General features: G+C 35.0%; 55 protein-coding genes and 1 tRNA gene. 19 read left to right on the top strand and 37 right to left on the bottom strand.

Annotated elements, in window-relative coordinates; all coding sequences use genetic code 11:
* Positions 1–42 precede the first annotated feature (42 nt).
* The 6 genes from ACLTBU_RS10180 to ACLTBU_RS10155 all read right to left on the bottom strand — a co-directional run bounded on the left by ACLTBU_RS10180 (position 43) and on the right by ACLTBU_RS10155 (position 6,858).
* The gene (locus ACLTBU_RS10180) at positions 43–1,614 is read right to left on the bottom strand and encodes an SPOCS domain-containing protein (protein ID WP_412218765.1); all 1,572 of its coding nucleotides are present in this window, start codon (positions 1,612–1,614) and stop codon (positions 43–45) included.
* 202 nt (positions 1,615–1,816) lie between these two features.
* Positions 1,817–2,659, bottom strand: a complete 843-nt coding sequence (gene yabG, locus ACLTBU_RS10175; RefSeq protein ID WP_177671844.1) for a sporulation peptidase YabG — start codon at positions 2,657–2,659, stop codon at positions 1,817–1,819.
* Positions 2,660–2,756: 97 nt separating this feature from the next.
* The gene (locus ACLTBU_RS10170) at positions 2,757–3,203 is read right to left on the bottom strand and encodes a hypothetical protein (RefSeq protein WP_412218764.1); all 447 of its coding nucleotides are present in this window, start codon (positions 3,201–3,203) and stop codon (positions 2,757–2,759) included.
* 159 nt (positions 3,204–3,362) lie between these two features.
* Positions 3,363–5,063 (bottom strand): phospho-sugar mutase, encoded by a 1,701-nt coding sequence (locus ACLTBU_RS10165; RefSeq protein ID WP_412218762.1) that lies wholly within the window; start codon positions 5,061–5,063, stop codon positions 3,363–3,365.
* 134 nt (positions 5,064–5,197) lie between these two features.
* On the bottom strand, positions 5,198–5,818 hold the full coding sequence (locus tag ACLTBU_RS10160; protein WP_412218761.1) for a hypothetical protein: 621 nt from the start codon (positions 5,816–5,818) through the stop codon (positions 5,198–5,200).
* A 41-nt stretch (positions 5,819–5,859) separates the two neighbouring features.
* Complete coding sequence (locus tag ACLTBU_RS10155) at positions 5,860–6,858, bottom strand: hypothetical protein (RefSeq protein ID WP_412218760.1); 999 nt, start codon at positions 6,856–6,858, stop codon at positions 5,860–5,862.
* A gap of 152 nt (positions 6,859–7,010) precedes the next feature.
* Here ACLTBU_RS10155 and ACLTBU_RS10150 point away from each other — a divergent pair, with 152 nt between their 5' ends.
* Positions 7,011–7,907, top strand: coding sequence for a DUF4340 domain-containing protein (locus ACLTBU_RS10150; RefSeq protein WP_412218759.1), 897 nt, complete (start codon positions 7,011–7,013; stop codon positions 7,905–7,907).
* Between the two features lie 52 nt (positions 7,908–7,959).
* Here ACLTBU_RS10150 and ACLTBU_RS10145 read toward each other — a convergent pair whose 3' ends face one another.
* Positions 7,960–9,294: a CCA tRNA nucleotidyltransferase gene (locus ACLTBU_RS10145; protein WP_337531933.1), complete on the bottom strand. Its 1,335-nt coding sequence runs from the start codon at positions 9,292–9,294 to the stop codon at positions 7,960–7,962.
* 184 nt (positions 9,295–9,478) lie between these two features.
* On the opposite strand from ACLTBU_RS10145, the gene ACLTBU_RS10140 reads away from it, so the two are divergent.
* Complete coding sequence (locus ACLTBU_RS10140; protein WP_412218758.1) at positions 9,479–10,345, top strand: SDR family oxidoreductase; 867 nt, start codon at positions 9,479–9,481, stop codon at positions 10,343–10,345.
* 140 nt (positions 10,346–10,485) lie between these two features.
* Here ACLTBU_RS10140 and ACLTBU_RS10135 read toward each other — a convergent pair whose 3' ends face one another.
* Together ACLTBU_RS10135 and ACLTBU_RS10130 are read right to left on the bottom strand one after the other, a co-directional pair.
* On the bottom strand, positions 10,486–10,629 hold the full coding sequence (locus ACLTBU_RS10135) for a hypothetical protein (RefSeq protein WP_177671836.1): 144 nt from the start codon (positions 10,627–10,629) through the stop codon (positions 10,486–10,488).
* Between the two features lie 54 nt (positions 10,630–10,683).
* Complete coding sequence (locus ACLTBU_RS10130) at positions 10,684–12,225, bottom strand: oligosaccharide flippase family protein (protein ID WP_320650605.1); 1,542 nt, start codon at positions 12,223–12,225, stop codon at positions 10,684–10,686.
* A gap of 162 nt (positions 12,226–12,387) precedes the next feature.
* Between ACLTBU_RS10130 and ACLTBU_RS10125 the strand changes: the two genes are divergently transcribed.
* A complete protein-coding gene (locus ACLTBU_RS10125; protein WP_412218757.1) occupies positions 12,388–12,936 on the top strand; it encodes a superoxide dismutase family protein in 549 nt (182 codons plus the stop codon).
* Positions 12,937–13,077: 141 nt separating this feature from the next.
* Here ACLTBU_RS10125 and ACLTBU_RS10120 read toward each other — a convergent pair whose 3' ends face one another.
* The 4 genes from ACLTBU_RS10120 to ACLTBU_RS10105 form a co-directional block, all read right to left on the bottom strand.
* Positions 13,078–13,632, bottom strand: coding sequence for a hemerythrin domain-containing protein (locus tag ACLTBU_RS10120; RefSeq protein WP_412218756.1), 555 nt, complete (start codon positions 13,630–13,632; stop codon positions 13,078–13,080).
* A gap of 86 nt (positions 13,633–13,718) precedes the next feature.
* On the bottom strand, positions 13,719–14,177 hold the full coding sequence (locus tag ACLTBU_RS10115) for a YaiI/YqxD family protein (RefSeq protein WP_177671832.1): 459 nt from the start codon (positions 14,175–14,177) through the stop codon (positions 13,719–13,721).
* Positions 14,178–14,247: 70 nt separating this feature from the next.
* Entirely contained in the window at positions 14,248–14,451 is a 204-nt protein-coding gene (locus tag ACLTBU_RS10110; RefSeq protein ID WP_320650601.1) for a capping complex subunit for YIEGIA, read from the bottom strand.
* A 3-nt stretch (positions 14,452–14,454) separates the two neighbouring features.
* A complete protein-coding gene (locus tag ACLTBU_RS10105; RefSeq protein ID WP_412218755.1) occupies positions 14,455–15,369 on the bottom strand; it encodes a YIEGIA domain-containing protein in 915 nt (304 codons plus the stop codon).
* Positions 15,370–15,482: 113 nt separating this feature from the next.
* Here ACLTBU_RS10105 and fsa point away from each other — a divergent pair, with 113 nt between their 5' ends.
* Positions 15,483–16,139, top strand: coding sequence for a fructose-6-phosphate aldolase (gene fsa / locus ACLTBU_RS10100; protein ID WP_177671829.1), 657 nt, complete (start codon positions 15,483–15,485; stop codon positions 16,137–16,139).
* A gap of 71 nt (positions 16,140–16,210) precedes the next feature.
* On the opposite strand, the gene ACLTBU_RS10095 is transcribed toward fsa, so the two are convergent.
* Positions 16,211–17,203 carry an asparaginase gene (locus tag ACLTBU_RS10095; protein ID WP_320650599.1) on the bottom strand — a complete coding sequence of 331 codons (993 nt, stop codon included), beginning with the start codon at positions 17,201–17,203 and terminating at the stop codon, positions 16,211–16,213.
* Between the two features lie 117 nt (positions 17,204–17,320).
* Here ACLTBU_RS10095 and ACLTBU_RS10090 point away from each other — a divergent pair, with 117 nt between their 5' ends.
* Entirely contained in the window at positions 17,321–18,253 is a 933-nt protein-coding gene (locus ACLTBU_RS10090) for an esterase/lipase family protein (protein ID WP_412218754.1), read from the top strand.
* On the opposite strand, the gene ACLTBU_RS10085 is transcribed toward ACLTBU_RS10090, so the two are convergent.
* Positions 18,248–20,602: an ATP-dependent DNA helicase gene (locus ACLTBU_RS10085; RefSeq protein ID WP_412218752.1), complete on the bottom strand. Its 2,355-nt coding sequence runs from the start codon at positions 20,600–20,602 to the stop codon at positions 18,248–18,250. The two genes, ACLTBU_RS10090 and ACLTBU_RS10085, sit on opposite strands and share 6 nt — an antisense overlap.
* A gap of 22 nt (positions 20,603–20,624) precedes the next feature.
* On the bottom strand, positions 20,625–22,790 hold the full coding sequence (locus ACLTBU_RS10080) for a DNA topoisomerase III (protein WP_412218751.1): 2,166 nt from the start codon (positions 22,788–22,790) through the stop codon (positions 20,625–20,627).
* Between the two features lie 102 nt (positions 22,791–22,892).
* Between ACLTBU_RS10080 and ACLTBU_RS10075 the strand changes: the two genes are divergently transcribed.
* Positions 22,893–23,219 carry a DUF1622 domain-containing protein gene (locus tag ACLTBU_RS10075; RefSeq protein WP_177671824.1) on the top strand — a complete coding sequence of 109 codons (327 nt, stop codon included), beginning with the start codon at positions 22,893–22,895 and terminating at the stop codon, positions 23,217–23,219.
* 15 nt (positions 23,220–23,234) lie between these two features.
* On the opposite strand, the gene ACLTBU_RS10070 is transcribed toward ACLTBU_RS10075, so the two are convergent.
* Genes ACLTBU_RS10070 through ACLTBU_RS10060 form a run of 3 tightly spaced genes read right to left on the bottom strand, consistent with a single transcriptional unit; the run spans position 23,235 to position 28,099 of the window.
* A complete protein-coding gene (locus ACLTBU_RS10070) occupies positions 23,235–23,960 on the bottom strand; it encodes a GntR family transcriptional regulator (RefSeq protein WP_177671823.1) in 726 nt (241 codons plus the stop codon).
* 24 nt (positions 23,961–23,984) lie between these two features.
* On the bottom strand, positions 23,985–25,715 hold the full coding sequence (locus ACLTBU_RS10065; protein WP_412218749.1) for a class I mannose-6-phosphate isomerase: 1,731 nt from the start codon (positions 25,713–25,715) through the stop codon (positions 23,985–23,987).
* Positions 25,716–25,729: 14 nt separating this feature from the next.
* The gene (locus ACLTBU_RS10060; protein WP_412218748.1) at positions 25,730–28,099 is read right to left on the bottom strand and encodes a hypothetical protein; all 2,370 of its coding nucleotides are present in this window, start codon (positions 28,097–28,099) and stop codon (positions 25,730–25,732) included.
* A 127-nt stretch (positions 28,100–28,226) separates the two neighbouring features.
* Here ACLTBU_RS10060 and ACLTBU_RS10055 point away from each other — a divergent pair, with 127 nt between their 5' ends.
* Positions 28,227–29,141, top strand: a complete 915-nt coding sequence (locus ACLTBU_RS10055) for an ROK family protein (protein ID WP_412218746.1) — start codon at positions 28,227–28,229, stop codon at positions 29,139–29,141.
* Positions 29,142–29,305: 164 nt separating this feature from the next.
* Here the strand turns inward: ACLTBU_RS10055 and ACLTBU_RS10050 are convergent, their stop codons facing one another.
* The 3 genes from ACLTBU_RS10050 to ACLTBU_RS10040 form a co-directional block, all read right to left on the bottom strand.
* Complete coding sequence (locus ACLTBU_RS10050) at positions 29,306–29,686, bottom strand: VOC family protein (RefSeq protein WP_320651248.1); 381 nt, start codon at positions 29,684–29,686, stop codon at positions 29,306–29,308.
* 184 nt (positions 29,687–29,870) lie between these two features.
* A complete protein-coding gene (locus ACLTBU_RS10045; RefSeq protein WP_177671818.1) occupies positions 29,871–30,176 on the bottom strand; it encodes a Dabb family protein in 306 nt (101 codons plus the stop codon).
* A gap of 91 nt (positions 30,177–30,267) precedes the next feature.
* Positions 30,268–30,999, bottom strand: a complete 732-nt coding sequence (locus tag ACLTBU_RS10040; RefSeq protein WP_177671817.1) for a ThiF family adenylyltransferase — start codon at positions 30,997–30,999, stop codon at positions 30,268–30,270.
* 289 nt (positions 31,000–31,288) lie between these two features.
* Between ACLTBU_RS10040 and ACLTBU_RS10035 the strand changes: the two genes are divergently transcribed.
* Positions 31,289–32,563, top strand: coding sequence for a YjiH family protein (locus ACLTBU_RS10035; protein WP_337531959.1), 1,275 nt, complete (start codon positions 31,289–31,291; stop codon positions 32,561–32,563).
* Positions 32,564–32,617: 54 nt separating this feature from the next.
* Here the strand turns inward: ACLTBU_RS10035 and ACLTBU_RS10030 are convergent, their stop codons facing one another.
* Complete coding sequence (locus ACLTBU_RS10030) at positions 32,618–33,766, bottom strand: DUF2812 domain-containing protein (RefSeq protein WP_412218745.1); 1,149 nt, start codon at positions 33,764–33,766, stop codon at positions 32,618–32,620.
* A gap of 243 nt (positions 33,767–34,009) precedes the next feature.
* Here ACLTBU_RS10030 and fba point away from each other — a divergent pair, with 243 nt between their 5' ends.
* Complete coding sequence (gene fba, locus ACLTBU_RS10025; RefSeq protein WP_337531963.1) at positions 34,010–34,873, top strand: class II fructose-1,6-bisphosphate aldolase; 864 nt, start codon at positions 34,010–34,012, stop codon at positions 34,871–34,873.
* 126 nt (positions 34,874–34,999) lie between these two features.
* Positions 35,000–35,527 carry a hypothetical protein gene (locus ACLTBU_RS10020; RefSeq protein WP_412218744.1) on the top strand — a complete coding sequence of 176 codons (528 nt, stop codon included), beginning with the start codon at positions 35,000–35,002 and terminating at the stop codon, positions 35,525–35,527.
* A 37-nt stretch (positions 35,528–35,564) separates the two neighbouring features.
* Here ACLTBU_RS10020 and ACLTBU_RS10015 read toward each other — a convergent pair whose 3' ends face one another.
* The 6 genes from ACLTBU_RS10015 to nadD form a co-directional block, all read right to left on the bottom strand.
* A complete protein-coding gene (locus tag ACLTBU_RS10015; RefSeq protein WP_412218743.1) occupies positions 35,565–36,467 on the bottom strand; it encodes a DUF4349 domain-containing protein in 903 nt (300 codons plus the stop codon).
* 76 nt (positions 36,468–36,543) lie between these two features.
* Complete coding sequence (gene buk, locus ACLTBU_RS10010) at positions 36,544–37,608, bottom strand: butyrate kinase (protein ID WP_177671811.1); 1,065 nt, start codon at positions 37,606–37,608, stop codon at positions 36,544–36,546.
* Between the two features lie 140 nt (positions 37,609–37,748).
* Positions 37,749–38,366: a uridine kinase gene (gene udk, locus ACLTBU_RS10005; RefSeq protein WP_337527335.1), complete on the bottom strand. Its 618-nt coding sequence runs from the start codon at positions 38,364–38,366 to the stop codon at positions 37,749–37,751.
* 65 nt (positions 38,367–38,431) lie between these two features.
* Positions 38,432–38,872, bottom strand: a complete 441-nt coding sequence (locus ACLTBU_RS10000) for a GNAT family N-acetyltransferase (RefSeq protein ID WP_337527337.1) — start codon at positions 38,870–38,872, stop codon at positions 38,432–38,434.
* Positions 38,856–39,599 carry an NAD(+) synthase gene (gene nadE / locus ACLTBU_RS09995; RefSeq protein WP_177671808.1) on the bottom strand — a complete coding sequence of 248 codons (744 nt, stop codon included), beginning with the start codon at positions 39,597–39,599 and terminating at the stop codon, positions 38,856–38,858. Before nadE ends, ACLTBU_RS10000 begins: the two co-directional genes overlap by 17 nt.
* An 88-nt stretch (positions 39,600–39,687) precedes the next feature.
* Positions 39,688–40,344: a nicotinate (nicotinamide) nucleotide adenylyltransferase gene (gene nadD / locus ACLTBU_RS09990; protein WP_177671807.1), complete on the bottom strand. Its 657-nt coding sequence runs from the start codon at positions 40,342–40,344 to the stop codon at positions 39,688–39,690.
* Positions 40,345–40,481: 137 nt separating this feature from the next.
* On the opposite strand from nadD, the gene ACLTBU_RS09985 reads away from it, so the two are divergent.
* Positions 40,482–40,634 carry a hypothetical protein gene (locus ACLTBU_RS09985; RefSeq protein ID WP_177671806.1) on the top strand — a complete coding sequence of 51 codons (153 nt, stop codon included), beginning with the start codon at positions 40,482–40,484 and terminating at the stop codon, positions 40,632–40,634.
* A 43-nt stretch (positions 40,635–40,677) separates the two neighbouring features.
* On the opposite strand, the gene ACLTBU_RS09980 is transcribed toward ACLTBU_RS09985, so the two are convergent.
* Complete coding sequence (locus ACLTBU_RS09980; RefSeq protein ID WP_412218741.1) at positions 40,678–41,706, bottom strand: C39 family peptidase; 1,029 nt, start codon at positions 41,704–41,706, stop codon at positions 40,678–40,680.
* Positions 41,707–42,133: 427 nt separating this feature from the next.
* Here ACLTBU_RS09980 and ACLTBU_RS09975 point away from each other — a divergent pair, with 427 nt between their 5' ends.
* Together ACLTBU_RS09975 and ACLTBU_RS09970 are read left to right on the top strand one after the other, a co-directional pair.
* On the top strand, positions 42,134–42,280 hold the full coding sequence (locus ACLTBU_RS09975) for a hypothetical protein (RefSeq protein ID WP_177671804.1): 147 nt from the start codon (positions 42,134–42,136) through the stop codon (positions 42,278–42,280).
* Positions 42,281–42,379: 99 nt separating this feature from the next.
* Positions 42,380–44,041, top strand: coding sequence for a glutamine--tRNA ligase/YqeY domain fusion protein (locus ACLTBU_RS09970; protein WP_337530711.1), 1,662 nt, complete (start codon positions 42,380–42,382; stop codon positions 44,039–44,041).
* A gap of 220 nt (positions 44,042–44,261) precedes the next feature.
* Here the strand turns inward: ACLTBU_RS09970 and ACLTBU_RS09965 are convergent, their stop codons facing one another.
* Positions 44,262–44,486 (bottom strand): hypothetical protein, encoded by a 225-nt coding sequence (locus ACLTBU_RS09965; RefSeq protein WP_412218740.1) that lies wholly within the window; start codon positions 44,484–44,486, stop codon positions 44,262–44,264.
* 122 nt (positions 44,487–44,608) lie between these two features.
* On the opposite strand from ACLTBU_RS09965, the gene ACLTBU_RS09960 reads away from it, so the two are divergent.
* A complete protein-coding gene (locus ACLTBU_RS09960) occupies positions 44,609–45,535 on the top strand; it encodes a helix-turn-helix transcriptional regulator (RefSeq protein WP_320650012.1) in 927 nt (308 codons plus the stop codon).
* Between the two features lie 78 nt (positions 45,536–45,613).
* Here ACLTBU_RS09960 and ACLTBU_RS09955 read toward each other — a convergent pair whose 3' ends face one another.
* Both ACLTBU_RS09955 and ACLTBU_RS09950 read right to left on the bottom strand, forming a co-directional pair.
* Entirely contained in the window at positions 45,614–47,680 is a 2,067-nt protein-coding gene (locus tag ACLTBU_RS09955) for a serine hydrolase domain-containing protein (RefSeq protein ID WP_412218739.1), read from the bottom strand.
* Positions 47,681–47,930: 250 nt separating this feature from the next.
* Positions 47,931–48,986, bottom strand: a complete 1,056-nt coding sequence (locus tag ACLTBU_RS09950; protein ID WP_249334167.1) for a peptidyl-prolyl cis-trans isomerase — start codon at positions 48,984–48,986, stop codon at positions 47,931–47,933.
* A 243-nt stretch (positions 48,987–49,229) separates the two neighbouring features.
* Between ACLTBU_RS09950 and ACLTBU_RS09945 the strand changes: the two genes are divergently transcribed.
* The 4 genes from ACLTBU_RS09945 to ACLTBU_RS09930 all read left to right on the top strand — a co-directional run bounded on the left by ACLTBU_RS09945 (position 49,230) and on the right by ACLTBU_RS09930 (position 52,452).
* The gene (locus ACLTBU_RS09945) at positions 49,230–49,805 is read left to right on the top strand and encodes a TetR/AcrR family transcriptional regulator (RefSeq protein WP_177671798.1); all 576 of its coding nucleotides are present in this window, start codon (positions 49,230–49,232) and stop codon (positions 49,803–49,805) included.
* 60 nt (positions 49,806–49,865) lie between these two features.
* Positions 49,866–50,531, top strand: a complete 666-nt coding sequence (locus ACLTBU_RS09940; protein ID WP_412218738.1) for a hypothetical protein — start codon at positions 49,866–49,868, stop codon at positions 50,529–50,531.
* A 78-nt stretch (positions 50,532–50,609) separates the two neighbouring features.
* Positions 50,610–51,185, top strand: coding sequence for a TetR/AcrR family transcriptional regulator (locus ACLTBU_RS09935; RefSeq protein WP_412218737.1), 576 nt, complete (start codon positions 50,610–50,612; stop codon positions 51,183–51,185).
* Positions 51,186–51,273: 88 nt separating this feature from the next.
* Complete coding sequence (locus ACLTBU_RS09930; protein WP_412218736.1) at positions 51,274–52,452, top strand: NupC/NupG family nucleoside CNT transporter; 1,179 nt, start codon at positions 51,274–51,276, stop codon at positions 52,450–52,452.
* 67 nt (positions 52,453–52,519) lie between these two features.
* On the opposite strand, the gene ACLTBU_RS09925 is transcribed toward ACLTBU_RS09930, so the two are convergent.
* On the bottom strand, positions 52,520–52,927 hold the full coding sequence (locus ACLTBU_RS09925) for a DUF2871 domain-containing protein (RefSeq protein WP_412218735.1): 408 nt from the start codon (positions 52,925–52,927) through the stop codon (positions 52,520–52,522).
* Positions 52,928–53,092: 165 nt separating this feature from the next.
* On the opposite strand from ACLTBU_RS09925, the gene ACLTBU_RS09920 reads away from it, so the two are divergent.
* The gene (locus ACLTBU_RS09920) at positions 53,093–54,313 is read left to right on the top strand and encodes a L,D-transpeptidase (RefSeq protein WP_320650016.1); all 1,221 of its coding nucleotides are present in this window, start codon (positions 53,093–53,095) and stop codon (positions 54,311–54,313) included.
* A 56-nt stretch (positions 54,314–54,369) separates the two neighbouring features.
* On the opposite strand, the gene ACLTBU_RS09915 is transcribed toward ACLTBU_RS09920, so the two are convergent.
* The 3 genes from ACLTBU_RS09915 to ACLTBU_RS09905 all read right to left on the bottom strand — a co-directional run bounded on the left by ACLTBU_RS09915 (position 54,370) and on the right by ACLTBU_RS09905 (position 57,611).
* The gene (locus ACLTBU_RS09915; RefSeq protein ID WP_337530723.1) at positions 54,370–55,236 is read right to left on the bottom strand and encodes an NAD-dependent epimerase/dehydratase family protein; all 867 of its coding nucleotides are present in this window, start codon (positions 55,234–55,236) and stop codon (positions 54,370–54,372) included.
* Positions 55,237–55,266: 30 nt separating this feature from the next.
* Positions 55,267–57,315 carry a YgiQ family radical SAM protein gene (locus tag ACLTBU_RS09910; RefSeq protein ID WP_337530724.1) on the bottom strand — a complete coding sequence of 683 codons (2,049 nt, stop codon included), beginning with the start codon at positions 57,313–57,315 and terminating at the stop codon, positions 55,267–55,269.
* A gap of 223 nt (positions 57,316–57,538) precedes the next feature.
* Positions 57,539–57,611, bottom strand: a tRNA-Val gene (locus ACLTBU_RS09905).
* Between the last annotated feature and the right edge of the window lie 60 nt (positions 57,612–57,671).

The raw sequence follows: 57,671 nt of genomic DNA, 5'->3' as shown, positions 1-57,671 counted from the left end.
GAAAAAGAAGGAGCCACTTTGCAGCCGCCCCTTTAATTTCTATTAGAATTTTGTTTTCTTAAGGATAATGAGTTTCTGACCAATATTAATTGGTGCATTTTCATCTAAATCATTAATCTCTACAATGTCTTGTACTGTTGTATTAAAACGTTTTGCAAGATTCCATAAGGTATCACCTTTTTTAACGATATAAACAGTAATACTTGGATAGCTGTTAAGCTCTTCCTTATCCATATCTGCTACATCTACTTGATTAATCGTTTGAATGTTACCTTTATTATAAACGTTAGCCATATAATCAAGTCCATATTCAAGCATAATATCATTCTTATTGTATACGCCAGCTTCAACATCTTTAGGTTGTACTTTAACTTCTACATAAGAATCTTCATTAAGCCCTTCAAGTGTAAGATCTTGGCTGAATGGAATCATCTCCATAGCCGTTTGAATCATGTTTACACTTTCTGGATCAATATAAACAACTTTAGCTTCAAGCATGCCGTTAATTGTCAGCTTGTCACCTTCAACTTTCTTTTCATCAATAACAGGCTTTAAGTTTACACTGAAAATTTGGTCGATCATAGGTGCACCGTTTTCAAGTGTAATGACATCTTTCTTAGATGCCTTAGCTACGCCTTTTGAAGCAAGTGTCATATAGTCTTCAGATGTATTCGTCATCTTAACTTTTTTACCTGGGCAATAGACATCATCTATAATTGTCTCTGTATCTTCATCAAATGTGTTGTATTTGGCTTCTACAATACATTCTACTTCTATGACACGGTCTTCCCCATCAAAGTCAGGGCAAACCTGCATATAGATAGGTTTAACACTCAAGTCACAGTTCCAGTAAGCTTCTTCATTTGGTTTTGGAAGGTCTGTGCTTCCTGCAAAAGGAATACGATGTTTAACAATTTCAACTGGCATATCAGGCTCTTGAGTTTTATACATTGTACTGACTTCTACAATACCATTGTAAAGAATTTCGCTTTCTGTACGTTTCGTTTGTTCTTCTTTAATACAGGTATTCATTTTAAGAACTTCACCAATGCTACATTTGCCTTGTGGAATTGTAAGTTCGTCTTTTACTACAAGTTTTTCTGTCCCACTTTGAGAAGGCTTAATAACACTTAATGTACCTGTATTCGTTTGAACAGCAACATCGCCTCTAACCTCTGTCACAAGCTCCATTTCTTTTGGTTTTGTAGCTTCCACACAAACCCCTATAATAGACTTCACGTTAAGCTTACGTTCATTTAAAATATTCCAATGCATATGCTCAATATTATAGTTAAAAGCTACACGCTGATTATTGCTTACACCTTCTAAGATAACGAAATCTTCAAGTGGAATACTTCCCTTCATCGTATAAATTTCTTTTGAATTATTTTCAGGTACATATAAAATTGTTGTATCTAATTGCCCTTTATAAACTACTCGATCCTCTTGTACATCTATCTGGTCAATATTAATCTCTCCGTCTAAGTAAAGTACTCTTTGCATGTCAGGTTTTCCATCTGGAACAATAATGTCTCTTTCTTTGACAACTTGTACTGCTTCTTTTCTTGTCATTTCATTTAGTCCAATTTGTTTCTTTACCAGTTCTAATGCCATTTTTACGCTCCTCCTCTTCTAACCTTTACACTATACCTATGTATATGAGTATGAGTTATCCAACTTCTATTTCATGTATATTCATTCTGAAATAGAAATATGTATTTTTTCTAAGCATAAAATAAAAGAGACAGCTGGCGGATTGCTGCCTCCTTTCTCTATTTATAAACGAACACACTAAGTAAACACATTTCCTGCGCCGTTAGGATAATGAGTCTACTAAACCTACCACTGGTCCTCCTTTTCGTGCTACCCCTAGAATTTCATACCCTCCTATCCCTTTAAACTGGGTCAATGTATTTTTTATGGCATGTTCTATGGGGAGCACTTCATTAAATGGACAATAGGCAATACGCTCGACAATAAACACAGGATCTAATGCATGAATAAGCACTCTTGCAGGGGAGGCTGCATAATCTGCACCTGCCTCTAACAATGCCTCGAAGTAGGACTGACAGGCACCTGCAAATATAATGAGTTGCTTGTTATTTTGGCGGGCTTTTCGGGCTTCTTTAACAGCCTCAATAAAGTACTTTGAGTTTTTATACTCATTAATATCATAAAGGTTCTTGTAATTTTTATTTAAAGAGTCATGTCCAGTCAAAACAAGTATATCTGGGTTATGTTTTTGTAGTAAACCTCCTATTTTTTTAGGTTGCTCAAACTCAAGGACATTCTCACCAACCGCTGGCACCCCCAATGTCTCATAGTACTTCATACACAAATTAAGATAGAATGAGTCTCCATCTATATGCAGTACTTTCCCTGTTTTTTGGAGCACGGGTTTGTTTTGGTCCTTAAGTATTTTCTTCTCAGCCACTAACATTTTTACTCTTTCTTGGATCTGTTCCATCAAATAGCTTTCTTTGTTTGTAAATCGCATCCCTCCTGCTAGCTCCAAATCTTCCATTGGTGCATCTGCTATAATTCTATAGGATATCCCTTTTAATTTTACAATACCGTCAGATTTTATTTCCAATACTTTAAATAGCACATCACGATTGTAAGAGATACGCACGACATAATCTCCAACCTGAATCATCATAGATCTTCGCTCCTAGACTATCTATCTCTCTATATCTTATTACAAGACTAGGAAGTCCTATGACTACCTTATGTAGGTGCTATACAGCTGCTTTTACTTAAGGACTGTATATTTCTAATGTTGGCTCTCTAGAATGAACACTCATTAAATCTATGTAAACATCCTCATATGCTTTAAGCACTGGACGTGGTTTTTTAAAGGCACTTGTTAGGTAGATCACATTATTTTCTTTCTTGTATACACTAAGATGTCTTCTCATATCCGTTTTATGTTTAAGACGCTCCATAGCAAAGGTAGTTTGTTTTTTTCTAGTTCCTTTTTGTGATGCTTGCTCTGAAATACTCTTGGCAGTTCCCATGCTTGATTCTTCTATAGTGGTTTCTTCCGCTGATAATGCTTTTTTAGCCCTTTCTTCTTTAGCTTTTTGGTAACGGGCTTCGACCTGCTCAGTCACCTCATGAATCTTCTCTTTAACAGTATGTGCTACTTTACTGACCGTTGTAACCACTTGCATAACCTTTTCTAAAATTCGTAATTTAAACATTACTTATCCCCCTCAATTTCATCGTTTATTTTTTCAGCTGTCTTGCTTGGACTTATCCTATCACACACTTCCAATTAATGGGAATATTGAAGTAAAAAATAAGATGCTTCATCGGCTCTTAGCCATTGAAACATCTCAAAAATTTTTTTCAAATATTTTTTACTTTATCCAAGGTGCAATTAAAACATTAATAGCCTCTTTAATTGCTTGAACCTTACAAGTAGCATCTTCTTCACTACTTCCCTTTACACCAATATAGAACTTAATTTTGGGTTCCGTTCCTGAAGGGCGTACACATAACCATGCAGCATCTGTAAGCTCATAGTAAAGTACATTGGATTTTGGCAAATGACCTACTCCCTTTTCGTAATCCCTTGTACGAACGACTGTATACGTACCAATAGTACTTAAACCCTCCTCTCTCAGATTTTTCATAACATCTTTCATTTTACTGAGTCCTTCTATCCCTTTTAAGGTAATAGACTGTACTTCTTCTTTATAGAAGCCATATTTCTCATATAAAGAAATAAGTCCCTCATATAAAGTCATACCTTTTGTCTTATAGTAAGCAGCCATTTCTGCTGCAAGCATGCACGCTATTACTGCATCTTTATCTCTTGCATAAGTGCCTGCTAAGCAACCATAACTTTCTTCAAATCCAAAGAGATACGCTTTATCTCCATGACTTTCAAATAATCTAATCTGCTCTCCTATATATTTAAAGCCTGTTAATACTTCCATTACCTCTACATTGTAGGCCTTACAGATTGGCCTAATCATTTCTGTTGTAACAATGGTCTTAATAACTACACCTTTTGAAGATAGCATACCTTTAGTTGCCCTTTGGGACAGAATATATTCTGTCAGCATAGCGCCTAACATGTTGCCTGTTAATACCTCATAGTCTCCATCATAGTTACGAACAAGTACACCTACTCTATCAGCATCCGGATCCGTCCCCATAATAAGGTCTGCCTGTACGTCTTTTGCCAAGCCAATTGCTAACTTAAAGGCTTCTTTATTTTCAGGATTAGGGCTTGTAACAGTAGGAAAATTCCCATCTGGCGCTTCTTGCTCTTCTACAACATAAATATTTTTAAATCCCACTTCTTTAAGAATCGTCCTAACGGGTATATTGCCAGTTCCATGAATAGGTGTATAAACAATCTTAAAGTCCCCCGCTACTTGATCAATCACATTTTGGTTTAATACTTGTTCTTTTACACAAGCTATGTAGGCTTCATCTACTTCTTTACCTATAATAGTAAGAAATCCACTTTCTAAGGCCTTTTCCTTCGAGATAGTCTTAATTAAGTTAAAGTCTGTTAGAGCATTAACTTCTTCTATAATCATCTGATCATAAGGTGCTATAACCTGTGCCCCATCACTTCCATATACTTTATAACCATTATATTCTGGTGGATTATGACTTGCTGTCACTACAATACCTGCATCGCACTTTAAGTGACGTACTGTAAAAGATAACTCTGGTACGGGCCTTAAAGCCTCAAATAAATAAGCATGAACACCATTAGCCGCAAGTACAAGTGCTGCTTCTTTGGCAAAAACATCTGAGTAATTTCTTGAGTCATAAGCAATAGCTACTTTAGGATCTATTAAAGCTTGCCTATTAAGAAAATTAGCAAGTCCTTGCGTAGCTTTTCTAACGTTATAGATATTCATACGATTGGTTCCCGCTCCAATAATACCCCTTAACCCTGCTGTCCCAAATTCTAATTCTGTATAGAACCTGTCTTCAATTTCTTTAGGATCTTCTTTAATTCCCCTTAACTCTTCTTTAGTTGCTTCATCGAAGGCATCTCCTTCTAACCACTCTTGATACTTATGCATATAACTCATCTGTATTGCCCCCTTACATATATTCCATTTTTTTACACTTCCTAATTATATTATAATTTTCACAATATTTAAAGCAAAAAAGAGTAGACATATGATACTCATATCTCTACTCTTTTAGTCAGGCTGGTATACGTTCACTCGTCACCCTCAGCCCCTTGCTTTAGAACTCTGATGGTATAAAGATTATCCCCTAGTCCTACTAGTTCAAGTACATCTTGATCCTTTACATTATGCATATTGGTGAGTTCACCTTGCTCATTAAATATAAGTGTATGTCCTGTATAGTGATAAATCTGTCCCTCAAGCTCAATCTTTCTGTTGGAATGATCTATTTGAAGATTGGTCCTATTAGTCTTTTTAAAAGCCTTAGCTGTAGGCTTAATACCTATTAAACTTTCTTTTTCTGGTTGATAGATAATATCTACTATTTCCCCAACTTCAATCTCTGAGACAGATATTGCATTCTCTTCTTTATCGGTTATCTTGGTTGTAGGTTTAATTTTATGTGCCCTAATCTTTTTTCTCCCTATATCTAAAAAATGAATTTCTTCCTCATTAATTTCTCTTACCACACCTATACTTGTTATATAAGATTCCTCATCCTCTTCTTCTATAGTAATGTGCTCTTCTTCTATAGGTGGCATAGATGTCGCTAAAAAATACTCAATCCCCTTAAACATTAACATTAACAATCCAGTAAGTCCTATACATGAGATAATAATGACTGCTATTATAAACCTTTTATCCCCTCTCACCCTTTAACCTCCTTTGTAACTTGCGAACTTATTTCTTCTATTTAAAGTTCCTTTGCAAGTTCTTTAGCGGCCAAACATTGAGCCTCTTTATAGACGAGCATATTTTCCCACTTATGTTCAAACATACTATAATTATTACGGTGCTTGGAGTTTGTATACTTATAGCAAATGCCTGCATACTTCTCTGGAAAAATCAACATCGCTTTAAGTACGTTAATTTCATTATAACTTAAAGTATGAATCGCATTATAACTGGTAATAAGCTTATCAAGAAGTACTATATTCCAGTTATTTTTCTGCATGATTTTCGTCAGTACATTCGCAAGGTCTATAAGCTGAATATTATATGTGCATGTATCGAGGTTATTAATCATATAACAGTCACTGCCCTCAATCTGTCCTACTGCATGATAGGTATAGTCATTATGAATAAGAGTTTTTTCTAGGCGCACCTTATTAATAAGTTCAGCCGCAATTTGTGGTGTAATCAAATCTAGTGCCATATATTGAAGTGCTTCATATGCTTTATAATCATTTAGAAACATGATCTCAAACTTCGTTTTTTGTGAGAAGTTTGAAATTTTCTTTCTCATATGCTTTCCATCCACTACACGTTTTTGGAAATACTCATAAATATTTTTAATACTAGCATTCTCTACATCTCTCGTTTTAGACTCTATATTTTTAGCTGCTTTATGAAATTTTGCCAGTACTTCTATAACTGCCTTAAGGTCCTTCTCACTGGTAAAATCTATTTCAATTGTTTTATTATAAGACTGTAATATATAATACCGATCTTGATAAAGTCCATAAGGGTTTTGTTTTTTTGTTAAATAGATTTTTGCAATCTCTGTGAAACCTTTGTGGAGAAGTTGTTGTGTCACTTCATATTGAAAGCAGATTTGATCTTTTGGCACAATGGTTTTCCTAAGCATCAGGCTACCTTGCTTAGTGTCTAAATAATAATTACTACGATTATATTGAACTTTTTTTATACTCATATCATATTGTGCAAAGAGCTCATTCCCCATCGTTTTCATCTCTATCCCCCCTTCTAAACATTGATTTATCTCATCTCTCTTATGTATATGTTCAGTCCTAAAAAAAAATATCTATTTTTGTACGAATTCGTTCACAATTATGTGATACAATAAATGCCGTTAAGCATTACATATTTTTTTGAGGTGATTTTATGAAACGCAAAGGCTGGTTTATTCCTATCTTAGTATTCTTCGTTTGTACATGGCTTCTTATCGTTTATCAAAAAAGTACAAGTGAGCCCTATCTTGCACAAACTTCTAACTTAGCACAACTTCCTTGGGATAAAGAAAGTGCTGAAATTGAAAAAGTAGTTTTTTCCGCCCATTCTTCGGTCATTACGGCTAAAAGAACACAAAATGACTGGTTCCTTATAGAACCCTTAGAAGTTATGGCAGATCCTACATATGTTTATAATGTTATTTCACGCTTTGTCAGCCCAGGTCTAATTCACACGGTTGCATCTGAAGTTGAAGACCCAACAGCCTTTGGGATTTATGAGTATTCACCTTCTATTTCTTTATACGATTTAAATAATATGGAATATAAACTTATTGCAGGCAATGCTGCTGATGAAACAACTTATTATGCCTATAGTCCACTTACAAAATGTATTTATACCATAAAGAAAGAAATCTTTGATTATGTCTCCACAGACCTATCTCTATGGCGTACAAAAGATTACTTAGGCTTTTCTACAGATCATACTTCCAAAATAGCCTTATCCAAAAAAGGGGTCTTACATACGATTTTACCAAGTGGTGATAAAGAAACTTATACATCTAGTACACTCTCTATGGCGCAAATTACGAATATTATTTCTTTCTTATCCAGTTCTAAGGTCCTTAACTTTATTATGGATAATGCACCATCCCATATTGTTTCATCCTATGGTTTTAATACACCTGATTTTATTATCACCCTCTATCAATCTTCTGGAAATACACAAAGTTTTTCCTTTAAGCTTTCAGAAGATGGCCTTGCTTACTATGTTCTTGAGCAGTCTAATCATAACATTTATAAAGTACCATTTTTCCATATTTCAATTTAATAAAAGGGATGCTCTACCACTTATGAATAAGTGGTAGAGCATCCCTTTCCCTCTATTCTTTAATGTACTCTACAAGTACTTCTTTTATATTCTTCTCAGGATACTTTATTACATACTTTAAGGCCTTTTCTAAAGCTTCACCTACCGCCTTACCTGGTGCTATACCTTCTTTAATTAGGTCTCCCCCATTAATAGCAAGCATCTTTAAGTTATAGCATTCATGATTTACTACTATTTCTTCTTTTAACTTTCTTACATAAGCAATTTGCTCAAGTTTCATAGGTAATTTATCTAAACTTTGAGCCCTTGCATCTGCTTCATTCACTAAAAGTAATTGATCAAATAGCACTTCACCTGTTACTTTAAGGATCTCTTTAATATACACCTTAGTGATTTTCTGTCTAAGATGATAATCATGGTAACTTACAAGAAGTGTAACTTCTTTAATGGTCTGATTATCTAACCTTAAATCCTTAAGTACTTTTTTTGCAATCTCTGCGCTCACTTCAGGATGCCCATAAAAATGGTCTATTCCTTTTTTATCTGTCGATCTTACCTTAGCTTTTCCTATATCATGGAGTAACATAGAAAGTCTTAGTACTTCATCCTTTGGTGTATGTCTCATGGCCTCTATTGTATGATGTGCCACATCATATAAATGATGCGGATGATTTTGTGCAGTTGTATAAGTCGGAATGAATTCAGGTAATATATATTCTAACAATCCTAGTTCATAAAGTGTATGAATAGCCTCTGGCCTATCTGACATACAGATTTTAAGGAATTCATCACGAATACGCTCTTTGCTAATATTCTTTAGAAGGTGCTTGCACGCTTTAATGCCTTCTATTGTATTATCATCTATCTTAAAACCTAATTGAGCAGAAAATCTAACAGCTCTTAAAATACGTAAGGCGTCTTCTGTAAAACGTTCTTTAGCATCACGTACAGATTTAATAAGATTTTGTTCAATGTGTTTCTTCCCATTATAAGGGTCTACAAAACCTCTTACTGGATGGTAGGCAATAGCATTCATGGTAAAATCTCTACGAGATAAATCTAAAGTAATATCTGTTACAAAGCTTACATGCTCTGGTCTTCTAGAATCTTTATATTCTCCTTCTATACGATAGGTAGTTACTTCATAATGCTCTTTATCCACAATAACTGTTACTGTCCCATGCTGAATACCTGTATCATAAGTACGTTTAAAAGCAGCTTTCACTTCTTCTGGTTTGGCAGAGGTTGTAATATCCCAGTCATTTGGCTCACGTCCCATAATCATATCACGCACACATCCACCTACTACATAAGCTTCGTGACCATGCTTTTCAAGTGTATCTATTATAAATAAGGCATCCTTTGGAATTTGAGTATGTTCCTTCACTATTTGTTCCTCTTTCTCATCTTTGTTTAAATAGTATTGCCTTAATTATAGCACATTAGCCTTCTATTTATCCACAGCTTGGCTTTTCTAGCCTTTGTCTTATTCACAAATGCTCTAGTTATTAACATAAATCTTGTGTATATGTACATACTAATCTCTGAAATTTTAATTTTAGGAGGTTCTTATGTCATTCCCAACTTCTTTTCCCTCACAACATCAAAGTCAGCACCCTGGCTTAGAACATATGATGAATCCACTCCCTGTGTATGATGATGATCAATATGTAGGCAAGGGAACTATGCTTCAAGATAAGGTCGCTCTTATTACAGGTGGTGACAGTGGTATCGGGCGAGCTGTTGCTCTAGCCTTTGCGAAACAGGGTGCCAATGTATGTATTGTCTATCTTAACGAATCCGAAGATGCTAATACTATTAAAAACCAAATTGAAGCTCTAGGTAGACAATGCTTTCTTATTGAAACAGATATTACAGATAAGGCAAATTGTGAAATGGCTATTAGTAAGACTATCAATCACTTCAATAAACTTGATATTCTCGTTAATAATGCAGCCGTACAATACACTACTCAAAAGTTTGAACTTATTTCTGATGCACAATTTGATAAAACTTTTAAGACTAATGTATATGGTGCTTTTTATATGACTAAGGCAGCTCTTCCTCATTTAAAACAAGGTTCTAGTATTATTAACACCACCTCTGTTGTAGCCTTTCATGGTAATGAAACACTTATTGATTATTCTATGACTAAAGGAGCCTTAGTTGCCTTGACCCGTTCTCTTGCTATGTCTCTTGCTAAATCTAAATCAGGTATTAGGGTTAATGCTGTAGCACCAGGTCCTATATGGACACCATTTATTCCATCTTCTATGGATGCTACTCAAGTTACTAGCTTTGGTTCTAATACACCACTAGGCAGGGCTGGACAACCTATAGAATGCGCAGGTGCTTATGTCTTTCTAGCATCCGATGCTGCTTCCTATATTACTGGCCAAACCATCCACGTTAATGGCGGCGAAATTGTCAACGCCTAAATCCCTCTGACACAAAAAAAGATATTGAATACGTGGCGCTCATATGGCTCATATGGCTTAAGATTAGCATTTTTTATAATCAAATTTAATCCTTTAATAAGAGCAAATAAAAAGAGCCCTTAGGGCTCTTTCTATCTTCTTTATTTTTTGTTTCTATAGCTATCTCCAGCACCATGTACACCAGAACTCATTGCCGTTTTAAAACCATTACCTGCATTCATCGCATCTCTTGTATTATCTATTCTACTTTGTAATTTTGCTTCTTCAGTTTTCTGTTTTGCCATTATTATGCCTCCTACTTAAAGTATTTAATAAGATTTTGCCCTAGTCTAATGAATTTATACTTTTCTTCGAATGTCTAAACCTGCCAAGTCTTGCGCTGTTAGATTTTCTAACAAATGCAAAGCTATGTAATAAATATTAAGAGCAATGGCAACACCTAATGTAACTTGTGTCAAAAGGCTTGAATGCTGTGGCAACAAATAAATCACAATAACTTTTGCTGTCATACCCGCTGCTGTAGCCGCAAGTGCTGGATAGAAAAACCATTTTGAAACATTAATTTTAATAGTTGTTACTTTAATGAGTCGTCTCATTTTTAAAGTCGCCGTTAAAATATTAATTCCAATATTTAACCCAATAAATCCTATAACCCCTTTGATTGGTAATAAATAATAAATTAAAACTACACTTAAAATAGCTTCTATAATTCTATAAATTAAGCAACTGTTTTGCTCCCCTAACCCCTTTAAAATACCATCTATTACAATTTCTATATACATGAACGGTGTTATAAAGACAAAGAACTGTAAGAGATGCCCTACTTGCCTATTGTTATAAATCAGTAAGCCCAGCTCCTCTCCAAAATTCCCAAATACACTTACTACAATCATAGCTAGCACCATAATAAGATGTATAGTCCTTCCCGATAAACTTTCAATACGCTCTGACATATTCCTAGCTTTTGCCCTTGCTATTTCAGGTGTCAGTACTGTAGAAGATGCTGTAAGTAGTGCTACCGGAAAAAATAAAATGGGTAGTACCATTCCTTCTATCATACCGTACATACTCATAGACTCCATTTGGGTTAGACCTGATTTTCTAAAACCTAATGGTATTAGCACATTTTGCAACAAAGTAATAATTGAACTTAAATAAGCTGTTAAAGTAATAGGTAATAGGATCTTAATAATCTGAATGAAGATATCTATACCTCTACTTGTTGATATCCCTCTATTATGCCTTCTATCCGGATCTGTTGTATAAAGGAATACCATATAAGAGAAAGAAAATACTTCTCCTAATGTCATCGCAAGGCTGATAGCCCCACAAGCATGGGCAAGTGAACCATTCCCCCACCTTTGTAGAAAAACGATAACCATAAGTACCTTAACGATCTGCTCAAATACATCTGAACTTACTGGCTTAATCATCTTCTTCACAGCATAGAAGTATCCTTTTAAACAAGACGATACTGTCATAAAAGGTACACTTAATGATAATATTCTTAGTCCTAGTATGGTTCGGCTATCTTTTATCACATGGTTTGCAATAAAAGGTGCATTAATAAAGACTAACCCCGATATAGTCACACTGGCCGCTATACTAATAATGAAAAAGACTTTCATGATTTTTCTTACGCCTTTACGATTTCCTTTTCCAAGTTCCTCTGCTACTAATTTAGATACAGAGGTACTCATACCTGCTGATGCAATGGTATAGGCCATCATATAGATGGTCATAGCCAATTGATAAAGACCTACCCCTTCTGCCCCTATTCTATTCGATATATACACTGTTGAAATCATACCTAATGTTTTCGTTGCAACAGAACCTATCGTTGAAATATAGGCACTCATCGCTAATCCTTGTTTTTTCACAGTACCACCTACTTTGTCCTATTTCTACATGCTTATTATATGTGGACAACACCGTATACTATGACTTCAATAAATCCTTTTATTTTTATCACAGATTACATTTTTTTACATAATATGTTATTAACAGCTTTATTATTAATGAATAAAAAAGGAGTTTAATCTATGGATAATCACTCAATTCTTCCAACCAGTTACGAAATTTTTTCTGATTTTGATGAACTTCAACCTGATGCTTTCGCTAATTTAAAAGGTGGTCCACTGGCCCCTAGCCTTAGAGGACGTATCTTACTGTATCAATTATCTGATGGCGTTTATATTAGAACATATATTGTAGGTATCCCCGTTAACACTACTACAGGGCAAAAAGTAGACTTCCACGGTTTCCATATTCATGAGTTTGGTAACTGCACAGTTGGAAATCCTGCTGATCCTTTTACAGCAGCTGGTGGTCACTGGAATCCAACCAATCAACCTCATCCCTTCCATGCCGGAGACCTTCCACCTATCCTCTCTACTAATGGAACAGCGATGATGTCTGTCTATACAAGTGCATTTAATGTAAGAGACGTTATAGGAAAGTCCTTTATCCTGCACGAAAAAGCCGATGACTTTATGACTCAACCTGCTGGTAACTCCGGCCTCCGCCTAGCCTGTGGCGTCATCCAGTCCACTACCCCATCCCGCAGCACTGGCTTCTTTGGAAGACGCTAGTAGCCTACCTATCCCTTACTGAAAATACAAAAAGGGCTACCCTCAGGTAGCCCTCTTCTTCTATTTATTCCATCCTCTTCAAATGTATAACATGTCCTTTTAAAATGGCCATTTTATAAGAGGTCTGTTTTCTCTGTGATATTATTTATATTTTTCCTCTAATTTGCCAAGCACTTCTAAATAAGAATCTTGTACACTCTTTTGAGCTGCTTCCTGTTCAAAAGCTAAGCATGCTTTATTAACCTCTTCAACGATTTCTTGCGGAAGCCTATTTAGTGCAAATGGATAAATGAGCTCATCTTCCTTTGCTATATGCCTTGTAAGTAAATGTGTATAGCTAATAGCGTTAGCTATCACATCAAGTTTACTTTCCTCATCCCCAGCTTTGACACGTTCAAGTGCTTCTTCAAGGTCCTTCACGTACAGTCTACCTAAATCATGTTCGACCAACATGCCGCCTTTTATCAGCTTTTCACCTAAAGCACCTAAATGGATAAGCATTTGGTTAAAAAGGCACTTTTCTTCTTTCCCATGATGGTGTTCATCTGAGTAAACCCTTATAAAATCTATAATCTTTTCAAAGTCCTCATAGCAAATAGGTTCCCCATTCATAATGCCTTTGCAAATTTGACGTACTACTATAATAAGGCGTTCAATAGCTCTATGTTCATTCATCATAATTTCTATTGCTTTCATCTCTTTACCTGCTTTCTTAATATATAAGTTTCTTACACTTATTATAGCGTCCCCTTTTTTATTTTTCTGTAGCTATAGCTACCAATTTACAAGGTCGTTTTTTCTTGTGCGAGCTTTGCTTCACATAATTTTATAAGACCTTCTTTAAATTTAATATTATCCTCTTCTGTACGTTTTTTAGGCCCTTTAAGACGCGCACCTGATTTCCTCGCAACCTTTACTACATGCCTTCTAAAAAGAAGCTGATCAATATTTCCTTCTGTATAAATAAAACCATTTTGATTAATAGCTGCTGCTTTTTTAGATAAAATCATAGCTGCTAATCCATAATCTTGAGTAACGACAATATCCTCTTTATGAACATTGTTTGCGATCATAAAATCCACTGCATCCATGCCTTTTTGTATAATAATTGTTTTAACTCCAAGCCTGTCTATCATATGTGCTGTATCACAAAAAATAACTACTTCTATACCATATTTTCTAGCTACTTTAATGGTAAGGTCTATAACTGGGCATCCATCTCCATCAATAAGTATTTTCATAACTTCCCCCCTTGCGTTTCTTCTTAGTTTCATTATATAAAAATTTATGCTGCTTGTCCCATCTTTCCTACTACTTAGGGACACTTACGAGTAAATAATCCCCACATTTTAGCTGTACCACATCACACCTTATGGCTTTAGCAACGTCTAGACTAAGTTCACTGGCTTCTTCAGGCGTACTCGCATAAAGCATAAGCCCTGCACCATTAAGTACTCTATCTTTCTTTGTTGTAACATACCCAAGATATTCTAAATAATTCGTTCTCTCATGCATGATTTACTCTCCTCTACTGATATATTTATGCTTCATAATACCATGATACTTGGTTACATTTTCAAGTAAAGGCGTCTCTTTAATAACTTGCATCATAAACATTTCATCTCTTATAATCGGTACAATAGCTACTACAATTTTACCTTCCTTATATTCCTTACGCGTAAAATGATACCGCTTTACTCCTAGCGCTCTACATACCTCAAATAGAATGGCTTGCCTTTGCCCAAAATTATCTAATGTAATACGATAATGTTGTTCCTTGGGTGTAATTACTGCGGCCATTCCTTCTTCCGCCATCATCTTATGAGCATTTTCTGTTCCTAATGTATTACATACATAAATATCATCTACAAAAAGTTCTGCTCCCTTTACTTCTACCTTTCCAATAGCTACATCAGCTACTTGTCCTACGGTCTGACCTCTTGTAAAAATCCTAAGAAAAGTAAAAGTAATGCTTCCTGCTAATACTCCTGCTCCAACCTGCATAGGGATACTATGATCTTCTAATAATTGCATCACAATCCCTGTAACCAGTGATACCATAAGCACCATATAATTGCGTGATTCAAAAGTCTTAGAAATGCCATCTATATAAGCATCTCCCCTTACTGTAAACTCTGTATTTTCAAGGGATACTAAGCTTTCTCTTTCTGCACGCCTTACATCTCTAAATTGCTGAATAGCAATCGTTAGAAAAGTCATCGCTACAAAATTTTTGGTCTTTATAGCTGGCATAGCTACAGCACCTATGGCGGCTGCTATAAATCCCAGTACACAATGTGTAAAATAGCCATTAGGGTAACTTGGATATTGTCTATAATCTAGTTTAAGTGTAATAAGTCTCGTTAATGTGCCCATAATAATGGCTGTTGTAATAAGAATGAGTGTTTCATCTGAAATCGTTGCATTATTCATAAGCCCTACTCCCCACTTGTGTTATAATCTTCCACTTAATATACCCATTCCCTCATAATTTTACTCCATCATACACATGCTACTAATAACTATAAAGTATAAGGAGTAGAATTATGAAATTATTTATTGATACAGCCAATGTAACAGATATTCGTAAAGCCAACGAACTAGGGGTTATTTGTGGCGTTACCACTAACCCTTCTCTTATCGCCAAAGAAGGACTTGTTTTTGAAGAAGTTATTAAAGAAATTTCTTCTATAGTAGATGGACCTATCAGCGCAGAAGTCATTACCTTAGAAGCTTCTAAGATGGTAGAAGAAGGTACTACCCTTGCTCAAATTCACCCTAATATTGTCATCAAAATTCCAATGTGTGAAGAGGGTTTAAAGGCTACAAAGCAACTTACTGAAAAAGGCATCAAAACCAACGTTACACTTATCTTCTCCGCTCAACAGGCACTTCTTGCTGCACGTGCCGGTGCCACTTATGTCAGTCCTTTTATTGGTAGGTTAGATGACATTGGTTTTAATGGCATGTCACTTATTGAAGACACTGCTGAAATCTTTGAAATTCATGGTATCTCTACAGAGATTATTGCCGCTAGCGTGCGTCACCCTATTCATGTTCTTGAAGCTGCTAAAGCTGGTGCCCATATTGCTACTATTCCTTACAGTGTTATTACCCAAATGATTCATCACCCTCTTACTTCTAGTGGTATAGAGAAATTTTTAGCCGATTGGGAAGGACTACAATCTAAAATAAGTAAATAGATTGTATAATAAGACGGAAAAAGGACAGTTCCACAACTCACTCATGTGTTGTAGGACTGCCCTTCTTTCATTTATAATATATAGCTCTCTTCTGTAAAGAGTTTACGGATTTCGTCTATATTCGTTGTTTTACCAAGACCAAGCATAAGTTTTAATCTTGCTTTAGGCCCTCTCATCTCTCCGCCCATAATAGCACCTAAATCTGAAAGCTCTTTACCGCCGCCTTCATAGCCATAAGATTCAAATACGCGCCCTGAACTACATCTTGAAACAATGACTACAACGACATCCTTTGAAAGTGCATATTTAACCCCTTCAAGCATTTTAAGTGGTAAGTTACCTCTGCCCATTGCTTCTACTACAATGCCTTTTGCCCCTGCATCTACTGCAAGTCTAATAAACCTATCATCCATATCGAGTACAGCTTTAATTAGGTCTACTCTATGTTCTACTTTATCTGTATCAATATGTTGTCTATATGCAATATCACGGTAAACAATCAAATCATTTGTATCAATAATTCCTAATGGACCATAAGGTGATTGGAAAGTATTAAGTGATAAAGTATTCGTTTTTGTAACCTCTGCTGCAATGTTAACTTCATTATTAAGGACAACTAACACACCTTTACCAACTGCTTTTGGAGAAATAGCTGTACATACTGCTGCTGCTAAGTTACTTGAACCATCATAACCAAGTTCTGAACTGTTACGCATGGCACCTACTACTACTACCGGCTTTGTATGATTGATTGTTAGGTCTAAAAAGTAAGCTGTTTCTTCTAGAGTATCTGTACCATGTGTTACGATAACACCTGTTATATCCTCTCTATCTAAAGTTTTCTTAATAAGTGATTTAAGTTCTAATAGTTTACTAATGGTCATATGAGGACCAGGAATCTCACATAAATTCACAACTTCTATATCTGCTAATTTATCAATATTTGAAACCATTGATAAAATTTGTTCCCCTGATAAGGTTGGAATAGCTGCTCCGATATTCTCATCTACTGTCATTGAAATGGTTCCACCGGTAAAAATAATACATACTTTTGGCTTTTTCATGTTGTCACACCCCTTTTTATTAACTGTTTCAATCATATATTTTATTTATTTTCACTTCAAGGATTTTATCACACCCCGCTTGTCTATGCATACACTATATAAGAAGGAGGTGAGTGAATGCAAAGTAAAACACCTTTAATTTATATTCCTGGACTATTCGGCTCCTTAGGCACAGAAATTCTTCCTGGTATGGGATCTTGGCACTTCGGCCCATCTCATTATACAGGCAAACGCTTTGTAAAACAGCTACTAGATTATGGATATACTATGAACACTGACCTTTTTATTATGTTTTATGATTGGCGTCAAAAAGTCGATGACCTTGCTCTTTATACATTAGGTCCTCTTATTCATAAAGTCAAACAAGCTTCAGGCGTTCCTAAAGTCAATCTTATATGCCATGGTACAGGTGGCCTTATTGCCAGAACCTATGCACAATCAGACTCTTACGACTATAGTATTAATCACATGATTCTTATCGGAACCCCCAATGCTGGTTTGATCCCTGCTTTCAGCTACTTAAATAACGGTAGCATTCCGATCACTTGTATGTCTAACCCTGACTTTATTTCTTTAAACCTCAATTTGTACCTGCAAGTTTTTTCAAAATCTAATAGAATGCATACACCATTTCTACGCAATAGTTTCCCTTCACTTGCCCAATTTATACCTTCTGGTGACTATGGAGATTATCTCTTCTATACCTATAAAAATAGAACTTATTCCATCCCCCAGCATTATATGTCCCTCACAAATCCTTTTCTAGATGACCTTAATGCTAAGGCTCACCTTTTAAAGGACCACCATATAGAGGTTACTCTATTTGGAGGCACCGGAGAGAACACTACTGAATCACTCGAAGTTATTCCTGCCTGTAATGCGGAGAAATATCATGATGGCAAGATTATTAACTGTCATCAGGGTAAACAAGGTGATGGATGCAGTTTACTAAGAAGTGTATTTGCTATAGAAGGGCAGCAATATATTCTTAATAGTGATTATGGTGAATTACTCTTGCAGAGTGCTAATTTACTCCCTTCTATTTTATAGTAAGGGAGTTTTTTGTCTCCAAAACTTCTCTACTATTTCCTCCACCTGCCCTAAATGCACACACTTTCTATCACTTAACTCTGGTGGCATCAAGCTACTGTACAGTGGACTATTAAAACGGTCATCGATAAGCACAATAACCCCTTCATCCTTTTCCGTACGAATAAGCCTTCCTACTGCTTGAAGTACCTTATTCATACCTGGATAAGTATAGGCATAGTGATAACCATCTTTGCCTTGTTCTTCAAAGTGATACTTAATTAAATCTTTCTCTAACCCTATCTGTGGCAATCCTACGCTTACCACTAGAACACCTATAAGTCTATCTTCTGTTAAGTCAATGCCTTCAGAGAAAATTCCTCCAAGCACACAGAAACCTATCTTTGTCTTTACGGGATTTACCTCAAACTGTGATAAGAATGCTTCCCTTGACTCTTCATCCATACTTGTGTCCTGCATACAAATATCATATCCCTCATAATGGGTTATAAAGTAGGCATGTACATCTTTCATATATTTATAAGAAGGGAAAAAGACCATATAATTGCCTACTTTCCCCTCGCTTACTTTTCTAATATACTCACAGATTTTCTCATAGCTTCTTTCTCTATGCTGATACCGAGTGGATACATCTGTTGCAATAAGCTTTAGAGCCTTCTCCCTATCAAAAGGTGAAGGAAGGGCAATGGCACGCTCCCCCTCTCCACCCAACATATATTTATAATAATCGATAGGCATAAGGGTAGCAGAGAAGAAAATAACACTTTTGCAGGTACTAATCATATTACCAATTAAATAAGAGGGGTCCATACAGAATAGCTTAAGCACTAAGTCTCCCTCTACTTGGTCTGCATACATAATATATCTTTCATCAAAGAACTCGTAGATTTTATTAAAGTTATAAGCTCTAAAATACAGCTCTAGCAAATCTTGAGGTAACTTATGCATAGCACCTTTTTGTAGTTTCTTATCACATTCATTAATAAAAGTTCTAAGAAGTCTATACAGCTTAGTAGGCTCTTCCTTACTAATCATACTTCCAGTCAAATCAATATAATCCTTACGAACACTTAGCATATAATCATTTAGCTTACTTAAAGACTGAGCTATTGTGGGATACTGCTTGCTAATAGAACTTCTCACACTTAGAAACTGATTTTTAGACACACTCTCGGAGTACATCTCCCTTGCTCTTTCTACTAGGTTATGGGCTTCGTCTACTAAAATCACAAAGTCCCTCTGGTCTAAAAAGCGTTTAAGCGCAACTGTAGGGTCAAAAACATAATTGTAGTCACAAATAACCACATCTGCATATATGGCTAAGTCTAAAGCTAATTCAAAAGGACATACATGATACTTCTTTGCATACGCCTCTATCACTTCTCTTGTAAATAAGTCTGTATGCGTAATAGCATCATATACGGCTTCATCTACTCTATCAAAGTGACCATCTGCATATTTACAAAAGTCTGGGTGACAATTACGTTCATCTAAGAAGCATATTTTATCCTTAGCTGTCAGGGTGATGGCCTTTACACGTGTCCCTTTATCATAAATCATCTTGATACTTTTCTCTGCTACTGTTCTTGTAATGGTCTTAGCCGTTAAGTAAAAGATGTTACCTACGTGCCCTTCTCCCATAGCTTTTAGAGCTGGAAAGAGTGTAGAGATGGTCTTACCTATACCTGTAGGTGCATTAACGTATAACTTAGCCTCATTGGTAATACTTTTATATACATTAACCGCTAGCTCCCTTTGGCCTGCCCTATAATTTTCAAAAGGGAAAGATAATGCCTTTAAGTATTTTGTGCGCTCTGCTCCCCAATCCATATAGAAACGAATCCATAGAGCGTACTTCTCTATAACCCCCTTAAAGAAGTCCTCAAGTTCTTCATAGGTATAAACTTTTAGAAGATGCTTAGTCTCCTTGGTATCGAGGTTGTAATAAGTTAAGCGTACATTCATATCTTTTAAGTGATGCTCACTTGCATAGAAATAAGCATAACACTTAGCCTGCGCCCAGTGAAGGGGATTGTAGTCTTCATCTATTACATCAAGACTTGTACGGGTAGACTTAATCTCATCTATAGTCACTGCAATAAGGTCCATCATAATTCCATCCGCACGGCCTTCTACGATAAAGGTAATCCCAGAAGCTTCACATTCATGGACAAGTTTAACCTCTTTCTCATAGTTTGCATTCATAGATTCTTGAATTTTCTTATGTGCTTTGGTCCCCTCTACAGCTCTTGCCCTACTGACAAAGGCAGCAAAAATACTACCTGAGCGCATGACAAACTCTACAAGTTCTCTTACTGATATATTTACAATCCCTTCCGTTATACGCATAATCTCTCATTTTCCCTATTTCTTATTTTTTATTTAAATTAGCAAAGAGCTCTGCAAATGCAAAGTTACCTTCATCCTCTTTCTGCTGTTGTTTCATATATTTTTGTACGGATTTCTTATCTACTTTACCTGGTTTATCTTCAAAACGCTTTTTAAAGGCACTTGCTTTTTCTCTAAATGTACACGTTGTACATACATAGATTTGTCCATCACCTTGACCGCGTAGTTCAAGTCTTTTATGGCATTGTGGGCAGCGTGCATTCGTAAACTTACTAATATTTTCTCTATGACCACAGCTTCTATCCTGACATACATACATCATGCCATGTTTGCCTTTTACTTCAAGTAGATTTTTGCCACACTCTGGGCAACGTTTACCGACTATATTGTCATGTCTAAACTTATCTGTGCTGCCCTTTACAGCGTCTACTAGCTCACCACTATACTTACGCATACGCATAGTAAAGTCTTTTGGATTTTGTTTGCCTTTACTGATTAAGTCCAGTTCTCTTTCCCATTTAGCTGTAAGAAGTGGTGACTTTAAGTCTTCTGGCACAAGATCAATAAGTTGTTTCCCTTTTGAAGTTGGTATAATACTGTTGCCATTTTTCTCAATATAGAACATATTGTAGAGCTTCTCTATAATATCTGCTCTTGTAGCAACTGTACCAATACCACCTGTCTCTCCAAGTGTTTTAGCTGCTTCCTTACTTACCTTCACGTATTTATGTGGGCTTTCCATAGCTGAAAGAAGCGTAGCTTCTGTAAAGCGTGCTGGTGCTTTCGTCTGAAGTTTTAAGCATTCTACACCTAGTACTTTAAGTTCATCTCCTACTTTAACTTCTGGTAAGTTTTCTTTGAAACCTTCTTCGCTATCTTCGTCTTTATCAAATACCATCTTCCAACCTTGTTTAAGTATAACCTTCCCTTTTGCAATAAAAGTATGGTCGCCTGCGTTAGCCTCAATAGTTGTTTGTTTATACTCACATGGTGGTAAAAGAACACTTAAGAAACGTTTAATAACAAGCTCATAGATTTTACGCTCGTCATTACTTAAGTTTGATAGCATGACACTTTCCTCTGTTGGAATAATAGCATGGTGGTCAGATACTTTGCTATTATCTACGAAATGTTTGCTCGGTTTAATGCCATTTTGAAGAATGCTCTTTACTGCTGCTCTATAAGGTCCCACGCTAACAGCTTCTAAGCGATCTTTCAGTGTTGGCACAATGTCCTGGGAAATATAACGTGAATCTGTTCTTGGGTAAGTAAGGACTTTATAGTTTTCATAGAGTCTTTGCATAATAGAAAGGGTCTCTTTTGGGCTCATGCCATAAAGTCTATTGGCATCTCTTTGAAGCTCTGTTAAGTCATAAAGAGCAGGTGCATAAGCTTTTTTATTCGTCTCATCTACCTTTGTGACTTTAAGTGTCTTACCTTCTACTTCATCAGTAATTTTCTTAGCTACATCACTTTTATAAATATGAGGCCCTTTTGCACCTTGCCAATCTAGAGTGAAGCCTTTAACCTTTGCTTTAAGGTTAAAGTAGTCTTCTGGTTTGAAATTTTTAATTTCTTCTTCTCTTGCTACAATCATAGCAAGAGTTGCTGACTGTACACGTCCCGCTGAAAGCTGTGCATTATACTTACAAGTAAGAGCACGTGTTACGTTAAGCCCTACTACCCAGTCCCCCTCTGCACGGCATACTGCTGCTTCATAAAGGTGATCGTATTCTTTAGCAGGATGAAGATGTTTAAATCCATCTAAAATAGCCTTGTCCGTTACAGAAGAAATCCATAGGCGTTTCATGGGCTTATTCACCCTAGCTTTTTCAATAATCCACCTTGCTACAAGTTCGCCTTCACGTCCAGCATCTGTAGCAATAATGATTTCATCTACATCCTTACGATTCATCTGCTCTTTAACAGCATTAAACTGCTTACCGCCGCCTTTAAGTACGACTAATTTCATTTGCTTTGGAAGCATTGGAAGAGACTCCATTGTCCAAGTCTTATATTTATCATCATAAGCTTCTGGGTCTGCAAGTCCTACTAAGTGACCTAATGCCCAAGTTACAATATAATCATTACCTTCTATATATCCATTGCCTTTTTTGCTGCATTTTAGAACACGTGCAATATCACGTGCTACGCTTGGCTTTTCTGCTAATACTAATTTCTTTGCCATTTATATAAACTCCTTTAAAGTTTTAGTTCTATCTCTTCTTATCATAACATACTTTGTATAGACCTGAAACGTGGCCAAGCTACTTAGAAAGGAGGTCTTTAAATGCTTGAACACCTCATTAACCAATATCTTCCTACCCTTATTCATCTGCTTGAAACAATGGGTATCATTGTCCTTGCCGTAGGGGCTTTTGATGGCTTTTACTGCTACCTTAAAGGCCTCTTACATAACAATTTCACTATTACCAAAAGCCACTTTGCTAACTCGATGGCCATGTCTTTAGAGTTTAAGTTGGCTGCCGAAATTCTTAAAACTGTGCTCGTTCGTACTTTAGATGAGATTATCATCCTTGGTGCTATTATACTCTTACGTGCCCTTATGACGCTTATTATTCATTGGGAAATAAAACAAGATGCACATGCCGATTAGCATGTGCATCTTGTTTTATTTTGTAAGTTCCATATAGTATTCATAACGCGAAGCCACATACTGCCCTTCAGTATATTCAAAGACTTCATCATTTTGATCATAGCCTACTCTTTTTAAAATAAGCATAGGTCCTTTTTTATTACAGTTTAATTCTTTAGCAAGAACTTCATCTGCAAGACCTGCGGTAATGCGCTGTTTAATCTTAGAGATTTCTATTCCTTGTTCTCTTCTTAAATATTCATAAAGAGACTCATAGTATAAATTAGAATCTAAAGACATATCTATTGTACTTTTAATATAGGTTTTAAAGCGTACAATAGGAATACCATTAATACACCTCACCCTGATTAATTCATAAACAGGCATGCCTTTATCAATACCTAACGCTTCTGCGCAGTCCGCATCAGCCTTTACCAATTTAATTACAGCAGAGGCGGTGGTAGGGATAATCCCTTTTGCCTTCATTTCATCCGTGAAGCCTTCTATCTTTAATAATGGTTCGGATTTCCTATATTTTAGTACGATAGTGCCTTTACCTTTAATACGCTCAACATATCCCTTTTGTTCTAGTTCACCAATGGCTGCCCTTACCGTAATACGGCTTACACCATATTTTTCTTCATAATCAATCTCTCTAGGTAAGAGTTCACCCTCTTTATAGACACCAGTTTCAATATCTGACTTAATAATATTGATTAACTGCTCTTTTAGCGTAGGTGCGCCTTTACTTCTTACTAACATATAAGTCCTCCTACTTCTACTTTCTTATCTTACATAAGCCTTAATTGTAGCAAGTTTTTTCCCAACAGATGGTCCATGTGGTCTAATAGTATAAGCTTTAACACTTTCAGGAATGATAAATGTCTCTGCATAATGTACAACAAACGGTTCAAACTCACCTGTAGGACTTTCTACAACAGCTTCTTCACCTTCTACTAAATTTAACACATTTACACTGCCTTGTGTAGTGTGGTGTACAGTTTCTGTAAACCAATGTCTACGTGTTTCAATGAATTCACGCTCGTGTAGGCCTGTACGTTCTTCTATATAGCCTTCACCTTCTGCCACTTGCTCTATTGGGTTTACAAGTTCTCTTTCTACCCAAGCGGTTGTACGTGTCCAGTCGATTACTTTTTCACCATGCTCAATATGAATAGGGCGTGGCAGACCATCTAGACCAAGTCTATCCCAGTCCCAAAGCTTAAACGTAAAGATATAAGGTGTTGCACTAATTTCAAGTACCATCGTATCTTTACCAGAGCAGTGAATAGTTCCTGCTGGAATAAGGAAATGGTCATGCTTTTTCACATCAAAAGTATTAATATACTTCTCAGCATCAAAGCTCATTTCACCCCTTTGAGCCGATTTTAAGTCTTCTATCATCTCTTCGGGTTTAATACCTTCTTTAACACCTAGATAAACTTTCGCTTCTTCTTTACAATCTAGTATGTAATAACTCTCATCTTGGGTATAGTGCATACCAAAGGTTTGCTGGATGTACTCTGTAAGAGGATGCACTTGTAAAGATAGATTTTGTCCTCCCATTGTATCTAGGAAGTCAAAACGAATCGGGAACTCTGTACCAAATCTTGCATGAACTTTAGTCCCTAATAAAGCTTGTGGTCTATAGAACACAACATTAGTAGAAGGTACTTCAATTCTTACATCACCATATCGAAGGTATAAGCTATTCTCTTCTGGTACCCCATCAAAGCTCCACGCAAAGTTTTCAGCTTCTCTATCTAGGTCACATACTTCCTTCATCCATTGACCACCCCATACCCCTGCATCGAAGTATGGAACAACCCTAAATGGTCTATGTGCCGTCTCATGAAGTCCTGCAAAGAAGGCTTCACCACTTACAAGTTTAGGTTCATTTGCTACATTTGTATCAAGCACATAATCAAAGTTCTTGTAGTTAGCAACTTTGTGTCTATCTGCCATACGCCATTCTACAAAGAAACCTCTTTTGTACTTGGTTAAAATAGGTGCATCACTATTTTCTACATTCCAGTTAGACATTCCCTTACGGTAACGCATCTGGATTTCCCATCTTGCAAGGTCTGCAAAGATGTAGATATCTCCTGTTGTAATAAGCCCTGCTCCCGTTCCGCATACAAGTACATTCCCTTCGGCCTGTTCAAGTTGTACTTTAGCTTCTTCTATCTTTTCAGCTCTAAAAACATCTTGGAAATTCTTTGTTGTAAGAACACCAAATACACGGTCTTCTGTAAGATACGCATCAATGGCTGCTGTTAAAGCTTCCCCTTGAAGTGCACACTCATCTGAATAAATCACTTTATCAAACTTAAGTTCACTTAGTCCTTCTACAACCTCTTTTACATCTACACCTGGGTAGCAGTCTACTACCACTACATTTTTAGCACTTGGTTGTAATCTATCTTTTAATACTGCTGTAATCTGGTCATAACCTTGCCATGCGCAGTTATCATAACCTTTTACTTTAACCTCTGGATATTTATCATATCTCGTCATAATCTGTTCCTCTCCTAGTCAATCATAAATGTAACAACACCGTAATCTTCATCCTTCATAGCCTTAAAGCTTTCAGTAACATTTTCTGTTTCTATCATATTTAAGCTATAGCAGAATTCTGTAATACCTGATAAATCCATTTTGAAGTTTGTTTCCCAGATATTATTCATAATCCAAGAGTATACATCACGTTGGTTGTTTTCTTCTTTGTTATCACATAATAAAATTGGATGATGTTTAAGTTCTCCCATATAAATCATTGGGGCATCTTTTGTTTGGATTAAAATACTGCTCTTTTCTGTTTCATAGACTAGGCCATTGTCGATAAGGTAGTATTCCATACAAGTTCCTGGAAGCTGGTCTACCCCTGGTTTAAAGGTAACATCACTCTTATCCATATAAAGTGTTCTACCAGGTAGATCTAATGTCAGAGGAAGTAAGATATTTTCAATGTCTTCTGAAAGTGTTTTAGCAATTTTATACTTGAACTCAATCTTTGGCAGTTCATTGTACATTCTAATCACTACAGAGCTGAAATAGGTACCTTCTAATTTATAAATAAGCTCTATGGTTTTGAAAACTTTACCGTTATCGATAAGTTTAACTTCTGTTAATTCTCCTATATATTTCTTAGCATGAAGTCCTCTAATATTTCTACCTAGGAGACGTCTTTCTTCATAGATATCTGTACGAATTTCTGTATTTTCATAGATTGGTGTGAAGAATTTTGCATCTCCTTCTTTAAGCATCTCTCTTTCTTCTACTTTATTATAGAAGGAAGTAACCCCTTTACCCATTTCATAACCAATTCTAAAATAATCACTTTCAATTTGATATGGAAGTGTATAAGTTACTGGATCATAGCTATTAATGATATCTTTAACTCTTTCAGAGCCCATGTAAGCTACACGTGAATTATTTTTTAGGGCTACTTTAGGTACCTCTTTAAACGTATAAACTTTTTCTTCAAAAGCATTGAAGTCGTCAATAAAGCTAATCAGTACCCCTCTTGGATGGCTTGAAATTTGTATATCCATTACTTTACCTGTCGCCACCTCTACAACTTCTACATCATCATAGCCCCATACTTCAATGTAGAATTCTACTACTTTTTTACCTGCACGGTCTGAAGTATTGATCGCTTTAATCTTACCATCTCTATCATAGTATCTTAATTTATCCCCCCTGCTGTGTAGGATACGGTTAAGATTCTTAGCAGCCGCTTCATGTGCCTTAGAAGCATAACTATTTTTACGAATATCAAGGTTTTGTACCATCGTATCATAAGGATTTGTAATAGTTGAAGAATGCCCCCATGTATGCTCTGAATAAACCAGTAAGTTATCTTCTGCATCTCTTACAAACTGTTCTTTCATTACTTTATGTTCAGGGTCTAGCCTTTCACATAAGTGGTACATACGTTGTGCGTCTTTATAATGTTTAACAGGATATGGTGTACTCCCTACACCGTGTGCCCACCAATCTGTTAAATCACCTTCGTAAGTTGGAATCTCACCTAATCTATCCCTAATAGCCTCATAAAGCTCTGCTACTGTTACCATTTTAATTTCAACTTGGTCACCATAAGCCTTATTAAATTCTTGTATCATAGTAAGGATATCCATGTTTGGTGGTGCATTATCACTAAATACGCCTGATACACTTGTTGGGATAAAGTCATATGGGTAATCATTGTCTGCACATTCTTTAAGGTAATCATAAAGATTATCTTTTAAGCTCTCTACTGGCGTCTTTGGTTTTGCTCCCGCAAAATAATTTTGTGTCATAAAGTTAGCATGCTTATTAGGTACAAGTCCTAAAGCATTCCCTAAGTTATAATGCTCACCACTCCATACAAGTAATTTTTTACCTGCTTTATTTTGCCAATAATAAGGTTTTTGATTTTGATAAAGCGGGTACATTCCATGGTGACAGTGAATATTCATGTACAAGAACTCAATATCATTATCTAAAAGTGCATCTAATGCTCCAAGTGAAATCCCATTAATATCTGCATTCATAGCAACTTTAACAGGTACTTCATATTGCTTGAAGTAATCTACCATCTCTTTTGTACGTTTTGTCAATACTGCTTTATCTACTAAATCTGTAAAGTTTAAATAAGTTGCTGATAAACCAATACCATTTGCCTTGATACGTTCTATAAACGCTTTTCTTTCTTCTTCATCTACTTCTTCAAGGAATTTTTCTACGCAATAGTATGTTTCACAATTCCATCTAAATTCTGGAACTTCTTCAGTCATTTTAACTGCTGAGCGGATATAATCGATATGGTTGTACATAATTTTTTCTTGTAAATCTGTATAACCTATGTCTGTATGAGAATGATGAATAACATAAACCTGCCATTTACGATCAAGCATAATAGCCCTCCTAATAACCTCATGGGAATTTTTAAATCTATTTTGATGTTATCATATGTTATAACATATTTCAATATGTTATAATGTTTAATGTCATATTATAATATATTTTAGAAAGGATTACTTTATGAATACATTTATCGCCTTAGATGTAGGTGGAACTTCTATTAAAACAAGTGTTATTACGCCTAATGGTACACTCCTTACACCGGGTATTACCCACTCCCCTTCTCTTGCAAAAGAAGATAAGGAAACCTTATTAAATCATTTTACTCATATTATTTTAGATAAAATTAAAGAAGCACCTTATCCTATACATGTTACAGGTATAGGTATGGCTTTCCCTGGTCCTTTTGATTATGAAAAAGGTATTTCTCTTATGCAAAATATTAATAAATACGATAGTTTGTACGGCATCTGTCTGAGTAAAGAAATCTTATTACGACTTAGAAAAAATAAACTTTTTAATGAGGTTGCAAGTCATAGCTGTAAAATTAAATTTGAAAATGATGCTAGCTTATATGCTTTAGGAGAAACTGTATTAAACCAAGACCTTATACAAGGTAAGGTTCTTTGTCTTTGCATCGGTACAGGACTTGGCTCAGCCTTCTTAGAAGATGGCAAGCTTATTACAAATCATCCTAATGTCCCACTTAATGGCTGGGTTTATGATACTCCTTTTCTTGATAGTATTATTGATGATTATATTTCTGCTAGAGGTATTCTTAAACTACATGAAAGCCTCCATCATGTCCTTGTAAATGATGTTAAATCCATCTATGATTTAGCCTTAGAAGGTTGTGAATCTTCTCTTAAAACTTTCGATATCTTTGGCGCCCGCTTTGCTCAGGCTATTACATGTTTCTTACAAACCTTTCAACCAAACACCCTAGTCCTGGGCGGGCAAATTGCTAAAAGCTTCCCTCTTTTTAAAGATAGCTTCTTAGGGCAATTACAGAAAGTAGCACCCGATCTTACTGTTACATTAAGCCTAGATTCTTCTTTAAGTACTTTAGTAGGTGTTACAAGACTCTTTGAATAGTTCTCATTTTCATCTTTTAGAGATTATAGGGATTATTATAGTTATGATAGGACCTTTTAAATGATTTTATCACTCCCTTAAGAGCCTTATCGTTAAAAATCATTACATAAAGAAAAGCCTTTAAGTACTTTAATAACGTACTTAAAGGCTTTTTATCTTTGCTTTTATTTATCTTCACGTAATAAGTAATCATTACCGTCTTGATCTTTAAAACTAAACATTTTGCCATATGGCATAATCATAATATCTTGCACTTCCACACCATTTGCTTTCATCTTCATATGTGCGACTTCAATATCTTTTGTGCTTAAAAGAATGCTAGGATGTGTTAAAGCCATATCTGGTTTCTGCATCTGCATTAATGCCTTATTATATAACACAAAAGTAGTAAAAGCTTCTTCACTTGGACCTACTTCAAGCCATGTCATATTTGGCCCCATCTGTGCCTCAAACTTTACTACAAATTCCATTTTCTCTGTCCAGAATTTCTTTGCTTCTTCTTGATCATTCACATAAAGTGTAATTTTACCAATTTGATTAATCATGATGTTCTCCTTTGTTGTCTGTTTCTTTTACTATAACATGGCGTTTGAGCAAATTCAAACATATGTTCGATTTCAAATTTTCTTAACTACTCTTTATGAGATTGTCTTAATCCATTCCTTTTATACAATGCATGGCGTAAAGTCCGCCTCAAAGTTTGCCTAATGAAATCCTATGTAACCTCTCTTATTGTTCGTAGTCTACAACGACCCTTGATGTAGCTACCTGTCTTACAAGATTATTGGCTACCTCTAAATGCTTTGGATGTGCTTGATAGAAAGCAAGTGCTTCTTTGCTTTCTAATACAGAATAAAGTACTACATCATAAGCAGTTTCTGCAGGATTAAAGTTCATCCCCACTTCTATTTCTACAAGCCCCTCTATTTGCCCTTTAAGCCCTTCAAGTCCAGCTTTAATCTTTGCCATGACTTCTTCCTTACTCCCATGTACCGGGTGCTCTGCTACTTTCCACATTACAATATGTTTAACCATTTTATCCTCTCCTCTAACCTTTTATTAAAATAGCTTATATAAAAAAATATACACCCAATCCACTAAAAAAACACCCTAAAAGGGTGTTTTTTTAAGCTTTATATCCTATTAATTCTTTTACTATTTCCCCAGCAATAATAAGACCTGATACAGAAGGTACAAAAGCTACTGAAGCTGGAATTTGTCTTCTTGTCCAACCTGAAGCTGGGATTTCACCTGGTTCTGGTTGTGATGGTTTAAGAGGCGTCTCTTTTGAATAAACTACTTTAAGTTTTTTTACGCGTCTTTTTTTAAGCTCTTGGCGCATAACTTTTGCAAGTGGGCACACACTTGTCTTATAAATGTCACTTACCTCTAAACGCGTAGGATCCATTTTATTTGCTGCTCCCATAGCACTTATAATAGGTATGTTTTTCTCCTTACATCTTACTACAAGGTCAATCTTAGAAGTTACCATATCAATAGCATCTACTACATAATCATATTCTTCGCTAAGCATACTTTCTGCAGTTTCTGCATTATAAAGCATTTGATAAGTTGTTACCTTAGCATCTGGATTAATAAGCGCAATACGCTCTTTCATTACCTCAACTTTTGGTCTACCTACCGTCTCTGTAGTAGCATGAACTTGTCTATTAATATTACTTACACAAACAGTATCGCTATCTATAAGCACTAGATGGCCTACACCTGTTCTTGCTAAAGCTTCTGCTGTATAAGAACCTACACCACCTACCCCAAAGATAGCTACTGTACTATTTTTAAGTGTTTCCAGTGCTTCTGAACCTAAGAGCATCTCTGTTCTTTGAAAAGCATGTAACATATGTGGAATCTCCTTTTATATCTTCACTAAATACTTATTTAATAAATATTCTTCTTTATTATAACAAGAACTTCTCTACTCTACTAGGTCTTTAGTATATTTCAGATTTTAATTTTTATACATATTTATGTAAATTAATCATTGCATTTTTATAACTTATAAATTATACTGTTACAAGATTTGATAGAACGAAATATCATCACAAGAAGGGAACATAAAAATGAAGAAATATTCATTCACATCTATGATTAAATTTATTGTCCCATCGCTAATCGGGATATTTTTATTTATGATACCAATTACTACAGAAAGTGGCATTACTATTCCAGTAGCTATTTTATCAAAAGGACTTCAAGGTATCCTTAGTGATTTTCTTCCTTATATTTTATTAGTCATTACTGCAATTACAGCTATAGGAAGTATCATCGCTAAAACAGTAAAACCTAAATGCATTCTAGAAAATGAGTTTTTAAATACACTTTTCAATGTAACACCTGTATGGTTTGTTATCCGTTTATTAAGCGTTATATTCCTTACATGTGCTGTATTTGAAATCGGCCCAGAATTTATCTATGGTGGAGCTACAGGTGGTCTTATCTTAGCGGATCTTCTTCCTGTACTCTTTACTATTTTCTTCTTTGCAGCACTTTTACTTCCTTTATTATTAAACTTCGGACTTCTTGAGTTCGCAGGTGCATTACTTGTAAAAGTTATGCGTCCTGTATTTAAACTTCCAGGTCGTTCTGCAATTGACTGTATTGCTTCTTGGCTTGGTGATGGTACAATTGGTGTACTTCTTACAAGTAAACAATATGAAGACGGTTTCTATACAGAAAGAGAAGCTTGTGTAATCGGAACTACTTTCTCACTTGTTTCAATTACTTTCACACTTATTATTGCTGAAACAGTAGGCCTTAGCCATATGTTTATTCCATTTTACTTAACAGTAACACTTGCAAGTATTATAGCAGCAATTTTAGTACCTAAATTCGGACCTTTAGCTAAGAAAAAAGATTTACTTATTGATGGTTCTGCTCCAAAATACACTGAAAGCTTACCAAAAGGATACACTTCTTTCACATACGGTTTTGAGAAAGCACTTGATAAAGCTAAGCACCAAAGCATTAAACAATGTATTCTAGTAGATGGTTTCAAAAATGTTATAGATATGTGGTTTGCAGTTATTCCTGTCGTAATGGGTGTAGGAACAATTGCTCTTATCATTGCTGAATATACACCAGTGTTTAAAATATTAGGTTTACCATTCTATCCTTTGCTTGCAGTTCTTGGTGTACCTGAAGCATTAACAGCATCTAGTACACTTCTTGCTGGTTTTGCCGACATGCTTCTTCCATCTATCCTTATTTCAGGGGTAGAATCGGATATGACACGTTTTGTAGTAGCTTGTGCATCTGTATCACAGCTTATCTACTTATCAGAAGTAGGAGCACTTTTACTTAGTTCTAAAATTCCAGTAAATTTAAAAGAACTCTTTATTATCTTCTTACAAAGAACAGTTATCACACTTCCTGTGATTGCACTTATAGGACATTTATTATTCTAATCGGAAAGAGGTTATCACTTTATACGCATGAAAGTGATAACCTCTTTTTTCGCCCTATAAAGTAATTTTTCTAACTACTTCTTCTAATAATTCTTCTAGTATTATATCGCCTCTATACTCCACATATAGGACGCGATTATTCTTAATGACTACAAGCTGTATGCCTCTATTGTTTTCTACTACATAGGCCTTATCTAATTCTGATACTTTTAATTCCTTAAATGCTTCTCTATAACCATACTTATCCATCAACTCTTGTGCTAAAGGTTCTGCCATCCATTTAAAAGTCAATTCATAGAATTCCTGCTTTAGGTCTCGATATCTCTCTTCATCTTCTCTGTCCGTTATATAACCGCGTTCATCGGCCCAATACATACGCTTTGCAAAAATACTCCACTGCTCACTATAGCTATTCATCCACTTATATTTTTCATCTTCCGGAGCTCTTACAAGATGACTCTCCTCTTCTAATACTGCTAGACTTACTATAGGCAACTCAGTATCCCCTAGTGGTAACTTATGCTCATCTCCAGATATAGAAGTAAATGTTGTAAAAAATAAAGCTATCATCATTATCAGTAATATGATATAGGTTATCTTTTGTAAGGTATGGGGCTGTTGCCCTTTAGAAGAATCCCCTGATTCTATCCTGCTTTGTAACCTATTTAACCCATTAATAGCTCTTTTATCTCTATAAAAACCTACGCCATATACAAACAATAGAAATCCAAGAGTACTATTATTTCCTTTAATCAGCCCTATGACACTAACTTCTTCTTGCATAAAAATGTATTTGATTATAAATAATATGATAGAAAATCCTATAATAAGTCCTATACCTAATTTAAATCCAGAAATTCTTCCTGCATGCTGTTTCTTACGTTCCGCCACGTCCTCTAAGTATTCCTCTTTGTACTTGTATAAGGCACTATCAGGCTCTGCCATAGATGAACGATAGAGTATAAAGTCACTATTTTTATCTACCTTTACCCAATCTAAATCTATCATATCATCTTCATCTAATCTTGTTTTACTAATGCTTATTCTATATTCTACTTGATTAGGAGAAGATTTTTTAAAGCGCCCCCAATACTTTCCTGCATGTTGAATTTCTAATCCTGATGCAGCCTGCTCTTTAAGCCAATTTTCATATTCTGTAGCCTGCCAATAATCATATGGTATCCATTTATAAACTGTATTCATATTTTCTCTCCCATTTGCCCTCTTTATTTCTCATTATACACTCCTTTTTTCTAAACCTTCAAATAAATATAGTCATTTTTTCTAGTAAATTCTCTATTTTTCTTTGATTTTTGGCCTATTAAAATTACTAGTTTATATTTTCACAACTTGACATTTAGGGTATAATAATTGAAGGTAGGGAAAATTGGTAGTTCTTATTATTTTTCTCTAAAATAGAATAACCCATTTGACGGAGGTAATATCATGTTAGTTTCTGCTAAAGAAATGCTTAATAAAGCTCGTGCTGGTAAATACGCTGTTGGTCAATTCAACATCAACAACTTAGAATGGACAAAAGCTGTATTATTAACAGCACAAGAAAACAACTCACCAGTTATCTTAGGTGTATCTGAAGGTGCTGGTAAATACATGGGTGGTTACAAAACTATCGTTGGTATGGTAAATGGTTTACTTGAAGAATTAAACATTACTGTTCCAGTTGCTCTTCACTTAGATCATGGTAGCTACGAAGGTGCTAAAGCTGCTATGGCTGCTGGTTTCTCTTCAATCATGTTCGATGGTTCACACTACGCTATCGAAGAAAACATTGCTAAAACAACTGAATTAGTTAACTTAACAAATGAAAAAGGTCTTTCTTTAGAAGCTGAAGTTGGTTCAATCGGTGGAGAAGAAGATGGTGTTGTTGGTGCTGGTGAAATCGCTGATGCTAACGAATGTAAAGCTATCGCTGACTTAGGCGTAACTATGCTTGCTGCTGGTATCGGTAATATTCACGGTCAATACCCAGCAAACTGGAAAGGTTTAGCTTTCGATGCATTAGAAAAAATCGCTGATGCTACAGGTACAATGCCATTAGTATTACACGGTGGTACAGGTATTCCTGAAGAAATGATCAAAAAAGCTATCTCTTTAGGTGTTGCTAAAATCAACGTTAACACAGAATGCCAATTAGCATTCGCTGCTGCTACACGTAAATACATTGAAGCTGGTAAAGACTTAGAAGGTAAAGGATTCGACCCTCGTAAAGTATTAGCTCCAGGCTTCGAAGCTATTAAAGCTACAGTAAAAGAAAAAATGGAATTATTCGGTTCTGTAAACCAAGCATAATTCATTTAAATAAAAAGGTATCACGATTTGTGATACCTTTTTTGTTTATTGCACTTATTCATTGAATACCATCATGCTCTATCAAATATACTTATAATACAATTTTTAAGGAGGTGTTCACTAAAGGTGCAAAATAACTTACTCCAAAATAAATACTTTAAGTGCCTACTCATCTTACTCTTCTTAGCTTATTTACTTCTTTACTATTTTTTAGCCAATCGTCTTAAACTCCCTAATGCTATTCCTTGTGAAAGTCTAAAGGTTTATGCTAGTATTGAACAACCTGCCCTACAAAATACTCTTTTGGAAGAGGTTAAGCTTCCAAATGAACTGGCTAACACTCTTCTAAATCTCATTACTACACCTACTTATTATAAGACACGTGGTGATGGGTATAGAGATGATGAAACTGTTATCAATATTGGTGTCATATCGAATAGCAGCACTCCTAAAACTCATTACTACTTCTCCATTACTGATTTAGGTACTATCCATATCCAAGATATTTATAATGAGAAGAATAGCTCCTTTTACTCGCTTAAACCTTTTTATAACTTTCTTAATCCTTTATTTATGACGTCTACACGTTCAGAAAAAATACTTTATCATAGTGTATTTCAACTTATATCTGATGAATACCTTAAACTTAATTAAGCTCCAAGGTATATCACAACCTTGGAGCCTTTAAATTCTACTTTTCTTTTCTCTTTCTATTCGTTCTTATAATAATCCATGCAACCACAAGAGCAACTGGTGCAATAATAATAAGGAATGGTATCATAGCTACCACAACAAGTACAATACCTTGTAATACATTAATCAGTCCATCTACCGAATCCATAAATGTCTTTTTAATTTTATCTAAGAAAGTAACCTTTTTAGCAGGTTGTACATAGACCTCTGCTTCTTCTACGTTAATTTCTATAGTGGAATAATCAATAAGACTATCATATTTCTTTAAAGTTCCCTTTAAAGATTCTATTTGGTAAGTTACATCAGCAAGTTCTTGTTCTATTTTAAAGAGTTTTTCTAAGTCCCCTGCTTGTTTAAGTAATTCTTTAAGCCTTTCTGCTTGAATCTCAAGTGTCTCAAGTCTTATTTCTGTATCCATATACTGGTCTGTTACATCTTCCCCTTCTATAGACTTAGAGGTTACATTCCCAAACTGACTACTTTCATTCATAAATTTATCAAATTCTTTATTAGGAATACGTACACTTAAGTTGGCATAGCGTCTATTATATTCACTATATAAGTTGTTTCCTTCTATAGAGCAGTTCTGAATAAATCCACCTATTTCATTCACTTGGTCCATAATATTTTGTACTGTATCATCAAATGTCTTTGTTTGAAGGTCTATTCTTCCTGTCTTGATAACTTTTCTATTAAGCTGACTACTGGTATTAAATTGTATTCCTCCTTGTTGATCTGCTACTTCATCTACTACTATACTTGTCTCCTCTTTGACTTCTTCTTTGGTAGCTTCTATTGGCCTTTCAGATGAGCTCATTTGCTTTGAAGAGGAACAGGCTACAAATGTTATAAGCATTCCTAATGTTAAGATAGCAATTAAAATTCTATTCTTCTTAAACATAAAAACCCCCCTTATCTTATATCCTAATACTTGCACATTTATCAGAATATTTCAAGATAAAAAGGGGGATTTTATTTTATATTGTTTTAGCTTCTTCTTCGCCAGTTAAAACGCGTAATGCACCTTCTGCTAAAGCAAGCATTTCTTCTTCACCAGGGATAACAATTACTTCTCCAAGGAAGTCAATACGTTCTTTAAGAAGACGTATGAATTGTTTAGAATAAGCTACACCGCCTGTTACAACGATAGCATCAATTTTGCCTTTTAATACTGTAGCCATTGCACCTACATTTTTACAAATTTGATATGCCATTGCTTCATAAAGCATTTTAGCTTGTTCATTACCTTGTTCCATCATCTCTTGTACATCTCTTACATCGCTTGTTCCAAGATAATCTGTAAGACCTGCACGTTGAGATACATATTCTTTAAGTTCTGTACGTGTATATTTACCAGAAAAGCATAAATCAATTACGGCTTCTACTGGAATAGAACCTGCACGTGTTGGTGCCATTGGACCATCACCATCGATAACGTTATTTACATCTATAACTTTACCTTTCTCATGTGCCCCTATACTGATACCGCCACCAATATGAATAACAATGAAATTACTTTCATCATATCTTCTATTAAGTTGTTTTGCAGCACGTCTTGCAATTGCTTTTTGGTTAAGTGCATGGAATTTACTTTTTCTTTCAATCCCTGGAATACCTGTTACTTTTGCAATAGGTGCCATCTCATCTACTGTTACTGGGTCAGTAATATAAGAAGGAATACCTAATTCTTTGGATAGGTTGTAACCAATAATACCTGCTAAGTTAGAAGCATGTACCACATCTGTGCTAAGTCTTGTAAATAAGCTGTCATTAATTGTATATGTTCCACTTGGGATCGGTCCAATTAACCCCCCTCTACAAGAAATAGCATCTAAATCTTTTAATGTTATATTTTTTTCTTCAAGGAAGTTAATAATTTTTTCTTTACGGTATTCATATTGATCGATGAGTTTGCTAAATTGGTTTAGCTCCTCTGCTGGATGTCTTAATACTTGTTCAAATTCAAGTTCATTGTCTTTAAATAAAGCTATTTTTGTTGATGTTGATCCTGGATTGATTGTTAAAATATTATATTTAGGCATCGCTAACGTCTCCTCTAGTTTATCACTCTAGTGTAATATCATGTGGTTCTTTTAAGTCTTAATTTAAGCCTTAATTTATTTCTTAGATATAATATAGCTTATGCATTTTAAATTTAAAGTATACAGCTTCTAAGTTTCCTTTATCTGTTGATGAAAGTTCTAATGCGTTCTAAAAGCATTTCAAGAGCAACCGAGTTGAAGCCACCTTCTGGGATAATAATATCCGCTCTTTTTTTACTTGGATCTACGAATTGTTCATGCATTGGTTTAACTGTATTTAAATATTGTTCGACTACAGAATCAATATCTCTGCCTCTATCTTTAACGTCTCTTATAAGGCGACGAAGAATACGTACATCTGCATCTGTATCTACGAATACTTTAATATCACAAAGGTCACAAAGCTCTCTGTTTTCAAAGATTAAAATACCCTCAACGATAATAACTTTAGCAGGCTTTACTTCTACTTCTTCCTCAAGCCTTGTATGCTCTACGAAAGAATAAACTGGGTGACTGATTACGTTACCTTTTTTAAGTTCCCTAATATGTTCAATCATTAAATCTGTGTCAAACGCATTAGGGTGATCATAGTTTAATTTTACACGTTCTTCAAAAGGTAAATCTGAATTAGATTTATAGTAATAGTCATGACTTAGCATGACTACATCATCACCAAAAGCTTCTTTTATTTTATGCGCTAAAGTTGTTTTACCAGATCCGGTCCCTCCAGCCATACCAATTACTACAATATGTTCCATAGTATCCTCCATTAATAACTTTTTCATCTATCATACCATATGTTATGTCTACTTGCTATATTATCTTATTTCCATTTCATTTTCCTATGTTCAATACCTTCTTCCAGATAAGGCTCTGATATAATCTCAAAACCAACACTTTCATAAAAAGGTATAATATAGCTTTGTGCTGAAATTTTAATGGTTGGATGACTTACCTGTTTTTTCACAAATTCAAGTGCTTCAAGCATCATACTCTTTGCTATTCCTTGGTTACGATAATTTTTATGCACACATACACGACCTATAGACATTTCCTCATAAGCTACACCTGCATCAAGTATACGGCAGTATGCAATGATGTTATCTCTATCATATAAAAACATGTGGTAAGCCTGTTTATCTCTATCATCTAAATCTTCATAAGAACAACCCTGTTCACCAATAAAAACTTCTAATCTTAACTTAATCATATCATAAACTTCTACAGGTGTTAGGTCGTCGAATCTTTTAATAATCCAATTCATCTTGGCTATAACCTTTATACATATATGGCATCTCACGTTTATGAGCTGTTCTTTTATTTGTTTTTTCAATGATTTCTAAAGATGCTGGATCAGTTGTACCTGTCTTGATGTATTCTTCAATAGCTTTATAAGTTACACCCATTTCTTTTTCATCTGTTTGTCCTTCCCAAAGTCCAGCAGATGGTGCCTTTGTAAGAATAGGTTCTGGTACACCTAACTCTTTACCTAGTTCAAGTACTTCCTGCATTGTAAGGTCACTAAGTGGATTAAAATCATATCCACCATCACCCCATTTAGTGAAGTATCCCATTACCATCTCACTCTTATTATCTGTACCTACTACAAGATAATTTAAAGTTTGTGCTACAGCATAAAGTGTAGTCATACGTAAACGTGGTTTTATATTAGCTACAGCAAGTTCGTTAAGCTCATGTTCGTTAATAATAGTATTCTTAAGTGTTGTAAACGCACCGCCAATATTCACTTCTATTAACTTAATACCAAATGCATCCGCTACAAGACGAGCATGTTCCATATCTGTACTAAGTGAATTACATGGCATAGTAATGCCTACTACATTCTCCTTCCCAAGTGCACGTACACATAATGCTGTAACAGTTGCGGAGTCTTTACCACCACTTTCACCAACTACCACACCTGTACAACCTGCAGCTTTTACACGTTCACGAATCCAATTCAGCCTATGTTCTAATCGTTTATTTTCCATTTTCCACAATTCCTTTCTTTTTTAGTAAAAGTTGTCCACTTTTTATCTTAGAAAGATACTTTGTACACAGTTTTTCAATTTTATTATATCATAGTATATTATTATTCCCAATTTTATTATGAGAAGTTGGCACTACCGTGTAAAGCCCCTTTTCTACTATATAAAAGTATGCTTCATCAGGTAACATATAGCGAATACTTTTGCCCTCTCTTAGCTTTTGACGTAATAAAGTAGCACTTTCATCACTATGTATGCTCTCCTTCATTTTAATAAATCGATCTTTGTACGGTTTTAATAGGGTATCTTGTTCAATAATATGCTCTAGTATATCGTCCTCTCTTTCTAGTACAAGGCACCTAAAGCCTTCTAATATTTCTTTATAACAAGTCCATGACGTCATTACTTTTAAATTATCTGTTCCAAGTACAAGCCATATTTCATGATCCTCATAGGCTTTTTGCATCCTTCTTAAAGTATCTATACTACTTAGTAAAACTGGAGAATCTACCTCTAAGGTAGAAACTTCGAAATGCGGATTAAGCTTACATACAAGCTCAAGCATCTTTACCCTATATTTTGCTTCTAATAAATCCTTTTTAGGATAAGCATCAGAAACAGGCATAAAAATAACTTTCTCTACTTCATCAAAACTGCAATAAATTTGTTCCGCTAAAGAAAAGTGTGAGTTCGTTGGTGGGTTAAAAGAGCCTCCAAAGATGACAAGCACTTTTTCTATACTTTTCATTTACTATTTACCACTCCTTCTGACTTCATACTATTTATTGCCCCTTATCTTATATTTCCAGTATACATTTCTTCCTAAAAAACCATCCTAGATATTATCCACATGCACAATATATTTTCTAAAAAGGAGACTTGAAGATGCCTAAAGACAGCCAAGTAGATAACAAACAAAAACGTATGGAAAAATGCAACTACCAAACTCCTCTTACTGCTGAAGCACAAAATCATAATCGCAACAACAAAAAGCACTCCGTTCCTCGCGAAGGCTTCCAAAGCCCTCATATCAACTAAATAAAAAACCGCACAAATTCATTTTGTGCGGTTTTTACTTCTACTATTCGAGAATCTGTATAGGCAGTTCATAAAATTTTTCTACCCATTCTTTATTTACATAAGTAATGCCATCTATGATTTTATAAGTCATTTGTACTTTCTGCCCACTACTATTATAAGTAGTTAGGTACCTTTCATACGGGCTAAGAACCATTTGAGTCCCCTTTTCCCCCGTAGTACTAATGATTACAGAATAAGTTTTAGGGTCATAGGTAACTTGTGTATTCTTAAATAAGCTAGGCAACATTCTTGCCTCTATCCATAATCCTTGTGCATCAACTGTAAGTAAATCTATGTACTTAATCTCCTCTATCATTAAACTTTGTTTTTTAATAATAGGTGTCTTTCCTAGTGCATTGCTTGGTTTAATAGCAATGGCCTGTTTGCCCATATCGCTCCATCTATTAATAACCACTTGTTTTTTGTACTTCCTTTGTTTTCCTACATAAGGGTCATTAAGATAAATATAATCGTCATCATAACCTACTGCCACCATAGCATGTTCCGGTGTTTTCCATTCTATTGTCTTGCCTTCAGGTGTCGTCCAATAACTTCTTCTAGCATCTACATTGAGCATAGAGATAGTACACCATAACATAACAGGCTTTCCTTCATTTAAGGCTGCATAAACTTGACTAAAATCGCCACCACTTAAATCTTCTCCTCGACCAGGCAGATATTTCTCTACAATAGGTAAAAGTGCATCTTTATAGACCCCAAAACCTCTTTTACTAAATGGATCTCCTATAAAACCTTTACTAGGGTCACCGCCATATAATTTACCATTGTTATTACTATAAGGCACAGGTACACGGTTAACTTCCTTAGCTAATTGTTCTTTTGTTACTTGTACCCCCTGATGTTGTAAAAGCATCGTTAATGCTGTAATCTCACATCCTGTAGGTAATTCTGGATGCTGATTAATAAGTGGCACACCTTCTATCAATACTTTATTACTTGCCTTAGTATTTAAGCAAAGTATGAATATAAAAAGAAAAGTCACACATAGCTTCATTCTGTTTTTCCCCATCTTTTCATCCCCCTATAATATTTCCATAAAATAACAATAATTTTATTATATTATATTTTCTATTATTTTCAACAACTTCCTATTTAGTGTTATAAAAATGTAAAAAAGCAAGCTTCTGTATTAAGCTTGCTTTTTCATCTTATTTCGACTAACTCATTTTCCTAATAGTTTTTTTCATCACTCTTTTAATATCTTTAACCATATTCTTCATAGCAGAACGAGTTTTGTTCATCGCAAATCCCTCCTAAAAATGATGAATAACTACACTATTATTTTAAGCAGTTTCTTTTTATTTATGATGGGCTTTTCATTCCTTAAAAGTTTAAAATTCCCACTTTTAATTTTTTAAATTTATCAGTCATAATCTTGTCCACTTTTTAATATATTTAACATAGGAATTCGTTTATATACTAAGGGGGAAAATCATATGGCAAAGAATAAAAGAGGTCCATGGGCTAAGAAGGAGAAAAACTGGCGTGGAACATGTCCACTTTGTGGTAGACCACGTGTAAAACTACTATGGGATAAAGATAAAACAAAGATTTGTAAACGCTGTGCTGCTAAAAAACTTTAAGACAAAGGGCTTTTGCCCTTTATTTTTTTTATAGATTGGATTAAAATAGAGATAATATAAACAAATGAATTCTTTTTGAATAATAGAGAGGTATTATTTATGTCAAATGAAATAAATACATCCAACTTTGTCAAAAACATCGTTGTTGATGACCTGAATACAGGTAAACATAAAGAAATTATTACTCGTTTCCCACCTGAACCAAATGGCTACCTTCACATTGGACATGCTAAGTCTATCTGCCTTAACTTTGGTTTAGCAGATGAATTCGGTGGTAAAACAAATCTTCGTTTTGACGATACAAATCCTGTAAAAGAAGATACAGAGTATGTAGAATCTATTAAAGAAGACGTAAAATGGCTCGGATTTGACTGGGATAACCTTTACTTCGCATCAGATTACTTTGATATCATGTATGAGAAAGCTATCCTTCTTATTAAAAAAGGTCTTGCTTATGTTTGTGACCTTACACCAGAACAAATGCGTGAGTACCGTGGTACACTTAGTGAACCAGGTAGACCAAGTCCATATAGAGATCGTTCAGTAGAAGAGAACTTAGACCTTCTTGAACGTATGAAAAACGGTGAGTTTCCAGATGGTTCTAAAGTTCTTCGTGCAAAAATTGATATGGCATCACCAAACATCAATTTCCGTGACCCTATCATTTATCGTATTGCACATGCTACTCACCATAATACAGGTGATAAATGGTGCATCTACCCTATGTATGACTTCGCTCATCCATTAGAAGATGCTATTGAAGGTATTACACATTCTGTATGTACATTAGAATTTGAAGACCATAGACCTCTCTATGATTGGTTTGTTCGTGAATGCGAGATGGAAAGTGTTCCTCGCCAAATTGAGTTTGCACGTCTTAACATGACAAATACTGTTATGAGTAAACGTAAACTTAAACAACTTGTTGATGAGTGTGTAGTTGATGGATGGGATGACCCTCGTATGCCTACTATCGCAGGCCTTAGAAGACGTGGTTATACACCAGAAGCTATTCGTACATTCTGCCGTGAAATCGGTGTATCAAAAGCTGATTCTACAGTAGATAGTCAAATGCTCGATTACTTCCTTCGTGAAGACTTACTTCCAAAAGCACCACTTCTTATGGCAGTTATGCGCCCTCTTAAATTAGTTATTACAAACTATCCAGAAGGCCAAACTGAAATGCTTGAAATTGAAAACAATGCTAAAGATGAGACAAAAGGCACACGCCTTGTACCATTCTCACGTGAGATTTACATTGAACAAGAAGACTTTATGGAAGAACCAGTTAAAAAATACTTCCGTCTTTTCCCAGGTAATGAAGTTCGTCTTAAAGGCGCTTACTTTGTGAAATGTACAGACGTTATTAAAGATGAAGATGGCAATGTAGTAGAAGTACACTGTACTTACGATCCAGAAACTAAAAGTGGTTCAGGCTTTACAGGCCGTAAAGTTAAAGCTACAATTCACTGGGTAAATGCTGCTGATGCTGTACCTTGTGAATTTAGATTATACGAACCTCTTATTTTAGATGATGTACCAGAAAATGAAGGTAAACACTTCTTAGAACAAATTAATCCAAACTCTATGGAAGTTGTTCAAGGTTACATTGAATCAACGGGTGTTCAGGGTATTAAACCTTTAGATAAATTCCAATTTGTACGTCACGGTTTCTTTACTGTAGATACGAAATACTCTACTGAAGAAAAACCTGTATTCAACCGTATCGTACCACTTAAGAGTTCTTTTAAACTTAGTTAACGTTTCCTTTCCATTTTATAGAAAAACACCCACCCTATACATCTTATAAGGTGGGTGTTTTATTAGACATATAAAAAAGACAGAAGTCCCCCAACTCCTGTCTTTTCTATAAGTTAGCATCCCCTAGCGCTAACTTGTCCGATCTAAGTACTAAATAGCATTACCCTCTTTACTTTTAAAACTCTTTCTATATATAAACCTTATAAAATAATTAAATACCCTAAAAGTTAACTGCTGTTTCAGAATGCCCCACAATTAAATCGTCTGGACCTTGTGCTACTGTTGTTTCAGAATGCCCTACAATTAAATCGTCTGGACCTTGTGCTACTACTGTTTTACCATGTCCCACGATTAAATCATCTGGACCTTGTAATTGTGATAGTTGTCCCCCTACCGTACAGCTTACTAATAAAAATGTAGATATAATGGTTACATACTTTTTCATATTATTACTCCTCTACTTTCTTATAATAGTTAACTCATACCTTATTTTAACTTTGTTTTTAAAAAATTGTAACCCAATTTAAGTTGGGTTTATTACTTACTAAAGAAAGGCGGCACATTAAAATGTACTACAATCTCAAAGGATTTGGTGAAGCTCTTAAAGAAATCCGCCATACACTACATCTAACTCAGAAAGATATTAGCCTTAAAGTCTCAATTAATCTTGAAACATTAAGAAAAATTGAAAATGGACTCGTTCTACCAAAACAAGAAACACTAGATTTGCTCTCTTCTGCACTTAATATGGATATTGCAGAGCTCTTTTTAACTTATCGTATGGACCATTATGATGAGCTAGAAGATTTAAAAAGAGAGTTAGATTTTCACTTAGATAGTAATAACTATGCATTACTTCAAGAAGACCTTATTCAATTTAAAAAATTAGCCACACATAATATGAATCAGTTTTTCAGAAATCAGGTTCTACAACTTATTGCTTTAATTGAAGGTGTACTCCTAGGGATTAAAGAAAAACGTTATGATTTACAAATAGAATGTTATATACAAGCACTCTCCTATACCATCGAGAATTTTAATTTAGAGCACTATCAAACTTATTATTATAATGAATTAGAACTCCGTCTCCTTATGAACATTGGTCTAACGAAATATACCTTAGAAGATGCTTCACACTGTATTGAAATACTTCTTTTCTGTAGTAACTTTTCTAAGGAAAATGTTCAGATTGCCTCTTCTAATCTTTTAGCTAAGCTCCACTATAATTTATCTTATACTTTTCATCGTATAGACTTACATAAGAAAGCCTTAGAACATGCTAATCTAGGTATACAATATGCAGTCTCTAATCGCTCTATTTCCTTTCTTGCACATCTTTACTTCCGTAAAGGGATTGCACAATTCCACTTAGATATTCCTCAGTATCTAGAAACACTTCAATATGCCAAAGACCTCTTTATCATTTCTAATCATGAGGACCTTTATCATCAAATGTTAGAATCCTGTAAAGTACACTATGGTATTACTGTATAAATATATAAAATTATTATCTTGTCATTATATCATTGCATTATAAAAAGGCTATCTCTTGAGATAGCCTTTTTATCTATATTATTGAACTGCATAACTAAATTGTACACCTGCATTACCTGCAAATACTACATAGCCATTTTCTGGTAATGTTACTGTTGCATTTCCACTAATATATGTATTGTCTACTAATTGCCCATGCATATCATAAACCATTGCTGCACCATTTGCCGGTATAGTAAGCGCTATAGTCTTATTTGCTAATGCTGCTGGTACTGTAAACCATCTTGCATAACCTTCTTCTCCAATGGTACAGATTGCTTCTGTAGCATTTGCTAAATCTGGTATAGCATCTTCACTGATTGTCGTATAACCACCTATTTTTGCATACTCCACTTGGTCCTTCTCAAAGATTTGAATATCTTGAAGGTCACGCCCATTCATACCTGGTATTTGTATAACACTTTGTGCATTATTAGCATCTATAATCTTATTTCCTATTACATATCCTGGTAAGTAACTATCTAACATAAGTAAACTAGCAGGCATGGTTAAGTACACTTGAGAACTATATTTTTCATCTATGATGAAGTATTTCTTACCATTTCTTGCTTGCCATGCTGCATTTACTTCTTCTGATACTTCATTAGGCTCCATTTTTTGAAGTTGATAATCAGAAGTCGCTATTTCACCTATGCCTGGTAAACTTCCATATCCTTTAGCCCATAAATATTTATGACCATTACTTTCTTCTACAACTTGAACCTGTGTACTCCCATCAGGACTTACAAAAACCCCTTCTGTTGTATAGATAAAAGTTTGCTCTGGAACAGGCATTGTAAGTGCTTTTAATACAAGCTCACCTGTTTCTTTTATTTGTACTTCATATGCAGCACTACCCATTGCCATATAAATACCTGACTCTGATATAAGCTCTTTAGGCATATCGGCCTTAACTGGAGCTACTGGTACTTTAGCTGGTTTTATTTCATCAATAATTCCTTTAGCTTTAAGTTGTTCTAAAAGCATAGTAGTCGCTAACATCTGATCATAAGTACTTGCACCACCTGATGATACGACTGCAGCTGCCATATTATGTTCTGGAAGTACAATTAAACTACCATGATAAAGCTGAGTATCTCCACCTTTTACAAGTGCCTTGATACCATACTCATTAAAAGGGTAGACATTCATATTATCCCATCCAAGCCCGTACTCAAAACTATTGTCTCCATCTTTTACCCAGATACCTTTTTCAGCTTCATTCGTTTCCATAGCCTTTAAGGCATCTTCACTTAAAATATCTTTTTGTCCATGCATGAAAATTTCTGAGAACTTACAAAGATCCTCAGCTGTTGCATAAATACCTCCAGTACCAATCACATTTACACTTTCTACCGGAAGTTCACCATTATAAGTGGGATAATATGCTTTAGCGAGTTCATTCCTATCAAATTCGTCTATAGGTGTCTTAGTATTTGTAAGACCAAGTGGCTCTGTAAATGCCTTATGTATAAAGCTTGTAAAATCCATACCACTTACACGCTCTACTAAAATTTGTGCAAGTGTAAAACCATCATTACAGTATACGCTGTAAGCGCCTGGGTCAGCTTTTAACCTTTGATCTTCTAGCTGTTTAAGTAAAGAATCTACTGCATATGTATCGGCATCATTAAATAAGAATGAACCTCTAAAACTAGAACCCATAAGCCCTGATGAATGATTTAGTAGCATACGAGGGGTAATATCTTTATAACGTTCATCTGCCATTTTAAATTCTGGTATGTAGGTTGTAAGTGGCGTATCTAAATCTATTTTTCCTTCATCTACAAGCTGCATAACAGCTGCAGTTACATACATTTTACTAATAGACCCTATACCATACATCGTTTCATCAGTTAATGCTTTATTCTCTGATTTACTATATACACCCGTATTACCTGATAGTACGATTTCACCTGAATCTATTAATGCATACTGCATACTAGTTCCACCAAGCATTGTATTTAACATACTTGCTTTTCCTGATATAACCTGTTCTAAGCTGGTCGAAGCTACGACTGGTACTTGATTCGCCATAACTACAGCAGGATTCATACTGCTTAAAGTAAGTGCTGCAATTAATAAAACAACTAATTTTTTTTTCATATTTATCATCTCTTTTCATTTTTTAGACTTACTTCTCTATTATATATTTTTCTCGAAAATTATTCTATAATTTTCCAAACTAAAAGAGGAGGGGTATAAATAAACACTTTACAACACTTACTTGTACATGCTGTAAATATACGAGCTTTATATAGCAGCTACAGATGAACTTAGTAATATATTAGATTTCTTTATTAGCAGTTGATATGAGAAAAGGAGTAGATTCCTTTATAGAATCTACTCCTTCTTATTAAGCTAATTTGTCTTCAAAAATTTCTACTTTAATTTTTTCTTTTAAAGTTTCAATATGATTACCAAATGCTTCATATTGCTTATCTTGAAGTGCTCCAGCTTTAGCTTCTTCTTTAACTTCTTCTAATGTTTTTACAACTGGTTCTGGTTGAACATTTGTTGTTTTAATTAAATGCCATCCAAATTGTGTTTTAACAGGATCTGATACTTCACCTTCTCCAAGCCCTTTAGCTCCTGCTAAGAAATCTGCATCATAAGTTGGGGAATCGTATGCAATAAATCCGCCTAAGCTTCCACCTGTTTCTTTTGTTCCATCTGTCCCAAATTCAGCAGCAAGCTCTGCGAAATCTTTACCTTCATCATATTGTTTTTTGATATCTTTTGCTTCCTCTTCTGTAGCAACTAAGATATGAGCCATTTCAGCACCTGCTGGTTGTGTGAACTTAGAAATATTAGCATCATAGTAAGCTTTAACTTCATCATCTGTCACGTCAATATCTGCTGTTACTTTTTCAAGTGTTTTTGCAATAATTAAATTTTCTTTAACAAATTGTGTATAGCTTTCTAATGTTAAACCTTCTTGTTCCATAGCTGCTGTAAATGCTTCTTCTGATTCAAAGTTCGCTTTTACTTTATCAATTTCTGCAGTTATTTCATCATCTGTTACTTCAATTTCAAAGTCTTTAGCGTCTTGAACAAGTAATTTAGACTCAATTAAGTAATCAAGGATTGCTTTTTGTTGCTCTTTATAGAAAGTCATAGCTTCTTCATTATTTTTGTAGTCTTCCCCAAATTGCATCATAAGTAGTTGCTCAAGGTATGCCATTTCTTTTTTCACTTCTGCAAGTGTTACTTTTGCATCGCCTACTTCTGCTACTACTACTTTTTCATATTCTGAGTAATCCGGTGCTGTAGCCTCTGCTCCCTGCTCCTTTGCTTCTGTAGTTTGAGTTGTGTCTTCAGCTTGTCCAGCTTTTGTGTCACTACATCCTACTACTGATATAGCTACTGTTGCCAATGCCATTACTGCTATGAATCTTTTAAATTTTTTCATCTTTACTTCTCCCTACACTGTTTGATTTACTTTTAGTATAACTTAAAAATCTTAACAACATATAAATAAAATATAGATACTTTTTTTCCTCTCTCTATCATACTTATTTTTTTCACATTATGCTATACTATTTATACAATTTATCTCAAAAGAGATAACAGCACTCTATATTGTAGGACCTCTTGACAACTTATATAAAATACTCTATCATATGAACATAGTTCATTTGAATGAGGTGATTTTATGTCACGTGTAATAGAGAATCCTACAGAACTTATTTTATCTGTAGCAAAAAAACTCGCTTCTGATGAAGGATTAACAGGCATTAATATGCGTACTGTAGCAAAAGAATGTGATATTGCTCTAGGGACAATCTACAACTACTACCCCACTAAGATGGATTTAATTATTGCCATCGTAGAAAGCTTTTGGGCAGAATGTTTTAGTTCACTCCACACATCTTATACTCAAGATTTAGATTTCTTCCAGCAACTAGAATATCTTTACTTCTATATTTTAAAGTATCTTGAACAGTTTAAGACAAACTGGTTAAATGACCTCTCTTCCTTATCTACTATTCATAAACAAAAAGGTAAGCAAAAAGAGGATGAGTATATGTCACACTTTATAGACTTATTTACTAGGTTATTTCAAGCTCACAAGCATGAATTTGATCCATCATTATTTAACACATTTACTGAAGATGAATTAACTCACTTTATTTTCTCTAACTTTATGATGATGTTAAAGAATGGCGATCCTAATTATGAGTTCTTTAATTCACTTCTTAAGCGTATACTAATTTCAAAAGGTGCCTAATAGGGCCCTTCTTTTACACCCTCAAATGAACATTGTTCAATACTGAATGGAGGTTTTATTATGCAAGCTATTATGGAAACACTTTTTGATGTGGTTTACTTATCTACTGTTATTATCCTTGGTTTTCAAATGATTTTAAAAGGTAAAGATAAGTATGTAAAATTATTCGGCTATATGTCTGTTCTATTAGGGGCTGGAGATTCCTTCCATCTTGTTCCTAGAGCATATGGCTTACTTACAACAGGACTTGAAGCTAATGCAGCTGCATTAGGTATCGGTAAATTTATTACTTCTATTACTATGACTATCTTTTATGTTATTCTTTATAAAATTTGGCAGGTACGTTTTAACAAAACAAAAGAAGAAACTAAACTTTTAACACTTACTATCTATCTTTTAGCCCTAGTACGTATTATTCTCTGCTTCTTCCCAGGTAATAATTGGCTTAACTACAATGCACCTATCAGCTGGGGGATCTACCGCAATATTCCTTTCGCTATTATGGGTATCATTATGATTTACATTATGTATAAAGAAGCTAAAGTACATAACGATAAAGATTATATTTATATGGCCATTGCCGTATTCTTATCTTTTGCTTTCTATGTACCAGTTGTTTTATGGGGCACTACAATACGTATTGTCGGTATGCTTATGATTCCTAAAACATTAGCTTATGTTTGGATTGTACTTATCGGTTATAGATATTTCAGAAAAAACTCATAAATCTAGCATAATCCCATTGACCAAATTATGGAAATATTTTACAATATGAACATAGTTTCTTACAAAAGAGGTGGTCATGTGGCTCGTGCACTTGAAAATCCTAAGGCTACTATTGTTTCTACTGGTATGGCCCTTGCAGTTAAAGAAGGTCTTGATTCTATTAATATGCGTAAAGTGGCAAGTGAAGGCGGTGTAGCTTTAGGTACTATTTACAACTATTTTCCTGGTAAGGCAGATCTTACCTATGCAATTATGAATGCTTTCTGGAATGAAGCCTTCAAAACCTTTCATCATGCGCTTGACCCTGAACTTGATTTTTATAAACAATTTGAAGTACTTTATTTTTATATGAGAGATTACTTAGCACCTTTACGTGAAACGTGGCTAAAAGACCTTTCATCTTTTCCTGACCTTAATCTATCTGAAAATGATGATCTAGAATATATGGCACACTTCTTACAAGTTCTTGAAGAGATTATTGATGGACATAAAGGTGAGTTTAATCCTACTATCTATGGTATATTAGGCCCTAAGCGTGTTATGAATTTTATTCTTTCTAATTTTCTCTTAATGCTTCAGAAGAATGAACATGATTATCGCTATTTTAATCTTATATTAAAAAGACTTCTATACAAAAATAAAAAGACTAACTAGGTTAGTCTTTTTTTAATAATTCTCTTCCTTTTGGGTAAAAATACTTCTTTAGATAGGTATTTTATTCTCTATAAGAAGGGAGATTTGTATGTATATTTTTTCTGGCATTATAAGTATTTTAGTCCTATTAGCTATTGCATACCTTTTTTCTGAAAATAGGAAAGCAATTTCTTTTAGAACAATTTTTACTGCACTTGGAGTTCAGATTCTTCTCATTCTATTTGTACTTAGGGTACCTGTAGGCCGATATATCCTTGAATCTGTAGCCAATGTTGTAGTAAAAGTACTCTCCTTTGGTAATGAAGGGCTTGCCTTTGTATTTGGGGACCTCGTTACTAATAATTTTATCTTCGCCTTTAATGTTCTAGCTCTTATTGCTTTTACAAGTGCGCTTATTTCTGTTCTCTATTATTTAAGGGTTATTCCATTCCTTGTAAAATACCTAGGAAAAGCAATAGCTTGGATTTTAGATACAACAGAAGTAGAGACTTTCTGTTCTGTCGGAAACTCTTTTTTAGGTACAACAGAGGCACCTCTCCTTACAAGGCCTTTCTTACCTGATTTAACACGTAGTGAGTTATTTGCAGTTGTTGCCGGGGGCTTCTCCTCTGTATCCGTATCGGTTATTGGTGGTTATGTCCTTATGGGGATTGATATGAAATATCTCCTTATTGCTATGGCTACTGTTCCTTTTGCTACACTTCTTATTTCTAAAATTATTATTCCAGAAACAGAAGTAAGTCGTACAAACAATATTGAAATTGAAGGATCTGAGTCTTCTAACCTTTTCGAAGCTATTAGTGATGGTGCTATTCAAGGCTTACAGCTTGCCTTTAATGTAGCTGCTGTACTCATTGCCTTTCTAGGGCTTATTGCTTTACTTAATTATATTTTAGCCTTTGTAGGTTTATCTTTCAGCTCTATACTAGGCTTTATCTTTACACCTTTGGCATGGCTCTTTGGTATTCCAAAAGGTGAAATCGGGCCTTTTGCTACACTTATAGGAACAAAAATTGCGATGAATGAATTTGTTGCCTTTACAGAATTAGGGACATTACTGCATACGCTTTCTCCTAGAACTCAAGCTGTTCTATCTGTAGCCCTTTGTAATTTTGCAAACTTTAGCTCCATCGGTATAGCTGTAGCTGGTTTCAAATCTTTCTGCCCAAGTCGTAGCCCTGAAGTATCTGGATTTGGACTTAAGGCGCTTCTTGCTGGTACACTAACAACACTTATTACAGCAGCCATTGTAGGTATGTTGTTCTAAATTTTAATGCTACAATCAAAAAGGAGTATTGCCAAATGGCAATACTCCTTTTGTTATTCTTTTGCTATTATTCTGCTTGCTCTTTAAGCATTTTATTTCCAATAATAATGAACCATACAAGCGCTGCTCCAAATAAAGCATGTGCAAAACCTGCTATATGGCTAAGACCACTCACTTCAATCCCTCTCACCTGAGCAATCCCTCTTGCTACCATTGTTGCAATAAAATACACCATAGACACGTTGTAACTGATAAACCACGCTTTGCTTCCTTTCATTTTAGAGAAACCAAAGTTTTTATCAAGTAAAAGTACAATGATAAAGAATAAGAAACCTAATACAAGAATATGTGTATGAAGACCTTTTAAAACAGTTTGACCTGTAAATTCTGCCATTCTTGTAAACTCTCTATAAAATACACCTGCAATAAGGCCAAGAATCAGATAAGCCATAGATGCGTTAAAGTATTTTTTCATGCTAAATCCTCCATCTATATAATAAAAATTATTATTTAATTAATATTAGTATATCATTTTTTTTAACTTATGGCTATATTTAAATATTGTTTTACGTATAAATATTTTTCAACCTCAATATATATTATAGATACATTTAATCTCAAAGTTAAAAGGAGTGTTCTAATGAAAAAATTATTAACTATTCTATTCTTGTTTTGTCTAATTGCCGTTCCTATTACAGCCACTGAACCTACTTCTTCTCATTACTTAGGCCAGCTTGAAGCAAGTAATATTACATTAGATTTTAATGATATACATATAGAAACTTATGACGTATTAGGTAGTAAATATGTACCTCTCTTTAGACTACGTGAAATAGGCTTAAATGTTCATTATGATTCTCAAACTGGTATCATAAAGGTTACTTCTAATGAATTTCCTAATACCCAAGCTACACTCTCTGATGTCCCTTTAATCCATCAATACTACTCACTCTATGAACATGATATTTGGATTAATAACTTTAAAACACACGGTATTGATTCGCAAGATAATGTCCTCATTCCTATCGGAGCACTCCGTGAGCTTTATCATATTGAAATAAACGGTACCTCTTATAAAATGATTCCTAAAGAACCTCTACATATCTCTGCCACTCTTGATCAAATTACTAATGACCTTCCTACACCTGTTAGCTTATCTGTTGTTGACCTTTACTGGGATAATGGTTTCACTTATCAACCTAGCCATTACGATTTAAAACCTCTTGAAACGATTACACGCCCTGCTAATACATTGCATGCTTCAAAAAAATACCTTTCAACAGTTATCACAAAGGCAGAAGGCTATGAACTAAACTACACTAATGAAAACATGTTTGGCCAAATTAATACACGCTTATTTGAGCGCTATAGCTTGGCACAAAATACAGATTATCTGGCTAGTTTAGGGGATCCTATTGATATAGGTACACTTATATGGGCAGAAGATACAATTAATCAATCTGGTCTTTCTAGCAAAACGCCTTATCTTATTTGGACTAACACGGCTAGACAAAGAACCTATATTTTTGAAGGGAGTAAGGGGAATTGGAAACTGATTAAACACTTTCTCTGCTCTACAGGTAAGTCCCATTCTCCTACGCCAAAAGGTACCTTTGAGCTTACTTATAAAGTGCCTTATTTTGGCTTAGAAAAAGGTTATAGATGTAAAAATGCTTTTGGGTTTATCGGTACAACTTATCTCTATCATTCTGTTATGTTTGATAAGACTGGTACCTATCTTCTTAAAGGTAAGGGTGAATTAGGTACACCTGCTTCTGCTGGCTGCATTAGGCTTTCTGTAGAAAATAGTGAATGGCTCTATAATAATATGATAAGCGGCACACGTGTATTTATTGATTAGTCATTTAAAAGGCTGGTATAACCTCCTTAAAAGGGAGTTATACCAGCCTTTTATTATTATAGATGTGCAAGGTCATAAGTTATCACTTCATCAAATGCCTCATGTACTTCTCTAAAACGCATTCCTAGTGCCACAGCCTTATGACAATCTAAAGTTACATTGCTAAAATCACTATATGTTCCTATATGTGAACTTGATTCTACTAAGTTTGCTTTCTTATGAGCTTTTACTTCAATCATTTCAATAATCTCTTTAACAGTAATACTTCCATTTGTAGCTGCATTAATAGGCCCCACAAAGTCTACTTCCGCTAGTAAAGCTAGAAATTCTCCAGCCTCTTCTTCTGTTATAAAGCACATAGGCTCATCATATCTTAAGGCTGTATAAGGTGTTTCATTATAAGTATGCTCTACATAGAAAACTAATCTTCTTGTATAATCATGTGTACCAATTACTACTGGAAAGCGTACTGCGATAGCAGGCACCTTAAATTCTTGATAAATTACTGCCTCTATAAGTCTCTTACCTTCTGCATAAGAGAAATCATTTCTATTACCGTATACAATAGGATAGTGATAAGGGTCAAAGTCCTCTTCAGTTAAATGCTCGCCTTCACTATATACAGCTAGTGAAGAGGTTACAATATATTTACCTATTCTACCTTCCATTACTTCAAGTAATGCTTTAGCCTCATTAGGCGCATAACAAATATTATCATACACTACGTCAAACGTTAATCCTTCTAAACCCTTTTCTAATGAAGTCCTATCTGTACGATCGAGTATAATGCGCTGCACCCCATCACCAAATTCATCTGCTTGTTGTCCTCTTGTTGCAATAGTAACCTCATAGCCTCTTTTAATAAGAGCCTGTACAGCTTGTTTACCAAAAAACCTCGTTCCACCTAACATTAAGATTTTCATTTTATCCCCTGCCTCTATTTATATTAAAAACTACTTAAACTTTCTACCTTTTGCTACAGAGCCTTTACGGTTTTTAGTAGAACTATTTGTAGCTCCTGTATGGCGACTATTAGTTGTTCTACTATTTACTCCTTTACCACTTGCATTTCTATGCTCTGTATTTCTACTATTGGCATTTTTACCTTTACCACCTTTAGTATCTCTAGATGTGCTATTTTTACCCCTAGAGTCTTTTCCCCTACCTGTATTGCCATGTGCTTTAGGACCTTTACCGAAGCGGTCTTCACGTGGTCTAATCAGACATTTTGGACCATATCCAATGAGGTCTTGTCTACCTGCTTTCATTAAAGCATCATATACAATATCATATTTCTTTGGATTGCTAAATTGAAGAAGTGCACGTTGCATTGCTTTTTCTTCTTTAGTACGAGGAATATATACCTCTTCCATTGTCATAGGGTCAAGACCTGTATAGAACATAGTTGTTGAAAGTGTTCCTGGTGTAGGATAGAAATCTTGCACCTGTTCTGGTTGGTAATGAATATCACGAAGGTATTCTGCAAGCTCAATAGCTGTATCTAATGTACTACCTGGGTGACTAGACATAAGGTAAGGAATAATATATTGTTTCTTACCTAGTTGCTCATTAATCTTAAAGAATTTCTCTCTGAACTGATCATAAGTTTTACCAGCTGGTTTACCCATATACTTAAGTACCTTAGCTGAAATATGCTCAGGTGCTACTTTAAGCTGACCACTAACATGGTGCTCAATAAGCTCTCTGAAGAATGTATCATCTTTATCAGCCATAATGTAATCATAACGAAGGCCTGAACGAACGAATACTTTCTTAACTTTAGGGATTTCTCTCATCTTTCTAAGTACACCTAAGTACTCCTTATGATCTACATCCATAGCCTTACATAATGTAGGTGCAAGACACTCTTTGTGCTTACATACACCTGCTTTAAGTTGTTTCTTACATGCTGGTCCTCTAAAGTTAGCTGTAGGGCCACCTACGTCATGGATATATCCTTTAAAGTCAGGAAGATGTGTCATTTCTTCGGCTTCTTGCAGGATAGATTCTTCACTTCTACTTTGTACAATACGTCCTTGATGGAATGTAAGAGCACAGAAGTGACAGCTACCAAAGCATCCTCTAGAACTTACAATACTAAACTTAACCTCTTCAATAGCAGGAATACCACCATCTTTTTCATAGATTGGATGGTATGTTTTCATATAAGGAAGACCATAAACCTTATCTAACTCTTCCCTAGAAAGGGGCATATCTGGTTTATTCTGAACAAGATATTTATTACCATGCTTCTGAATAATTGTCTTACCTGTTACAGGGTCTTGCTCTTGATACTGTACTTTAAAAGCCTGTGCATATTTTACTTTATCTTCACTTACTTCTTTAAATGAAGCAATCTCTACATAATCATAAACATAATCTTTATCATCAACTAAATAACATGTCCCATTTACAAAAGAGATGTATTTAGCACGAAGTCCATCATTTAAAGCATTAGCCACTTCTACTATGTTACGCTCACTCATTCCGTATAAAAGAAGGTCAGCACCACTATCTACAAGAATAGATTTACGAACACTGTTACTCCAGTAATCATAATGTGCAAAACGGCGTAAGCTTGCTTCAATACCTCCGATTACAATATCTACATCTTTATAAGCTTCACGGATTTTGTTGCAGTATACGATAGTAGAACGGTCTGGTCTAAGCCCCATTTTCCCACCTGGTGAATATAAATCTTTCTCTCTTATACGCTTTGAAACAGTGTAATGGTTAACCATAGGGTCCATATTCCCACCATTAACAAGGAAAGCAAGTCTTGGTTTACCTAATTTCATAAAGTCATCCGTTGTTTTCCAGTTAGGCTGTGCAATAATACCTACCTTATAACCTGCATCTTCTAATACACGTGAGATAATAGCTGTTCCAAAACTGTGATGGTCTACATAGGCATCTGCTGTTACAAGGACGAAGTCACATTCATCCCAACCGCGTTCTATCATATCTTCTCTACAAATAGGTAAGAATTTTTTTTCGTTCATCAAATTTGAAGTCCTCTCTATTGTCAATATAGTTCATTGGTATATATTTAAATCTTAATTATTTTATCGATTACTTTAAACCCAACTTGTATCATAACACTTTTTATGCATGTAATCTACTTCTTAAATTTGTTAAAGTATCTCCTATAATAAATTTAAGTATACAACAAAAAACCTCTAAACTTCTTTTTTAATAAGTTTAGAGGTTTTAGGCATAAAAAAATGGTCGCTATAGGGCTCGAACCTATGACCCCCTGCTTGTAAGGCAGGTGCTCTCCCAGCTGAGCTAAGCGACCATGGGATTTGGCAACCACCTACTCTCCCGGGCCGTCTCCAGCCAAGTACCATCGGCCGCT

Source organism: Zhenhengia sp., from assembly GCF_046966505.1.
Classification (GTDB): Bacteria; Bacillota; Clostridia; order Lachnospirales; family Cellulosilyticaceae; genus Zhenhengia; species Zhenhengia yiwuensis.
The sequence above is the reverse complement of the archived record's forward strand: the minus strand, read 5'-3'. Positions and strand labels throughout refer to the sequence as shown.

Bases quoted from the DNA above. Each gene is read 5' to 3' on its own strand.
- ACLTBU_RS09910 (WP_337530724.1), bottom strand. From the start codon at position 57,315: ATGAACGAAAAAAAATTCTTACCTATTTGTAGAGAAGATATGATAGAA.
- ACLTBU_RS10015 (WP_412218743.1), bottom strand. From the start codon at position 36,467: ATGTTTAAGAAGAATAGAATTTTAATTGCTATCTTAACATTAGGAATG.
- ACLTBU_RS09920 (WP_320650016.1), top strand. From the start codon at position 53,093: ATGAAAAAATTATTAACTATTCTATTCTTGTTTTGTCTAATTGCCGTT.
- yabG (WP_177671844.1), bottom strand. From the start codon at position 2,659: ATGATGATTCAGGTTGGAGATTATGTCGTGCGTATCTCTTACAATCGT.
- ACLTBU_RS10155 (WP_412218760.1), bottom strand. From the start codon at position 6,858: ATGAAAACGATGGGGAATGAGCTCTTTGCACAATATGATATGAGTATA.
- ACLTBU_RS10055 (WP_412218746.1), top strand. From the start codon at position 28,227: ATGAATACATTTATCGCCTTAGATGTAGGTGGAACTTCTATTAAAACA.
- ACLTBU_RS09925 (WP_412218735.1), bottom strand. From the start codon at position 52,927: ATGAAAAAATACTTTAACGCATCTATGGCTTATCTGATTCTTGGCCTT.
- ACLTBU_RS10040 (WP_177671817.1), bottom strand. From the start codon at position 30,999: ATGTTACATGCTTTTCAAAGAACAGAGATGCTCTTAGGTTCAGAAGCA.
- ACLTBU_RS09965 (WP_412218740.1), bottom strand. From the start codon at position 44,486: ATGAAAAAGTATGTAACCATTATATCTACATTTTTATTAGTAAGCTGT.
- ACLTBU_RS10050 (WP_320651248.1), bottom strand. From the start codon at position 29,686: ATGATTAATCAAATTGGTAAAATTACACTTTATGTGAATGATCAAGAA.
- ACLTBU_RS09915 (WP_337530723.1), bottom strand. From the start codon at position 55,236: ATGAAAATCTTAATGTTAGGTGGAACGAGGTTTTTTGGTAAACAAGCT.
- ACLTBU_RS10095 (WP_320650599.1), bottom strand. From the start codon at position 17,203: ATGAAAAAGCCAAAAGTATGTATTATTTTTACCGGTGGAACCATTTCA.
- ACLTBU_RS10030 (WP_412218745.1), bottom strand. From the start codon at position 33,766: ATGAATACAGTTTATAAATGGATACCATATGATTATTGGCAGGCTACA.
- ACLTBU_RS09955 (WP_412218739.1), bottom strand. From the start codon at position 47,680: ATGAAAAAAAAATTAGTTGTTTTATTAATTGCAGCACTTACTTTAAGC.
- ACLTBU_RS10060 (WP_412218748.1), bottom strand. From the start codon at position 28,099: ATGCTTGATCGTAAATGGCAGGTTTATGTTATTCATCATTCTCATACA.
- ACLTBU_RS09975 (WP_177671804.1), top strand. From the start codon at position 42,134: ATGGCAAAGAATAAAAGAGGTCCATGGGCTAAGAAGGAGAAAAACTGG.
- ACLTBU_RS10120 (WP_412218756.1), bottom strand. From the start codon at position 13,632: ATGAAAGCAATAGAAATTATGATGAATGAACATAGAGCTATTGAACGC.
- ACLTBU_RS10115 (WP_177671832.1), bottom strand. From the start codon at position 14,177: ATGAAAATACTTATTGATGGAGATGGATGCCCAGTTATAGACCTTACC.
- ACLTBU_RS10045 (WP_177671818.1), bottom strand. From the start codon at position 30,176: ATGGTTAAACATATTGTAATGTGGAAAGTAGCAGAGCACCCGGTACAT.
- ACLTBU_RS10180 (WP_412218765.1), bottom strand. From the start codon at position 1,614: ATGGCATTAGAACTGGTAAAGAAACAAATTGGACTAAATGAAATGACA.
- ACLTBU_RS10140 (WP_412218758.1), top strand. From the start codon at position 9,479: ATGTCATTCCCAACTTCTTTTCCCTCACAACATCAAAGTCAGCACCCT.
- udk (WP_337527335.1), bottom strand. From the start codon at position 38,366: ATGGAACATATTGTAGTAATTGGTATGGCTGGAGGGACCGGATCTGGT.
- ACLTBU_RS09985 (WP_177671806.1), top strand. From the start codon at position 40,482: ATGCCTAAAGACAGCCAAGTAGATAACAAACAAAAACGTATGGAAAAA.
- ACLTBU_RS09970 (WP_337530711.1), top strand. From the start codon at position 42,380: ATGTCAAATGAAATAAATACATCCAACTTTGTCAAAAACATCGTTGTT.
- ACLTBU_RS10150 (WP_412218759.1), top strand. From the start codon at position 7,011: ATGAAACGCAAAGGCTGGTTTATTCCTATCTTAGTATTCTTCGTTTGT.
- ACLTBU_RS10085 (WP_412218752.1), bottom strand. From the start codon at position 20,602: ATGCGTATAACGGAAGGGATTGTAAATATATCAGTAAGAGAACTTGTA.
- ACLTBU_RS09960 (WP_320650012.1), top strand. From the start codon at position 44,609: ATGTACTACAATCTCAAAGGATTTGGTGAAGCTCTTAAAGAAATCCGC.
- ACLTBU_RS10170 (WP_412218764.1), bottom strand. From the start codon at position 3,203: ATGTTTAAATTACGAATTTTAGAAAAGGTTATGCAAGTGGTTACAACG.
- fsa (WP_177671829.1), top strand. From the start codon at position 15,483: ATGAAATTATTTATTGATACAGCCAATGTAACAGATATTCGTAAAGCC.
- nadD (WP_177671807.1), bottom strand. From the start codon at position 40,344: ATGAAAAGTATAGAAAAAGTGCTTGTCATCTTTGGAGGCTCTTTTAAC.
- ACLTBU_RS10080 (WP_412218751.1), bottom strand. From the start codon at position 22,790: ATGGCAAAGAAATTAGTATTAGCAGAAAAGCCAAGCGTAGCACGTGAT.
- ACLTBU_RS10105 (WP_412218755.1), bottom strand. From the start codon at position 15,369: ATGAATAATGCAACGATTTCAGATGAAACACTCATTCTTATTACAACA.
- ACLTBU_RS10110 (WP_320650601.1), bottom strand. From the start codon at position 14,451: ATGCATGAGAGAACGAATTATTTAGAATATCTTGGGTATGTTACAACA.
- ACLTBU_RS10075 (WP_177671824.1), top strand. From the start codon at position 22,893: ATGCTTGAACACCTCATTAACCAATATCTTCCTACCCTTATTCATCTG.
- fba (WP_337531963.1), top strand. From the start codon at position 34,010: ATGTTAGTTTCTGCTAAAGAAATGCTTAATAAAGCTCGTGCTGGTAAA.
- ACLTBU_RS10125 (WP_412218757.1), top strand. From the start codon at position 12,388: ATGGATAATCACTCAATTCTTCCAACCAGTTACGAAATTTTTTCTGAT.
- ACLTBU_RS10090 (WP_412218754.1), top strand. From the start codon at position 17,321: ATGCAAAGTAAAACACCTTTAATTTATATTCCTGGACTATTCGGCTCC.
- ACLTBU_RS10135 (WP_177671836.1), bottom strand. From the start codon at position 10,629: ATGGCAAAACAGAAAACTGAAGAAGCAAAATTACAAAGTAGAATAGAT.
- ACLTBU_RS10165 (WP_412218762.1), bottom strand. From the start codon at position 5,063: ATGAGTTATATGCATAAGTATCAAGAGTGGTTAGAAGGAGATGCCTTC.
- ACLTBU_RS09945 (WP_177671798.1), top strand. From the start codon at position 49,230: ATGTCACGTGTAATAGAGAATCCTACAGAACTTATTTTATCTGTAGCA.
- nadE (WP_177671808.1), bottom strand. From the start codon at position 39,599: ATGGAAAATAAACGATTAGAACATAGGCTGAATTGGATTCGTGAACGT.
- ACLTBU_RS10065 (WP_412218749.1), bottom strand. From the start codon at position 25,715: ATGACGAGATATGATAAATATCCAGAGGTTAAAGTAAAAGGTTATGAT.
- ACLTBU_RS10035 (WP_337531959.1), top strand. From the start codon at position 31,289: ATGATACCAATTACTACAGAAAGTGGCATTACTATTCCAGTAGCTATT.
- ACLTBU_RS09980 (WP_412218741.1), bottom strand. From the start codon at position 41,706: ATGGGGAAAAACAGAATGAAGCTATGTGTGACTTTTCTTTTTATATTC.
- ACLTBU_RS09930 (WP_412218736.1), top strand. From the start codon at position 51,274: ATGTATATTTTTTCTGGCATTATAAGTATTTTAGTCCTATTAGCTATT.
- buk (WP_177671811.1), bottom strand. From the start codon at position 37,608: ATGCCTAAATATAATATTTTAACAATCAATCCAGGATCAACATCAACA.
- ACLTBU_RS09940 (WP_412218738.1), top strand. From the start codon at position 49,866: ATGCAAGCTATTATGGAAACACTTTTTGATGTGGTTTACTTATCTACT.
- ACLTBU_RS10070 (WP_177671823.1), bottom strand. From the start codon at position 23,960: ATGTTAGTAAGAAGTAAAGGCGCACCTACGCTAAAAGAGCAGTTAATC.
- ACLTBU_RS09950 (WP_249334167.1), bottom strand. From the start codon at position 48,986: ATGAAAAAATTTAAAAGATTCATAGCAGTAATGGCATTGGCAACAGTA.
- ACLTBU_RS10000 (WP_337527337.1), bottom strand. From the start codon at position 38,872: ATGAATTGGATTATTAAAAGATTCGACGACCTAACACCTGTAGAAGTT.